The sequence below is a fragment of the Centipeda infelix ATCC 43532 genome (assembly GCF_000234095.1).
Classification (GTDB): Bacteria; Bacillota; Negativicutes; order Selenomonadales; family Selenomonadaceae; genus Centipeda; species Centipeda infelix.
Window position 1 is genome coordinate 508,537 of sequence record NZ_JH376799.1, and the last position, 57,671, is coordinate 566,207.

Consider the following 57,671-nt stretch of genomic DNA (forward strand, 5'->3'; position numbering starts at 1 on the left):
TTTTTGTATGCGTTTTTCACTCCCCTATGACTCTCCCATCTGTCCCGATGAGAATGACAAGTGCGGGTGGAAAGTCCGCAAGCAGCTTCCGCCCCTCCTCTGCGCCAAGGACAAAGATCGCCGTTGAAAGCATATCCGAGAGCAGCCCCATATGTCCCCGCCATGCGGGCAAATCATCACCCCTCAATGGCAGTGTCACCACCACCGAAGCGAGCCCTGTCTCTGCAGGATAGCCTGTGCGCGGGTCGATGAGGTGATGATACCGCCGCCCCTCATAGAGAAAGAACCGCTCATCATCCCCCGATGCCGAGAGGACTTCATTGGAAAGGGGAAGAACAGCGAGTGCATCCCCCGCTCTCTCGCCGCGCGGATTACGAATGCCAATCTGCCAGGGCTCTCCCGCCTCGTTCACCCCCATGCCGAGAATCGAACTCGTGCCGAGATCGGCGAGCGCGTTTTTGATGTCTGCATTTTGCCATGTGCTGTGGATGCCGTCAAGTGCCAGCCCCTTGATGAGTGCCCCACGATCAATCTTCATCCCTGCTTTCATCAGACGTGCTTCGCATCTCGTCTGGCCGCCCTCCTCCATCGCACGCAATTCGAGGGCCTCATAACCCACATGCGAACGCGCCGCAGCGACCTTCTCCGCAGACGGCGGCAATTTCTCCGTGCGCGCCCGCTCCCACAGCTCCGTCAGTGCACCTGCTGTCACATCGAACGCGCCATTCGAGCGGCGAGAGATCTCCTGCGCGAGGGTCAGCGTCTCATAGAGCGCGGGCGACACCTCCGTCCATGTCCCCGTACCTGCCGCAGCCTCAAGTTCGGCAATCGCCGCCCCGTCCGCATCTCGCTCCGTCTGCGCGAGCACGGCAAGCCCGTCGCTCAGAGCCGCCTGCGACGTGATCTCATCCGCGCGCACCGTGAGCCGCGCCACCGTTCCCATGACGAGCTTTGTCTCCTCTGCGGTCACCGCGCCATTTCCTCCGCATCCGCTGAGAAGCATTGAAATACAAAACATCAGTACAGCAGGAAATTTATATATCGTGAAGAATCTTTTTATCATATCTATTCCTTTCAAAGAGGACAATGAAAGCCGTACCGTTCGCGTGGAATGCGTACGGTACAACATACACAAAAACGATGCGAGGTGCTCTATGCCGCATTCCAGACTCTACGAAATCGCCCGCTTCGTCCTCGTCGGCGGCGCGTGCTTCGTGCTTGATTACGGTCTGCTCTACATCCTCACCGAGTATGGCGGACTCCACTACCTCCTCTCGGCGGGGATCTCCTTCACCGTCTCCGTCTTTGTCAACTACTGGCTCTGCCTTGTCTGCGTCTTTCGCGGGGCAAATGCACAGACGCGCCGCATGAAGATCCTCTTCTTCGGTTCAAGCATCGCGGGACTCGGGCTCAACCAATTACTCATGTGGGTACTCGTCGACATCGCAGGGATTTATTACATGATTGCAAAGCTGGTTGCTGCCGGCATCGTCATGGTGTGGAACTACATCCTCAAGCGCCGCGCTGTTCTCGGAAGATGAATCCATTCTAACAACTTCATACGCACGTTGCAAGCACACAGGCATTACAAAATCGATGCAAAGCAGACGAGCTCCGTCGAAAATTTCAAAAATGCTATAATTTCGGGTGCAGGGCGAAACAATTTGTATGCGATTTTTCATGTTATTTGCGTATAATTATAATTTAATTGGCGCAAAAAGAGGATATTGTCTATTATAATAGAATATAAGGAATGAATTCACTCTTATAAATTTGCTTCAATAGATAAAATTGTCTTGCTATTTTTGCAATTATGCGGTACACTGAAAAAAAAAGGATGGACGGCTCATTGACCGCAGATATGTGAGCATTGTCAATTTCATCTGCGTAAAGGGAGTGAATATCATGTTTCTGGAGGAGCGCCAAGAGCTCATCGTCCGCATGGTGGAGCGTGACGGCAAAGTCAAGGTCAAAGAGCTCAGCGCCAAATTCAAGGTCACCGAGGACTGCATCCGCAAGGATCTGGGGTCACTCGAGCGGCAGGGACGACTGAAACGCACCTATGGCGGCGCCGTGAAACTGACGCAGAGTGTTCACATGATCGAGGTCAGTCGCCATCGTCACATGGATATCGAGGCAAAACGCCGCATCGCGCAGGCCGCTGTCTCCCTCATTCAGGACAAGGACATGGTCTTCCTGGATGTCTCGACGAGCAATCTTGCAATTGCCGAGCTTCTCATGAAGAGTGATCGCGATCTGACGGTTGTGACGAATATGGTCGATGTGCTCGGCGTACTTGCACGCAATCCCCGCATTGAGCTGATCTTTGCAGGCGGACAGATCAATCGCGGACGCGATGGATTCTGGGGCGGCATGACGCAGGACTTCATCAGCAGACTCAAGCCCGACATTGCATTTGTCGGCGCGGTCGGCGTGGATGTCAAGGGCAACAGCGTGTCCACCTACGACATCGACGATGGTCTGAACAAGGCGCGCATCATCGCACGCAGCAAACGTGCCTATGTTGTGGCAGAGGCACGCAAGCTCTCAACGGACGGCAACTATGACTTCACCCCGCTCAACGCGCTCGCAGGGCTCGTGACGGATACGGAACCACCTTCGGACATCCGCGCGGCTGCGGCGGAACTGGGTGTCGAGATCATACTGCCGTAACAATGCAACGTAATCTCATCTGAATTAAATCGTCGGAAATAAAAACCGAGACGGTCACTACACTTGCCGTCTCGGTTTTCTTGTGCGAAAATATAATGGAACCACTGATAAATTCAGCGATTCCATAAGGGGGGAATGGATGTGGAGGATCTTCTCGCGCACTGCACGCTCTGTCCACGTCGCTGCGGTGTGAATCGGAATGCGGGCGCACGCGGATTCTGCGGCGCGGGTCGTACGGTGCGCGTAGCACGCACGATGCTGCACACATGGGAAGAACCGTGTCTCGTCGGTACACATGGGGCAGGTGCGGTCTTCTTCGCCCACTGCACACTGCGCTGCATTTACTGTCAGAATCATGCGATCAGTCATGAAGGCAGCGGCACGGAGATAAGCGAGGACGCGCTTGCCGCACGTTTCCGTTCCCTTGAGCGGGAGGGTGCAGCGACGCTCGATCTTGTGACCCCGACGCACTATACGCCGCAGATTCTCGCCGCGCTCACACAGGCAAGGGCAGATGGGCTGACGCTCCCCGTGGTCTGGAACACGAGTGGCTATGAGACGACCGAGAACATCACACGCCTTGCGGGTGCGGTGGACATCTACCTGCCCGATCTGAAGTATGCAGCAGAGGAGAGCGGACGGCTCTATTCGTGTGCGCCCGATTATGCAGCAGTGGTATGGGATGCCCTTGCGGCAATGGTCGCGCAGGTTGGCAGCGTGCGGTTCACGCCCGACGGACGGCTTCTCAGCGGTGTGCTCGTACGCCATCTCGTGCTGCCGGGACACCGCCACGAGAGCATCGCGCTCGTGCGGCGGCTGTGGGCGGAGTTCGGCGATGCGATTCAGCTCAGTCTGATGCGGCAGTACACACCGCTCTACCGCGCAGCCGAGTTCCCGCCGCTGCATCGGCGGCTCACAACGTTTGAGTATGAGAGTGTGGTCACGGCGGCACGTGAGCTCGGGATGGAACGCGTCTATGTGCAGGGTACGGAGGCGGTAGGGGTGCAGTATGTGCCGGATTTTGTGTAAGTTTTGTTTAATAGCGCGGCCCCCCCTCTCGTTACACCCAAACCCCTCAAAGCCCCCGTCACCGCTTGCGCATTTCCCCGCCTCAGCAAGGGAAGGGCTATACGTACCGTTGCACGGAGCAATGTCCCGTAGCAAACCCTAGTGGAGCAAGCGGAACAAAGGACACGTTCTGCCCCCTGCGGATTTTGACCGTTCAAGCGAAGCGCGTTTGGAATCCGCAGGTATTTAGGCAGATAAGTGTCCGACCGCTTGCGTAACGAGGGTTCTGCGAGGGACTTGCTCCACTTTTTCTTACACCATTCCTCCCTTTTCATTCACCCTCTCGCCCGCACAAGCCCCTTCCACACTGCCTTTCTCAGCAGATCCGCAGGGATCATGGTCGCGGCAAGGAGGAAGACCAGTGCCCAGCCGCCCGCGTGAATCGGTGTGCAGCTGAACATCCCGCCGATCCATGCGCCGACATCGTGCGGGAGATAGGGCGCATTGATGATTGCCGCCATGATGAGGACAATCATCGCCCATACTTTGACAAAGCCGATGTTCTCACTGAGCCCCCGGAAGATGCCGAAGCCCGTAGAACGCACGTTGAAGCCGTTCATGAGCGAGGCGAGGACGAAGAGCAGGAAGTACGCCGTATAGTGCTCCGCCTTCCCGTCAAAGACGGCAGCGATGCGTGCATCCGTCAAAAAGAAGAAGCTTAGGAGGACAAGCCACGTCCCCATGCAGACAATCTGCACGCTCATCGCGGGGCTGATGATGCTCGCGTCGCGACGGCGCGGCTTCTCGTGCATATAGCTCTCATGCGCCGGCTCGTTGCCGAGCATGATCGCACCGAGGCTGTCCATGACGAGGTTGATAAAGAGGAGATGCGTCACGCGCAGCGGCTCGATGATGCCAAAGAACGGTGCAATGGCACTGACAACCACCGCCGCGATGTTGATGACGAGCTGGAAGCGGCAAAACTTCAAGATATTGTTGTAGATCGTGCGTCCGTAGAGAATCGCATCCTTGATGGAGCGGAAATTGTCGTCGAGGATGACGATATCCCCCGCATCCCGCGCCGCCTCCGTCCCGCTGCCCATCGCAAAGCCGACATCGGCGCGGCGGAGTGCCGGCGAGTCGTTCACACCATCGCCCGTCATGCCGACGACGAGGTTCATCTTCTGCGAGAGACGCACGATGCGCGACTTGTCCGTCGGCAGTGCGCGTGCAATGACGCGCAGCTGCGGCAGGACACGCTGTACCTCCTCATCCCGCATCTGGGCGAGGTCGCTGCTCGTGAGCACGAGGTCGCCGTCCGCACGCAGCAGCCCCGCGTCGCGGGCAATTGCAACGGCGGTCTCGCGGCGATCACCCGTCACCATGACGACCTGCACGCCCGCCGCCTGTACCTCCGTGATTGCCTCACGCGCCTCGGGGCGCACATCGTCACGAATCGCAGCAAGTCCGATGAGCACGACATCCGTATTGATTGCATTCTTTTGAAAGGGCTGCTCCGAATACCCGAATGCCAAGACGCGCATCGCACGCGCGGCATAGGCGTTTATTTTTTCGTTCAGCGCATCTGCATCAAAGGGAACGATCGCCCCATCCTGTGCAAGCGCGTATTTCGCCCGTGCCAGCAGCGCCTCGGGTGCCCCCTTGTAGACGACCGTGCCGCGTGCGGGCAGCTCCGCCTGACTGAATTTATTGGTGGAGTTAAATGTCTGGCGATGTCCCACGCGGTAGTTTTCATTGATCTGCATCGCACGGTATATTTCTGCACCGAGAAAGCGCATGACCGCCTGATCGGTCGGATTTCCGCCGACCACCGCGCCCGCCTCGTCATACATGGCGGCGGAGTTCATGCCGATCGCGAGTTTCAGCTTTTCGTGGAGCACAGGATGCTCCGTGAGCGCGCCGAGAACCTTTCCATCCGCCGTAAAGAAGTCCACCACCTCAAGCTGTCCGCCCGTGATCGTGCCTGTCTTGTCACTGAAGAGAATGTTCAGCGACCCCGCCGTCTCGATACCGACCGCGCGGCGCACGAGGACACCGCGTGCGAGCATCCGGCTCGTATTCTGCATCAGCACGAACGAGATCATGAGCGGCAACCCCTCGGGCACGGCGCAGACGATGATGAGGATCGCGAGCGAGACTGCCTGAATCAGATCCACGAGAATCTGACTCCACCCGAGCATGACATATGCCTCCAGGCCGCCCGCACGCAGGGCAAAGAACATCATGTAGAGCGAAATGATGACAAGCCCCGAGAGATAGCCGAACGCCGAGATCTGATCGGCGAGCTTCGCGAGCTTCACCTGCAGGGGGGAGTCCGGCTCACGCGCCTGCATCTCCGCCGTCATCCGCCCCATCATCGTCTGCATGCCGACGCGGCGCACCTCCATCACGCCCTCGCCGTCAAAGACCACGCTCCCGCGAAAGAGGGTCGCATCGTCCACGAAGGTGTCGCCCGTAATCTCGGCGGGAAATACATAATGGCTGTCTGCGGGTGTCTTCGGACACTCCTCCGTCTCCCCGTTGAGTGCCGTATTATTCACGCGGAGTTCTCCCGCGACCAGCATTCCGTCCGCAGGAATCTTGTTGCCGCCCTGCAAGATGACATGATCGCCGACCACAATCTCATCCACGGGCAGAACGACCAGCCCGCCGTCGCGACAGACCTTCGCCGTGTCCTTTGCCGTACGTGCACGCAGGGCGCGGTACTCCGTATCGCTCGCGACATTCGTCCGCGCCGTCACCGTTGCGACGATAATGACGGTCACGATCGTCCCCACCGGCTCATAGATCTCCGCATGTCCTGCAAAATACATGGCAATCATGAGCGCGACCATGGCGAGCAGGATGCGGATCATCGGATCGCGAAACGTCTCCATGAACGCCTGCCCGAACGTCGTCCACGCAGGCTCCGGAATCGTGTTCGCACCATATTTCAGACGCGACGCCTCCGCCTCCGCCGATGTCAGTCCCGCAAATTTCAAGAATGTTCCCCTTTCCCCTCAGCCACGCACTGCACGAACAAAGTAATAGACGAGATAGGCACTGACGGCGAGAGCAATCCCATCCCCGAGACTGCCATACATCGGTGCAATCAATACGATCAAGGTGAGCACAGCGATACGTACGAGCTCCTCCCATGCAGCATTGGTCCGTCTCTTCGCCGCAGCCTCCACAGCTTTGGAGATGCGACTCTGCCAGCGCGTCAGCCAGAGTACAATTCCCGTGACGATCATCGCCGCCGTCATGAGGATGAGCAGTGCCCAGAATACTTTTTCCGCCGTCAGCTCATGGTTGTGGATGTGCAGATTCAAAAAGAACGGCGCCATCGTCAGCCATGCGGGCACGGGCACAGAGAACGGCTCTCCGCCGCCCGCTGCAAGATAGACCTGCGTCCCCAGTGCAAAATCCGTCGCACGTACCGTCGGCTCTGCAATCTGGAACTGATAGAAATCCTGATGTGCCGTGGGCAGCCGCATGGAAATGACATCCTTTCCGGGAAACGCCTCCTCTATCCGCACAAGGGCATCCTCGGGCAGAATCCGCTCCGCACGCTGCGCCTCTGCTGCAAAATGCTCTGCCGCAAGCTCCTGCGCCGTGCGCTGATAGTCCCGCATGCCGACGGAGTAAAGAACGATAAAAACGCCGCTCACGCACATGATGGCAGCCCATGTGCCCGCAAAGACTGACGTGAGCTTATGCCAGTCCGACCAGAACAGTCGGCTGCTCCGCCTCCGCCGTGTGCCAAAAGCGAGCGTTTTCATCATCGGCAGATAGAGATAAACACCGCTCACGATAGAGATCACGGAGAGCACGCACATCGCGGCGAGAAAGTCGCGGCCGCCCTCCTCCAGCCCCAGCCGGACGTGCAGAATATGCATTGTGTGCATGAACTCCTGCACCGCCTCGGAACGGTAGACACGCTCCTGTCGGTTGAAGACCGTACCCGTGCGCACCTCGTACATGATCTGCTCTCCGCCCATGCGCATATGGGAGCGCCCGGCCTTTCCGCCGCGATCCTTGACGAGAAAGTAGAGTGTCCCGTCCTCTCCATCCGGTGTGACCGCCAGAATCTCCTTTGTCGGGAACGCCTGCATCACGGCTTCTGTCCCCTGCGGCAGACCCGCCCAGATCTCACGCAGAGCCATAGGCTCCCCGCGCGGCGGCAGATTCAGCGTGTTCCACGCGTTGATCTCCCCGCGAAAGAGCAGCGGCAGCCCCGTTAGGGTCAGCAGCAGCAAAAAGAGCGCGCAGACAAGGCTCACCCACTGATGAATAACATAGATTTTTCGCATTGATTGCCCCTCCATACGCAAAGATTACCGTCCCCTATCATAACACAAAAGAGGACGGCTGCGCACCGTAAATGCGCAACCGTCCCCCAATCTCTTAAATCAGCCCTCTTCGACCTCGATCAGGGCATACTTTCCATCATTTCGTCCGTAAACCACATTGACCTCCTCCGTCTCCGCGTTGCGGAATACAAAGAAATGATGGTTCAGCAGATTCATCTGCATGATCGCCTCCTGCACATCCATCGGCTGCAAGGCAAAGCGCTTCGTCTTGACGACGGGGAAGACATCATCCTCCTCCGGCACGGGCTGAACAAAGGTCTCAACCGCCTCTGCCTTGAACCCGCCGTGACGGAAACGACGCTCCAGCTTCGTCTTCTGCTTGCGAATCTGCCGCTCCAGCTTCTCGATCACGAGATCGATGGAGCTGTACATATCCTCCGAACGCTCCTCGCCGCGCAGCAGCACGCCGCGCACGATGGGAGCCGTAACCTCTACCTTGTGATGTTTCCCCTCCACCGAGAGCAGTACCGAGATCTCGCCGACATTCTCGAAGTACTTTGTAATCTTGCCGACCCGCTTCTCCACGTAGTCGCGCAGCGCCGGTGTAACCTCAACATTCTTTCCCCGAATCGTGAATGCAGCCATGAAACACAGCTCCTTTCTATTCACGGGAGCGTACTTTTTCCGCTCCCCCTTTGTCTATAGTATTTCGACACAGACCGAAAAAAACCTGCAAAAGAATTGTACTTTCCCTAAATTCTGATTTTTCCATGTGTATTTGCGCAAATGAAAAAGCCCGCTGTGTAAGCCGGGCTTTTCAAACCTTTACAGTTATTCCTTTTTGACGACGTTGTCCGCCTGGGGCCCGCGTGCGCCTTCGACAATGTCGAACTCGACTTCCTGTCCTTCGCTGAGGGTCTTGTATCCCTCGCCCTGGATCGAGGAAAAATGGACGAATACATCATCGCCGTCTGCGCGGGAGATGAAGCCATATCCTTTGTCCGCGCTGAACCATTTCACTTTGCCCGTCATATCGGCTCTCCTTTCATTGAGAGAGAAATCCCGCCGCAGGCAGGATTCTCCAATCTCGCACGTATGCTTCTTCTTATTATAAGAGCCGTATGATTTACTGTCAATGGTCTATCCCCAAACGAGAGGAAAACATTTGTCAGCACTGCGGGAAAAACTTCTCAACGCGTTGGAGGCGTTCGCGCTCGAGCTCCTCACGCCGTGCAAACATCTCGCGATAGGCGGCGATGTAGTCATCCAGATGCTGCGCAAGGAGGCGATGTTCTGCCACATAGCGGTACGCATTCTCTGCGAGCGTGCGGCGAAGGTCGGCACGTTTGATGAGGAGATTGAGTTTCTGCGCAAACTCCTTGGGGCTGCGGAAGATCAGCCCCGTCTCTCCGTCGCGCACACTGCCCGCGTAGACGGTCGGGGAGGCAAGCACCGCAGCACCGTTGCCCGCCGCCTCGATGAACTTCAGATCGGACTTGGCACGGTTGAACTCTGTGTCGTTCAGCGGCAGGAGGGCGATGTCCGAGGCGTGCAGTTCTTCCATATATCGATCATACGGGGCAACAATGAAGCCATCCTTCATTCCTCCCGAGAACACCTTTGCCTCGGTTTGGAGCTCTTGGTAGAATCCATGATCGGAAACCACACGGAAATACAGACGGTCGCCATAGCGGCGGATCGCCTCGTTGATCGCGGGCATCAGCGGTTCCCAGTCCGGACGGCGGTTCAGCGCGCCGAAAAAGATTGTCACACGGTCGCTCGGCATATCATAGCTTCGCTGCGCGGGCAGCTCCGCAAGCTGATTCTCGAAGAGATAGACATACGGATTATACTGCCGCAGGAAGTCCGCGAGATACTTCGTTGACGTCTGCACGGCGGAAACGGCACGGAAGGTGAAGTAGTCATCCTGCACAATTTTCTCTGAAATGATCGGGTGATCGTCAATTTCCTGCAGCAGGATATTGCCACGCCCCGTATGCGATGCTATCGTACGGCATGTATGTTCCGTGCACGCCAGGATGGCTCGTTCCATGAGGATCATGCTGTTATGCAGAACCCCAATCTCCTCCAACCCGATCGGACCGTTTTCTTCCCATGAGCACCCGCTCACCGAGACATCTCCACGCGAAACAAGTCTTTGAATCGGAGCATCGACGCGGATCGGCGCACAGCCATTTAACCGGTTTGTCAAAAAGATATGGAGTGTGGGAATATCCGTCTCAAATTCCCGCCGCAGTTCAGGAGATACCTGAGGGAGAAGGCCAACAACCCCCGTACGGAACTCCTGCAATGCAGCCAGAGCTTCCTGATGTTCTTTCTCTTCTGTCAAAAAAACACGTTTTCGCCAGTATTCCTCAATCAGATGCTGCCACTCAATCCCGGCGCGAACAAGAGCCTCCGGGCTCTGCCCCTCCTGTTCGCCGTGCACGCGAAACAGGCTGAGCGGTCTGCCGAATACAACGGCATTCCCCTTTTCGAGGAGCTCCAGCCACATTGCACAATCCGATATGGTCAGGTATCCGCGTGACTCCGCCCGCCAATAGTGATGCACGAGATCGCGCCGCCGAAAGAGGACAGCGGAGGGCTCGCCCAAGAAATTGGTGCAGTTGGCAAGCGTCATGTAGCCGACAAACGATCCACGAAGGCATCCATGGGTACCCAAAACGGACGGCGCATTCTCCCACTGTCCAAGATACGCCCCGTCTCCGTCAATGACACCGCGTACCGACGTGACAAGCGTGACATCCGATTCCGAGAGGAATGCATCGACCATCCGCGTCGTCTTATCCGGCAGGAGGATGTCATCGTCCATGCACCACTGCAGGTACTCGCCCTGCGCGAGGTACTCAAACGGCATAAAGTTCTCCGCCTTCGTCTTCGCCTCTTTGTTGCGGATATAGCGCACGCGCACATCGTCCCGATACGAGCGCATCAATTCCTCTGTACGGTCGTCCGTTGAGTTGTCGCAGACGATTACCTCGACGTTCGGATAGGTCTGCGTGAGCGCACTCTCAAGTGTCTCTCGAAAATAGTGCGGACGGTTGTACGTCGGAATCATGATGCTGACAAGCGGGGTCCTCAGAAGTGCCGCGCGTGCCGTCGCGCGGATGAGCGGGAGATCGTGCGCCCATGCAATCGCGCCCAGTGTATCCTGCAGGATCGTCTCGGGCAGGCCGATATCGATGCCCCAACGCTCCATGAGGAGCGGACGCGCCGCGGAGCGTGTAAGATCGTAGAGCTCGCAGTTCCCCGCTCTGCGATGTGCGAAATAGACGGGAGCACGCAGGAGATGAAAGCCCTCGTATTTGAGACGGAAGGAGAGGTCGAGATCCGCACCGCCGCCCGTAAATGCCTCGTCAAATCCCTGCACCGCCCGAAAGGCGGAGCGGCGCACGAGCAGAGCAAAGTCCTCGAGGAACAGGCTGTCCGTCGGCTGCGTCAGATGACTGCGTACCCACGCAGCCGCATCCTCGCCGTGCGATGCCATCTCCTCCGCATTCATGTACTGCCACGAAAATTCCGTACGATTGGAGAAGGGGCCGACGGCGGCGATTGCCGCATCCAGTCGGAGCGTCTTCAGCATCTTTGCCAGCTCGTCCGCCGTAAGGATAACACCTTCCCGCAGAAAGAGCAGGGTGTTCGCTGCAGCGGATTCCGCCCCTGCATTCCACCGCTCCGCCTGCGATTCCCCGACGCAGGACAGCACACGGCACGCAAGTCCGTGCAGCTCCTTCCGCAGGATCTCTCCCTCTTTTTCCACAGCGGGAACGAGCAGCTCGACCTCCACGCGCAGAGCGGAGGCAGCGGATACCGCCGCCTCCGCCGTCTCGCGCAGATCCGTCCGATCCTCGCTCGCAGCGAGGATGATCGTGAGTTCACTCATGATTTCAGCACACGCAGCAGCATGAAGTCCGTCTTGCGCATCTTCGCAGCGACCTGCAGGGCCTTGTCCTTCTCCCCCATATCATGCAGGAGCAGTGCCATGTTCCGCAGCGTCACATCCGCGCCCGGGTCAAGGCGCAGCGCAGCCATCAGGAGCTCCTTTGCCCCCGCATAGTCATCCGCCACGTACGCCGCGCCCGCGAACGCGTTCAATGCCCGCACCTTTTCTTTCGGTCGGATCGTCTGTGCAAGGATCTCCTCCGCCTGCTGCGCTGCACTGCTTGCGGCAGTTCCCGTGCTCTGCGGTGCCGTCGGCGCAGCAACGGCAAGTGCAGCAGATGTCTGCGGTGCGGGCAGCTCGCCCATACCGAGGAGTGCCGCGAGATGCGGATACGCCGTCCGCGTACGCTCGGGATTAAGGCGTGCGTCAAGCCCCGCAAGCCGTCCAATCTCCGCACGCTGCTCATAGGAAAGAGCATTGGCATGTACCTTGAGAATATTCTCAAAGAGTTTCAAAGCGTCATCACCGCGCTTTTCACGCTGACAGATCCGTGCCAGGAGGATACGCACCTCCACATTCCCCGCATCCTTGGAGAGAGTGGTCGTCACCCAGTTCGCCGCACGCGTATAGTCGCCGAGCTCGAAATAGGCGCGCGCCACATCGCCGAAGCACTCCTCGGGCGGATTGCCCTGCGCGAGCATATCGGCAAACGTATTGATGACCCCCGCGTACTCCTTCTTCTCCATATGCCTACGGATCTGCTCCACCGTTGCAATCTTCTTCTCTGCCATTGTCATCGTCCCTTTCGCTTGTCGTTTTTCTTCCCGCCGCGCACGTTTCCTGCGCGCACGCTCGGCGCGGTTTTGCTTACGCTTCTTCATTGAGGTACCGCTCCCATATCATCTTGTATGCCGTCTCCACGGCGCGAACATAACCTCTGCCATCCATCAGCGGGGAGGCACGCATCATGTGTGGAATCGCCGTGTGCAGTGCCGTCAGCAGTTCCCTGTCGGACGCAAGCCCCACCGCACATGCCGTATATGCTGCAGAATCCTCTGTGACCAGCTCGGCAAGGCCCACATTGTGCAGGAGCCCCGCACCAAAGCGTGCCCCATGACGCGTCCCTGCCATTGTCACTACGGGCAGCCCCATAAAGAGCGCCTCGCAGGTTGTCCCGCCGCCCTGATAGGGATAGGTGTCGAGGATGATGTCCACCTCCAGATAGTCCCTGAGATACTCCCGCGTCCCGGGACGCAGATCCAGCCGCTCCATGTCAATGCCTGCACGCTCTGCACGCGTGCGCATGCGGCACAATGCTTCCCTGCTCGGATGAACATTCTTGAGCAGAAGGCGTGCACGGGGCACGGCTGCCAGAATCTCCCCCCAGAGGCGAAGCATCTCGTCTGTGATCTTCGAGAAGTTGTTAAAGCTCCCGAACACAGGCGGGTCGTGCGGTACGCGGTGCAGGTTCTCATAGTCCCGAAACCGCTCCGACGGCGTAAAGCAGAGATGCGTGTGCGGCAGACGCAGGATGCGCTCGGTAAAGAGAGCATCCATCGACGGCGGATCGACGATGGGATCGCCGAGAACATAGTCCATCGCGGGCAGCCCCGTCGTATTGAAGTAGCCAATGCCCGAGATCTGCACGGGTGCGGGCTTATATGCCGCGATCTGCAGCGTCTTTCCGCCCGCCGTATGCCCCGCGAGATCAAAGAGGATGTCGATCCCGTCCGCATAAATGCGGCGTGCTGCATCCTCAGCGGCAGCTTGTGCGAAGCAGTGGTAGTGATCGGTCATCCCTGCCACCCACTCCATCACATCACTCTGCTGCCTGCCGAGATCATAGAGGTACACCTCGAAGCACGAACGGTCATACGCAGCAAAGAGCTGGATTGCAAAGTTCAGCACAATGTGATCTGTGAGGCTCGGCGTGAGATACCCGATGCGCAGCTTCTCCCGCCGCCGCTTTGCGTGTGTAAACGGCTCCACACTGCCAAGCAGCACGGCATATGTCAGATGCGCCGCGCACAGCTCCTCATCCGAGAGGCCGTCGACATAGTGAAGATCCATCAGATAGTTGCTCAGCGCGGCAAGCCGCGCCGCGTGATCCGAACGCGGCAGTTCCCATGCCAGCTGCAGGTGCGGCAGTGCCGCCTTCAGATCGGAGAGGGAGAAGAGAATCTGCCCCATGAACTCGTGCAGCTCCCATTGACGTTCGGCAGGAAACAGCCCCTTTTGCTCCATCGCACGAAGCTGACTGAGCGCACATTCCGGATGCTCTGCCACGAGCTCCGCACGCACAGCATCAAAAGCATGTTCAAACGCTCCCTTCACGTGCTTCCCATGCTGCCCAGATTGCACGATAGCAGTCCTCCATCTCACGAATATAGCGTTCCTGATCCATGACGGGTGATGCCTTCATGCGGGTGCGCAGTTCCCTGTGCAGGGCATCCAACAGGTCGATATCGCCCGCAAGTGCTACTGCCGTCGCGATATAGTCCTCCAATTTTGTGGAGGCAAGGTCGGCAAGCCCCATGTTCGCGAGCAGACTGTAAGTAAAGCGCGTACTGTGGCGCTCCGTGTAGTAGGAGACAACAGGCACGCCCATGTAGAGTGCATCGCAGCTCGTCCCACCGCCCGGCCACGGGAAGGTGTCGAGCGCGATGTCCACATCGAGATAGCGCTGCATATAGTCACGCGTCGCAACCTCGAACATGACGCGGTTCATGTCAAAGCCGAGCCGCCGCAGACGTTCCTGCAGCGCTGCGACCACACCGCGCCGCCCGTATGCCTTGTTTTTCAGCAACAGCCACGCGTTCGGCACACGCTCCATGATCTCCCGCCACGCCAGCAGCATATCGTCCCGCAGCTTTGCATGCTGATTGAATGAGGCAAACTGTATGTACCCCTTCATGCGTGCAGGCGTTCCGGTAGAGACGGGCAGATTCGTATATCCATTATAGCAGAATTGGCTCGTCAGGCGCAGTAATTTTTCGACGTAGATGGATTCACTTCCGCTGCCCTCGGGATCACAGTAACGGTCGGTCACGAAGTAATCCACAGCGGGCAGCCCCGTCGTTGCCATGTAGCCAAGCCCCGAGATCTGCACGGGAGCGGGCTTCCACGCGAATGCCGCTAGCCCCGAGTCCGCCGTATGTCCCGCGAGGTCGAAGAGAATATCGACCTCGTCCGCATGGATCTCGCGTGCAATCCGTTCCATGTCACGCGCATGATCTGAAAGATTGCGCCACTCCGTGACAAGACTTTGCAAAAATGTCGAATATTGATCGTGCTTTCCAAGGTTGTAGACATAGACCTCGAATTGATCGCTGTCGAAGCCCGCGAGGAACGGCCAAACGAAGTACAGCATCACATGCTCGCAGAAGTCGCCGGAGATATAGCCGATGCGGATCTTGTCCTTTTTCCGCCGCCCATGATGGGTATACGGCTGCACGTCGCGGAACAGCTCCGCGTAGCCGAGGCTCGTTTCATAGACCTCCCGCGCCGGCAGGTCGAGTGCATTGAGTTTGAAAAGAGCTGCACCATAGTAGGCACGCTGCATAAACGGCGTACCCGCTTCTCGTGCGTACGCCAGTGCATAACGCCAAGACTCTTCCGGCTCCGAGGAAAACGTCCCATTGTCCGCACAGATCTTAAGCAGTACGGCATGTACCTCCGGATTGACAGGCAGACCGTCCTCGATCTGTGAAAGCCCATGGCGGGCGCGGGCATAGCACTCCATCGGCGTTCCGGGCGGTGTCGGACTGACGAAGGAGAGATAGAGCCGTGCCCCCTCCCGCTCACGCGGCAGCCCCTCAGCCGCCAGTGCCCAACGCCCCGCAAGGGTCGGCGCGTCGCAGAAGAAATATGCCCAAGCAAGCGTCATGCGCTGCTCCGGCAGCAGCTTCTCCCACCCGTCCAGCCGATGTGCCGCAGCGATAACCGCGCTCCAATGCTCACGCGCGGCAGCCTGTGCGAGCTGCTCCGCAACTGCCTGAGCGGACTCTGATGAATCGCCCACAAGAGCACGCTCATAGGCACGCTCCACGGAGAACATAATGTTCCCTGCGTCGGAGAGATCAAAGAGCCGCCAGTGCAGGAGCTGATGATATTCCGCGAGACGGGGGGGATCGGCGCACAGTGCACAAATCTGTGTGGCGGTCTCCTGTACCGTTCCTGCCGCAGACAGACCGAGCTGTTCCAACAGGTGCGCCGCATAGTGCGAGACAAAGGGCAGTGCAGTGAGAAGCGGCACGCCGTGATCTGCCGCACCGCAGACATCCACGAGATCCACATGAATGCCCAACAATACATCAATTTCATCGTAGGGAAGCGCATCCACAAGGTCGAGGGAAGATGCCTCCGACCCAAGTGCCGCAATGCGCTCAACATCCTCGGACGAAAGCCCTGCTGACACCGTCGCCGGCAGGATCAGCCGCACGGCGGGCAGCTGTGGCAGCAGATGTGAAAGAGCCTCCAACAGTGCATTGGTCCCGCCGTTTGGCAGTATTCCCGCCACACCGATCGTCGGCACGCCCGTATCGAGCAGCGGCGTTCGATAGGTATAGGACGTTGACGCGCCTTGATGTGGACTCCAACAGCAGGGGAAAATTTCCACGCCCTCAACGCATGGAAGTCCACTGGCCCCCGCCGTTGGGCATGTCTCGGCAAGCGAGATGATGTGCTCCGCAGGGCGCAGCGCCATGATGGCGCACACCGTTTCATCCTGTGCGCAGAGCGAGAGATCAACAAGCAGATCGATGCGGTCTCGTCGGATCTGCTCTGCTGCCGCCTCCGCCGTACATCCTCCGATGTCCCGCAGCACCGCCTCCTGCGAGAAGATTTCGACACCGCTCACGTCGCCTGTATGATAAACATAGAGTTCATAGCGCAGCCGATCATATGCGGCAAAGAACATCGGGAGCAGGTCCCGCGTGTAAGCCGCACTGAAATCTGAGACAATGTAGCCGAGCCGGATTTTTTGCTGTTGTCCGTCCTGTTGCACCATGCGTTTGTGTTTTGTTTTCTTTTTCTTCATCGTCTCTCCCTTGACAGAATTCCCTATTGAGATTATCGTGATCCGCCTGCCGTCTCTTTAGTCATATAGAAAGTCCAAACCGCCTCATATGCGGCGCCCACATCGCTGCCGTAGCCCGCAGCATCCATCACAGGCGAGTTCTCCATCATCCCCCGCAGCCCCGCATGGAGTGCGTCGATCGTGGCGGGATCTCCCGCCAAAGCAGCGGCAAGCGCGGTATACTCCTCCTCTGTATGCGCGATGAGCGCCCCTGCCCCGATGTTCTCCAAAAGAGATGCGCCAAAGCGGCTGCCAAGGCTCTCGCCCGCCAGCGTTACAACGGGCACGCCCATATAGAGCGCGTCGCAGGTTGTACCGCCGCCGGGGTACGGAAACGGGTCGAGCGCAATATCCACGCGATTGTACGCGGCGAGATAGCCCTGCGAGGTGCCCTCTGTTTCCACACGCTCAGAGGGAATCCCCGCCGCCATGATCCGGCGCAGTGCCTCCTCCCGTGCATCGGGACAGGAGAACACATCGGTCTTGAGCAGGAGGCGGCTCTCCGGCACACGGCGTAAAATCTCCGCCCATGTGCGGAGTACCGTATCGCTGAGCTTGGTAAAGTTGTTAAAGCTGCCAAAGACAACGACGCGTCCTTCTGCAGGTTCGTGTGCAGGCGCAGGGGCCGCATGGAGCGGCTGCCAGCAAAAATGCGAGTGCGGCAGGACGAGCAGCTCCTCCGTGAAGCCCTCCTCCGCCGTTCCCGCCGCAAGTACGGGGTCGGCGAGAAAATAATCCACCGTCCGCAGCCCCGTCGAGGCAAAGTAGCCAATGCCCGAGATCTGCACGGGTGCGGGTCGGTACGCAAGGATCGGAAGTGTCCTGCCCGCCGTATGTCCCGCAAGATCGACGAGGATATCAATGCCGTCGCGAAAAATCGCGTGCGCCGCCTCCTCCGCCGAGCAGCACATGAGATTGCGGAAGTGTTCGGTCGCGTGCTTCACGCGCTCGGTATAGGCATCCTCGGCGTTCAGTGCGTAGACTGTGACCTCGAAGCGTGCCGGGTCGAGTACGGTCATCAGGGCATACGAAAAGGAGAGGACGACGTGCTCCCTCACATCGGGGGAGATGTATCCGATGCGCAGGCGCCGCTCTCCCATCTCGTGCGCCGTGTGGTCGAAGGTATGCACATCCGCGAAGAGCGCACCGTACTCCTCCGCCGCGCTCTTATCCTCTGCGAGACTTGTGGACAGATAGTGACGGTTAAAGAGCACATTGCTCGCGTTGAGCGCACGCAGGACGCGATCCGGCGCGGCATCACGCGCCCGCTCATAGAAGCGCACCGCCTCTGCCGCACGCCCGAGGAAACGCGCACACTGCCCTGCGATATTATACACCTTTTCCGTAATCGCAGGCGGCAGCTGCGCATCGAGGAGCGGCGTAAGAAGGTTCAGCGCGGCAGTACGCTCCCCCGCAAGGAAGTGAATGCGGGCACGCAGGAAGATCGTGTAGGGATCACGGGGCACAAGCCGCGCACATTCCCGCCATGCCGCCAGTGCCTCCCGTGTACGCCCCGCCTCGATGTGGAGCGCCGTGAGCAGCCCCGCCGCCTCGGCGGGTACTGCACGATGCAGCTGCTTGATTCCCTTGCGGGCCGCATTTTCATCTCCCCGCGCAAGTGCCGCAAAGATGCGGTCGCGCAGTGCTTCCACGCGCATTTCGTGATTCAGCCCACTCATCTGTGCCCCTCCGCGAGTCGCCCAATCCGCCGCAGCATACGCGCATCCTCGGGCGCAGCGGAGCGTTCCCTGCAGGAGCGCGGCAGAAGGAGCGCAAGTGCGCCCTGCTGTTCCGGTGCAAACTCCGCACCGCATGCCGCCGCCACAGCCGCCGTACGCTCCACCTCCTCGATCAGAGATGCTGCCGCAGAGCTCACATCACCCGCCAGCAGAAATTGTCGTCGCTGCGAAAATTGCAGCGCACTCTTCCGATCGTAGTAGAGTGCGGCAAGGCGAAAGGGAGAGCCTGCGAGCACGGCGGCGAGGAACGCGGGATCGGCCGCCTCCCGGTAAAAGGCATTCAGTGTCTCAATGACAGCAGCATCATCCGCCCCGACCGCATGGAGCATGCGGATAAAACGTATGAGCACAGGAGCCGAATGCGGGCTGAGCCGCAGCGCGTGTTCATGCAGCCGCAGGGCCTCCTCCGCATCTCCTCGGAGGCGTGCCGCCTCCCCGAGCCGCGCGTATGCAGTCGGCGCAAGGATGCCCGAGAAATCACCCGCGCGGTAGTACTCCTCATGCAGACGGATGCCATCGCGATACGCTGCACATGCTGTGGCAAGAAAGCCGTGATCCCACGCATATGTTCCGTAGATCAGCGGAAAATCCGCCTTCTCCGGGAGCGCCGCCCGTGCCGTCTCGTACGCCGCGCGGATCTCGTTATCCGCCGCGCCCATCAGAATGAGTGATTGGAGCAGTACGGCGTGCGGGCGATTCTCCGAGCCGACGGGACGATCAGTGCTGTCCCGCGCCAGCCGCGCATAGTGTGCCGCCTGTGGATAGTCCTCGAGCGAGTAGTAGCAGTCCATCAGATGATAGTCGTCGAGCTTCTTGTGTTCCCCACGCGCCCGACGCGCGAGCAGGAGCTCCAGGTCACGCCGCGACTTTCCCTTGATGATGCGCGGTGAGTAGCCTGTATGGTAGAGCGTCAGCCCCGGTGCCAGAGCCATTTCACGCCCTGTATCACCGCTGAGGTTCTCCACATGCTCGTGAATGCTGCCCACAAAGCGGATGTGCGGCGCACGGCGGAAGATGCGCTGCACCTCTGCCGACGTACCGAGCAGCTCGCCTGTATCCATGTCGATATTGACAAGATGGACGATGAATCCATCGAATTTCCTGCGCCCATCGTACTCTTCGATCAGGGGACGCACGCGCGGCGCACTCTCCTCCGTAAAATACTCGTCCGCATCGGTAAAGACCACCCAGTCCCCCTGTGCCTGGTCGAGTGCAAAATTCTTCGCCGCCGCAAAGTCATTGATCCAGTCGAAATGGCAGACCCGCGCCCCACCTGCACGCGCTATTTCCACCGTCGCATCGGTTGATCCCGTATCGACCACGATCATCTCATCGGCAAAGACGCGCATGGACGCGAGCCAGCGCGGCAGATTCTCCGCCTCGTTCTTGGCAATGACACATGCCGAGATCTTCATCGTATCAACTCCATTAGTTCCGTTGATGTTCTGTGCGCGGGGTCGCGTGTCAACGCCCGTGCGAGATACCCCTCCGCCTCCGTCCGCATACCGAGCTGCAGCGCGGCGTGCGCCATTGCCGCGAGATCATCCGGCGTTTCCCCCGTCATTTCGATGAGAAGAGTATGCCCGAGGAGCACGCCCTCCCACCGTTCATGCGCCGTGAAGGCCTCCACAAGTGCACGCAGAACGGGAATGCCGTAGTTCCCCGCCACGTGCAGAATACGTTCCGCCTGTTCCGCATTTGCATGGAGAACGAATGCCTCGCGCACAAGCTCATAGCCCTCCGCGCTCTCCGGCAGGGGCACTGCATCCGGCTCGTCGTAATGCCGCCAGAACGCCTGCATCGGCGCGGGAAGCAGTCCACGCAAGCGATGGTAGAGTACAAGACTCTCCGCCTTGCGCTCATGTTCCAGATGCAGGAGGATCTCGGGCATCGCGCGTACGGACGCAGAGAGTCCACCGACGGTATACATCCCAAGAGCAGCGAGCTCTTCCGTGCGCATCTTCCGATAGATTTCAGGCTCCTCTGCAGCGTCCTCCGTCATACGGGAGAACTCCACGCGTGCCGCGTGTGACAGATTCAGCCAGCCGTAACTGTCTGCAAAGCGCACAAGATAGGAGAGCGTATTCGCATCCACGCCGAGCATTTCTCGCAGCGCGGCAAGAAGCTGCACCGCATCGTCGCGGCGACGCAGCTCTGTATAGACATCGAGAGCCTCCTCACGTGCCGTATCAAATGTAAACGCGCGCGCGAGCTCCTCCTCCGCTGCCGAAGTCTCCCCCGCCTCCATCAGAAGACGGGCGCACGCGGCAGAGACCGCCCCCGCCCACGCGGGGAATGCTGATGCCTCGCCGCTCTCATCCACAGGATGACCATGCAAGTTGAGTGCATGTGTCAGCTCGTCAAGCGCAGCAGCGTCCTCATCGGCCGCCAGCAGCAGCCCGAGCCGCCCATGAAAGTCCGGCAGCGCAGAGAAGAGCTTACATGCCGTACGCGCCGCCGCGATCTGCTCTGCGAGTGGAACGCGCTCCTTTTCCATCACATCTAGCAAGAGGTGATGGAGATGGCTCTGCCCGCCGACCGAGGTCACATTTTCCGCCAGTGCTGCGCGTACATAGATGTGTGCAGCCGCATACTTTCCAAGCCCATAATACGTATCGGCAAGATAGCGGCAGTCTCCTGCCTGCAGCCCCTCCTCTGCTATATGCCGTTCCATCAGCGCAAGGTTGCGCTCATGCTTGGCGCGGATGCGCCCCGTGGAATAGCCCACATGTCGAATGGGTAGGGCAGTGGGTTCGTGGTAGAGAACAGGTTCGCCCCCCTGTTTTTTCAGTGTCTCATGCACGCGCCCCTCATAGCAGAGCCCGCGCCCCATCCGTAGAAGACGGACATGCGGGGCACGTCCCATCTCACGTTCGCCCGCATCCTCATCCACATGAACAATCGGCAGGAGAACGGCATCCACAGAGGGCATCGTCACATCCACCATGGCGAGATAGGCACGCACCTCCGACGGGTCAAAGAAGGATTCATCCGCATCCAATACTGCCGCCCAGTCCCCGTGCACCGCACCGATGGCAGCATTGCGTGCAGCGGCAAAGTCGTCCCGCCATCCAAAGTCGATCATGTGCGCCTCTGCCGCCTCCGCAAGCGCGCGCGTCCCGTCGGACGATCCCGTATCGACGACAATGCGCTCATCCGCATAGACGGCAGTATTTGCAAGCCACATCTCCATATCCCGCGCATCATCACGCACAAAGACAGCCGCCGAGATGCGCATTGCCTCTGCACGCGCAGCGATGCGCTCCCAGATCGCCGCACGCCGCTCAAGTCCCGCACGCATTTCATCTGTAAAGAAGGAACGCTCTGTTCCCGCCGTCGGCGGCTCTGTCCGCAGGGCCGTATGCGCCGCCGCAATCGCCTCCGGATACCGATGCAGTGACGCAAGTGCCTCTGCATATTCGGCGTGCATCTCGGGCAGTTCCGGGAATGCGTGTGCTGCCTGTGCCGCAATGCCAAGGCGCTCCTCCCTGCGTGCGGGCAGCGCTCCGTAGATCCGCAGGAGAATACGCCAGCAAAGGCTCGCATAGACGACACTCTGTCGTCCCAATCCGATATTGAGGAGAGCGTAGCGCTCCGCCATGCGCTCATCCCCGAGATTGTCATACGTCTCTGCGAGATAGCGCCAACAGCGCTCGGGATGCTCTGAATTCCGGACCTCATCCAACAGGAGGCGTAGGTTGCGCTCCCCCTTTGCCCGCGTCAGCGCCTTCGAGTAGCCCGTATGCACAAGCGTTAGGAGTGTGGGTGCGACTAGGCGGGAGAGAGGTATCGTACCATCCGCATCACGCAGTTCCTCATGAATCTGTCCCACATAACACCGCCCCGTACGGCGGCGAAAAATGCGCGGGACGTAGCTGTCCAGAAGGATCTCGCCTGACTCCTCATCAATATTACGTAACGGAATAAGAAGTACCTCATCCCCTCCTGCATCCGCTTGTTCGATCACCGCACGGATGCGCTCTCGGTTTTCCTCTGAAAAATATTCGTCCGCGTCGATAAATACAATCCACTCCCCCGTCGCACGAGCAAGGACGGCATTCCGTGCCGCCGCAAAATCATCTGTCCACGGAACAGAACAGACCGCTGCACCAAGTGCTGCTGCAACCGTGGCAGAGTCATCCCGTGAGCCCGTATCTCCGACAACGATCTCATCCACCTGACCGCACAGACTTTCGATGGATTTCCTCAGATGAACCGCATCATCCCGCACAATATAGCACGCCGTAATCCGCAGCTTCGTTTCCTGCCCTCTCTCCACGTCTTCCCCCCGATAGCTCTGTGCGCGTTTCGCCCAGAAACGTGCCTGCTCTGCATCACCAAGGTGCAGGTAGATGCCCTCCAGTCGATCTGCCACCATCGCAGCGACAGCATCATTGAAAAAGGAAGAGTTCTCCGTACGCGCTCCCCCCGCATCATATTGTGCAAGAGCCTTCTGCAGACTTTCCGCTGCCTCTCCATACCGAACAAGCCCGCAGAGGATCATGCCGCGCTGTCCGTAGAAATCAGGCAGGACAGGGTATTTTGCGAGAGCTTCATCGGCAAGTGACAGCATCTCCTCATCCGGATAATGCAGTGCTCGCATGGACTCAATCATCTGATGATAGACCCTGCTTTCCTCCCCGATAAAGATTGTCTCCCCACACAGCACCTCATGTGACAGTGCAAGCACCCGCGCATAATCCTTCAGTCCAAAATAGCAGTCCGCCAGATAAAACGCGTGCAGCGGTCTTCGTCCATGGAGAGATGCGTCACGTTCGAGCAGCGCAATGTTGCGCCGAATTTTTTCCTCTCCGCGCTCCGCAAGATATCCCGTATGCCCCGCGCTCAGGGGTTCATCCGCATACACAAGCACGCGTTCCATATCATCGTCGCGCATGAGCTGCTCATGGATCATGCCCACATAGTGAATCCCCTCTCCGCGAAAGATGCGGGGGCTTCGCATATAGAGCGCATCACGCAGAGAGCCCTTCGTGATAAAGTTGCAGAGCGGGATCATAATGATATCGAAGTCGGGGTGCTCGCGTATAATATCCTCTATCCCCGCCCTCAGCCCCTCGGGGTGAAAGAAATACTCGTCGGCATCCAAGAAGATGATGACATCGCCCGTCGCCTGAGCAAGCGCATGATTGCGTGCTGCAGCAAAGTCATCCTGCCATACATAATCGTAGAGCTGCGCACCAACAGCAGCAGCAAGTTCTTCTACCCGCACATTCCCCGCCGTCGAGACAAGTACAATCTCATCGACCGCCGCCCGCAGAGAGCAAATCGAACGGCGCAGCTCCTCGACTTCATCCTTTACGATATAGCAGGCAGAAATCTTCATGCGGCACACCCTTTCATCTGTCTTCAATGAATTATTATACGCGATTCCCGTCATTTACGCAAAGAAAAAGAACCCCTCCCCGAAGGGAGGGATTCCTATCATCCAAATGTAACAGCCGAAGCGAATTACTGGAGGAGCGAGAGGACAGCGGAGCTGTTCTGGTTCGCCTGCGCGAGCATGGACTGCGCAGCCTGGAGCAGCACGTTGTTCTTCGTGTAGTTCGTCATCTCCTTCGCCATATCCGCATCGCGAATCGTGGACTCGGAGTTCTGAACGTTCTCGGAAGCCGTCGTGAGGTTCGAGCTCGTGTAGCTGAGACGCGTCTGAACTGCACCGATGTTCGCCTGCTCATCGAGAGCCTTCTGGAGTGCCGTCTCGATCGTGTTGATCGCAGCATTTGCCTTGTCCTGCGTCTGAACGCTGAGGACAGAGCCGTCCGTGCCCTTGAGGCCAAGAGCAAGCGAACGCATATCGGTCATGCTGACCTTGATCGCCTGGTTTGCCTTGACACCCGTCTGGAGGACGAGAGCATTGTCCTCAGACTTGTTCTCTGCACGGATGCGCTCGTTGAAACCATCGAGAGCCGTGTTCGCCGTCTTGCGGATCGCGCCCGTGTTGTCCGTGATCGACATCGTGAACGAGGAGATCTGGAACGTCGTGCCGTCGCCCTTCGCCTCGATCGAGAGAGCCGTCTTGTTGTCCGCCGTGTAGACGCTGTTCTTCGCCTTGTCGTAGCCGATCAGAGCATCGTTACGCGTCATGCCCATGAGCGACGTGCCCGTATAGGACTCAGTGCCGTTGAATGCAGCGCTTTCCAGGATGCTCGCGAGCGTGTTGTTCGTGCTGACCTGGAACGTCGTCGTATAGGTACGACCCTGACGGACGTAAGAAACCGTGATGTTATCCGTCGACTGGATGTTGAGGCTCTCGTCCGTGCGGCTCAGGAGGCTCGTCAGTGCGGAAGCCCACTTCGTGCTCGTGCTCATCGCACCGTTCGAGAGGGTCGTGCAGGTCGCAATGCCCTTGCTGTTGCGCGAGCCATCGACGAGGTACTTGCCGTTGTATGTCGCAAGCGCGTTGTCGTCGATCTGATCAACCATCTGGTTGATCTCTTTCTGGATCGTACGGCGATCCTCGTCCGTGTTCGTGTCGTTCGCCGCGTTGATTGCCTTCTCCTTCAGGGTCTTGAGGATCTCGACCGTGCTGGAGACAGCGCCCTCAGCGGTACGCATCATGCTGTTGCCGTTCTGCGTGTTCTGGTTGTCCTGATCGAGCGAACGGATCTGGACGCGCATACGCTCAGAGATGGCATAGCCCGAAGCATCGTCGCCGGCCGTGTTGATCTTCATGCCCGAGGAGACCTTCTGAAGGCTCTTCGCGAGTGCCGACTGGTTCTTGTTCAGGATGTTGAGCGTGTTGACCGCCGACATGTTGTTCTTGACTACCATTGCCATGTGTAAATTCCTCCCTGGTGTGGTTCCGGTCCTGCCGGAATATTGAATGTATGTGCGGACATCCGTGCCCGCTGTATAATAGGCAAGTGACGCGTCTATCCTGACCGGCTGCTAGCTAGCCGTCCATGGCAGCCGCCCCGCTTGCTTATTATCGCCTTACATATAGTATATCGACGTAATGAAGACATACTTAAGTAATGGACTGTAAATATTTTACTTTTTTTAGAGCCGTTTGTCAAGAAAAAGTACCGTTCTCAGAGAACGACTCCTCCTCAGTAGCGGCGATTGAGGTGGCTGCCGAGCGGATTCGCCCCCCTAAGATCGTAGCTGTGGACGGCGGCATTCTGTCGGCGTGACCGGTTCAGCCACGCGCGCGCCTTGTACTGAATCTGCATTTCAAGCGGACGCAGTTCCGCCTCCAGTGCCGCCCACTCCGCACCCATACGGTAGGGATCCGAGGGAAGTTCCTTCAAGAGGCCGACAATGTGCTCGCGCTGGTCGACGAGGTCGATGAACATATCGATTTCATCCGCATCGACGAATTTGAGCAGTTCGTGTGTGAGAACGCGATACTTCTCCCAGAGGTCGTGTGCAGCCTCGTACATCTCATCCGGCATAGACACCGCTCCCCTCCATTCCCTGCACACCCTTTTCCTCACGCGCCTTCTTCATTGCCTGTGCCCACGCGTCGCGGAGCTCAGTCATAATGTCGGTCGCCTCTTGGATGAGCGCAGGATCGCTCTTCATATTGCCCTCGACCAGGCGATCGTAGGCGTAGTTGTAGAGCGGCAGCAGCTGGTGGGAAATCTCGTAATCCATATTGAGGGTGATGCGGAACTCAGAGATGATGTTCTGTGCCTTCTGAAAGGAGGTGTTCGATGCCTCGTAGTTCTTCTCTGCAAGCTGCTCGACGCCCTCCTTGATAAACTTGAGGCAGCCGTTATAGAGCATAAGGGTCAGTGCCTCGGGTGTCGCCGTCATCACCTGCTGCTTCTTATATGCCTCCGCAGCACTGTTTACCATGCGGGAACCCCCCTTGCATTACTGTCCATTGAAGAAGTTGAACTGTGTCGAGAGGCGCGAGATCGCAACCTCCATTGCATTGTACTTCTTGTAGAGTTTGCTTTCAAATGAGGACATGAGCTGCTTGAAGTCACTCATCTGCTTCTCATAGTTCTGAATAAGTTTGCCCAGTTCGCTGAGATCCGTCTTGTCCGCCGCAACACCGGAATGTTTCTCGAGTTCCTTGAGACGGCCGTTCAACCTGTTATAGAGGCGGGTTGCGACCCCGCTGTTGCCATAATCGTTGTTCTCATCGTCATGTGAGATGAGACTGTTCACCGCATCCGGTTCCTCTGCGATCGCCTTCTTGAGCTTTGTCTCGTCGATCTGCAGATGTCCCTTCTGATCCTTCGCCGTGATGCCGATGGACGAAAGCGTCCGATAACGCCCCGGGGCGGACTGGACAGGGTTGATGACCGCATCGCGCATATCGCTGATGATGGAGCGCAGGTAATTGTCACGATAGAGAAGCCCTTCCTTCGCCTTCGCGTTCCACTTCTCGACCTGCTCCTTCGTCATCCCTTCTTCCTGCGACTTCGTGAGAACACCGTAGTCCTTATTCCCCTTGTTGCCGTACTGTTTGTTGAGCTCATCGATCAGGGCATTGTACTCCTCGACAAATTTCTTGACATTCTCGATGAGCTTGTCCTGATCCTGTGCGACATTGACCGTCGCCGGCGTTCCCCCCGTTGTCTTTTTGAAGGTATAGGTGACACCGCCCACCTCGAGCTTATTGTCCTGCAGGTTGTTGTAGTCGCGCCCGTCGATCTTGACGTTCGCGTTTGTGCCCGCCGCCACCATCGAGGTGGTTGTCGGACTGCTCGTCGTAAGCGTCATGGGTGCGCCGATGGTGCCGCCGCTCACGACACCGAGCTTCAGATTGTTCAGAAGGGTTGTCGTGTGCCCTGCCGAGGAGCTCGTCGTATCGACGGTGAGGTTGATCTTGTTGCTGTCCCCCGTCTTGCTGTTGGCAAGGGAGAAGCCCTCCGATACAGAGTCATAGTTTGCGCGGATATCGAGCGAGGTCTTCTTGCCGTCCGAGCCGGTATAGCGCGCGTTGTTGATGCGATTCGCGAGGTCGTTCAGCGTAAGTTTCTTTGTAAAGACTTCCTCCGCTGTGAACGCCACCTCGGTCGTTCCCTTACCATTTGATATTTTGAACTTGAGTGCTATATCCCCGTCCAGCATGCCGGGCGGACGCGTGCCGGACGCAAACGCAACATCCTTGAGCATTGTGCTCGTGGAGGCACCGCTGTTGGCACGCGCGACTTTCTGCCCCGACGCCGTCATGAGATAGGCGTTCGTCGCAGCCTGCGTGACCTCGACGGAGTGTGCCATAACGCCCGCATTCGCGTTCGCCGTCGCCGTAACGGCATCGGCGTTCGAGCTCGTCGTCGTCATGGGCTTGGTCTGTGCGCTCAGACGGTAGTCCGACATACGGCTTTTGAACGTATTCGTCTTGTCATAGATGTTCGCATACGCTTCTTTGCGCCACTCAGTCTCGACTTCCTTCTTATAGATGCGGTCGTATTTCTTCTGATGGGACATCATTCCGACCTTGACCAGCGACTCGACATCGAGCCCCGAGCCGGAAAGCCCATAAATACCTTTTGCTCCTGCCATATCTATTCCTCCCTTGCGTGCCTATGCGGTCTTGTCCAAGAATGCGCCGATCCAGTCGTGCACCTTTATCATGTGCTCCACCATCGCCTCGGGCGGAACCTCGCGCAGCACCTCACCCGTCTTCTTGTCGAGCATGCGCACGGACATGAAATTGACTTCCTTGTGATACTGAAACTGGAGATCGACATTGATGTTGCGCATGATCTCGTTGAGCTGCTCCGTAATATATGCGGTCTGCTCCTCGGTGAGCGGCTCGTGATGTGCCGGCTCCTCCTGTGCGGACACCCCCCGTTCCTGATCGGTGCGGGCGGCGGAGACATCTGCCGTCTGCGGGGTGTCAGCCTCCTGCACAAATGCCTCGGGAGCACTCTGCACGGGCGTATCATACTCACCCTTCATTCCGCTGACGGCGACTGCCGCCAGCATGACATCTTGAACACTTCTTACTGCCATAAGGCAACCCTCCATGTGTCACAGGGCGCACATCCGGTGCTCCCTTTTGATTCTTCCTTGATGATTCATTATCAGCTCTTTGGCAAGCTGCTGAGATCAAAGGACGCAGGTGCTGCCGCACGCTGGTTCTCCTCCTGAATCGCCCGATATATCTCACCGCGGTAGATCTTGACACTGCGCGGCGCATCGATCGCGATGCGCACGTTGTCGCCCTGCACCTCCACGATGTTGACGACGACATTGTCGCCGATCATGATCTGCTGTCTGGGTTTGCGAGTTAATACGAGCATTACCGGTCCTCCTTCTCTGCGGGGAACAGGCGGTGCTTCGTTGTATAGGAGCTGCGGTCGAGAACGATCTGCTTGCCCCTGCGTGTCCTTGCATTGATGACAATCGGCGCCATGAGGTTCGCTGTCAGATCGCGGATCTCATTGCCGGAAAGTGTGAGGATCGCGTAGATCACGACCTCTTCGGGCGAGGTCAGATCGAGCTCCGCTTCGACCTCGTCATCAATCGTGAATTCGTAGTCCGGGAAGAACGTGAGCGGCATCGCCATCAAAAAGGCGAGCTCGGGGGTCCGAACCGACTGCAAGAATACATACGGACTGTCCTCCTCGTACGGGATAAGGATGAACTCCCGCTCCTCCTCAAAGGCGGGAATGCCCGCCGCAAAATGGATGATGGATTCCTCTGCCGCCTCGATCTCACCGAAGCGGCTCGTCATAATCTTCTTCATCAATGGCTCCTGTTATGCACGTATATCATATTTCCCCTCAGTGACCCAGCGATCAATATTGCCCTTCTGCTGCAGGTAGGTCTCGACGCTGCCGCGGTTGTAATGCAGACGCGGGCGGTAGTCCGTATGCCAGTGCGGGGTTGTGTGTCCGACCGTCGGCTCGCCGACCGCACGTCCAACATCGAAGTGGATCTCAGGATCCGGAATGGCAGCGGCGACAAGCTGTCTCTGCTGCGTCATGCGGTTTTCCATATCGTTCTTGGCGAACTCAATGCCAATCTGCCGTCCCGGTTTGGCCCCGTTTTCAGCGAATGCCCATGCCATCTGGGTGTGCTTTGAGGTTCCCTTGCGCACTTCGCTCATGCCGCGCTCAAGATTCTCACGGGCAAAGTCCGTATGATTCGTATAGCCGTAGCTATGACGGCTCGGGTAGCTGTCGATCGTGAGCTTCGGCTGGGTCACACCGCGGTTCGAGCGTGCCTGCTGCGTCTCCTGCTCGTAGCGGGGCTGCCGGATTCCGGATTCCAACGAATTGTACTGTATGCGCATACCGATGACCGGCAGCGTAGATCGTATATTGAGATAACGCATGGGCATAAAGGGCATCCTTTCCCGTTTATGAACTGCCGTTTTGGCTTACCGCAGATAATCCACGAGTGAGAGCGGCAGGATGCGTGACCCCATCGCGAGCGACATGCTCATGATGGTCTGCTGCTGCATCATCTTCGTCGCAAGCTCCGCCACATCCGTACCTGTAGCATTCGTGATATCGCGCGTGATATTCTCCTTGTGGTCCGTGAGTATACTCTTCATATCCGTATAGAGACTGCTGCGCGAGCCCGTCCCCGTATGCGCCTGCAGCGTCACCTGATTGGCGGCATCCGCGAGGCTCACGCCATCCGAACTCAGCCAGTGTGCGTCGCATGCCTTCGTCTTGGCATGGACGGTCAACATATTGTTGACCATCGCCGTCCCCGACGGCTCGTTGCCGGAGTTCTTGTCATCGAAGAGATCGCGTCCGAAGATATCCACCCCTGTCTTGTTGACCGTATCTGCCGACGGCTCCGTCGATCCATTTTGCTTGACCATGGAGATGTAGCGCATATCGCCCTGATACGTGACAATCTGCTGGCGCACGGTGGAGAATTTCATTGTCGTTCCGTTTGCCGATACCGACCATCCGGGGTTCTTTACTTCGCCGGTATTCTTAAAGTTGTTTTTGATAAAGTTGGGACCCGCACCGCCATTCCCGACGGATGTTGTCTCACCGGCGGCGATTGCCTCTGCCTCGGTCTTGTACCCTTTGGCAATCAGATCCTTGTAGCCTTCCTGCACGAATTCCTTCGTGTAGATCTTGCCGTTCAAGGTGTTCATATAATAGGTATTGCCATCAGCGCCATCGAGCGAGAGCATTTGGTGCAGAAAGTCGGCACTGTTGTTGTTGCTCGCATCTGTAAAGAACGCAGACTGACGATCATCGAGCGTCTTCGTCACACCGCGCATCTTCAGATCAGCCTCACTCGACATCGTAAAGGGCTGCTTGAGATCTGCCTGTCCCGAGAAGATATAACGGTCGCCGAGCTGCGTGTTGGCAAGTGAGACAATCTGTTCAATGTTCGACTTCATCTCACGCGCAATCGCGGGCCAGTCACTGCTTTTCTCATCCTTATCGTCGTTCGCGCCTTGAATGGTTTTCGCCTTGAACGTCTTTTGGATGTCCTCCATCGCAGAGAGCGAGGTCTGCGTCGAGTTCATCCACGAAAGCCCTGCCTGAACACTGGCCTGATAACGGTCGTTCTCTCCCTCTGAGACATCGTAGCGCAGGAAGCGCGAGTAGTCCACGGAGTTGTCAGAGGGACGATGCAGCTTGCTGCCGTCGCCCTGTTCCATGAGTTTCGACTTTGTGTAGTCGAGTGCGTTCAGGTCGCGCTGATAACGCCGCACCATATAGTTACTGCTAATGCGTACCATTTTGTCACCTCTTACCTTCCGACCATGCCGGTACCGTTGATGAGCTTGTCCAGCATCTCATCCATCGACGTGAGCACGCGTGAGCACGCACCGTAGCCTGTCTGGAACTTGAGCATATTCGTCAGCTCCTCGTTCCAGTCGACCCCCGACGTAGACTGCCGCCACTGCTCGATCTGTGTCATGAGATCGTCCTGCTGCTTGAGCGTCTTGTCGAGGTTCTCTGCATTCGCGCCGAGCTTGCTCATCATGCTGTTGTAGTACTGGTTGATCGAGACATCGCTGACTGCACGCTCCGTGCCACGCGGGTTCATCGTGCCCGCCTGGTCGATGTTGAAGAGCTTGCTCAACTCCACCGCCATTGTGCCGTCAGCCGTTCCGTTGACCCATGCATCCTGATATGTGTAGGTTGAGCCTGCTCCACTCAGCGTCGGTACAAGCTTCTTCCCCGTTCCCGGGTCGATGATCTGACGTGCGGCGACAAGATTCTGCCCACCCGGTGCCGTCAGCTCATCCGCGATCTTGAGCGCGTTGATGATCTGCATGGACCTCAGCCGGTCCTCCGGGGTTGCCGCCGTTGCCGACGTGGTCACCGACGTCTGTGGGGGTGGTCCCGCTGTCTTTGTGCGCGTCACGGTTGCACCGACCGCCTCCATCCAACGGTCGCCCGTCGTTGGGTCTACATGCCATGTATACTGCATCTGATTGTAAGTGGTGCCTGTCGGTGCAGTGTATTTGTTGTTTCCGAAGAAATTCAGCCACGAAGTCTCCGCCTTGTCGATGCCAACCCCCAGTTTATGTACATCGTTGAAGGTCGTGAGGAGTGTCGCAGAGATGTCCGCGAGCTGATCGATGTGCCCCTTGTCCTGTACAATCGTATCCTGCAGTGCCTTTAGGATACCGCTCTGCGGGACATAGCCGATGCCGCCCGCCTCCTTGATGCGCATCGTGTAGTCCGTGATCCCGTACTGCTTGTTGTGGAGCGGAGGGCTCATCTCGATGGTCAGAGAACTTTCGCGCTGAACAAGCGACATACCGTTCGAGACAACCGTGTACTGCCCGTTTGCCTCCTCGTAAACATTGACGTTCGTGATCTCCGAGAGCTTGTCGACAAGGAGGTCGCGCTGGTCGCGCAGATCGTTCGCCTTGCCGCCGTTCGCCTCGGCAAACATGATATTCTTGTTCAGGCGTGCAATCTCCTTTGTGAGCCCGTTGAGCTTGCTGACCTGCGTTTTCATCTCTTCATACTGCGACTCGATCTGAACCTGCATCTGCTTCGCTGCTGTCTTGATGCGGTCAACGAGGTTATTCCCCTTCGTAATGACCGACGTGCGCGAAGCCGAGTCGCTTGCATAGTTGGAGAGGTTGACCCACGAGGAATAGAACTGTTGCATCGCGTTCAGGATGCCCGTCTTCTTCGAGTCGTTGAATACCGTCTCCACCTTGTCGTAGTTTGTCTTGTACGTCTGATAGAGGTTCTGTGCCGAGTTCTCCGACCAGTACTGCTTGTCCGCATAGATGTTGCGTGCGCGGTTGAGCGCGACGACATCCACGCCGCCGCCGACGTAGACTCCGCCATAGAGTGACGGGCGCTCCTGATAGTTCGTCGCCGCAGAATCCACACGCTGACGTGAGTACCCCTCCGTCGAGGCATTCGTGATGTTATGTCCCGTGGTGTCGAGCGAGAGCTGATTGTTCTGAATGCCCCGCACCATCGTATTGAGTCCGGCAAATGTTGACCGCATAGATCCCTCACTCTTTCCCTATAAATCCGTTCTTCTATACATCCGCATCAAACATTGCGACCGCGCGGTTCACCCCCGGTGCGGGCCCCGCCACGGGCTGTGATCTGCCGTAGGTGTCATCGGCGACCGTACCTGAGATGACATTGAGCTGATAGTTTACAAAATCTGCGCTCTTTTGCAGGAGTTCGGCGCAGCTCCGAACGAGCGTCTGCAGTTCTTCCTGCCGCACAGTGACAGCACGCAGAACACGCTCTACAGCAATGCGCTCACGCAGATTCGGCTCACGTCCGACGATCTCCGCAAGGCTTGTCCCCTGCATCTGTGTCAAAAGTGCAGTCTGCCGCTGTGTGAGCGCACGCACCTCGGAGAGGCTGCGCTCTGCCGCCGTTGCCGGCTCTGCGACTCCGCCCCCTGACGCACTCGCTGTGAGTGCATCCCGCAGCACACCAAAGCGAAATGCCGCCTCCTCGGAAGCACTGAGCTGTGCCTTCAGGAGGACAAGTGCCTCACGGGTCTCATTCGTCATCGTCGCTCACGCCTTATAATCCAGATTTTTCTTCAGATGGCGTACCTGCTCACCGCCGCCGCTCCCGTAAACGGGATCGACAACCGCACCGCCGATCTTGCCGAGCTGCCGATTCACCGCGATGAGCAGCCCCTCCATGAGGAGGGCATTTTCCTCACTGCGTTCCTGCACCTCCTTGACAAGGAGACTGAGCTTTCGGCTCGCCCCAAGGACGGACCGATGAGCCTCATCGGTCGGCGCGAGCAGCGCAAGTTCTTCCATCGTCGTCTCGGATGTTACGCCCGGCGTCTCCTGCGCAATCTGAGCGAGCTGCGTGAGACGCTGTTTTTCAAGAGTCTGCACCGCCTTTGCGAGGAAGTCCTCCTCCGCGGTCAGCTTCTCAAGTGCCGCCATATCGAGCGCAACAAGAATACCGCGCTTCTTTTCCTGAAGTGCACGAATCTTTTCGTACTGCTGATGGAGCTGTTCCAATGTCGCGGCGAACCTATTCCACATAAGTCTGCCCCTATATCAATAGCGCATCGCGAGCATCTTCGCCGCAATATCCGAGGAGGAAGGCGCATAGCTGCCGTCCGCCGTATGTGCTGCGAGCGCCTCGACGCGCTCCGAGCGCACATCGTCCATGCCGCGCAGCTTTTGCAGGATATCGCCAAAACTCTGCGCCTCACCCGAGAGCTCAAGCGCATCCGGATGCTGCACAGAGCCCGCCGCATCCACGCGGCGTGATCCCGTAATCTGGCTGCCCGCATAGAGACGGCTCACCGCCGAGACTGCATGATTGCTGATCCACATATTCTTCACCACCTAATAGTTTCCTCCGAAAATTGGTCGGAGTGCTTTCACATTCTTTATCGAAAAAAAAAGACGCGTACTTAAGAGTATTTTCTCAAGCACGTGTCCTGTAATCTTCCTCAATCACCGAGCGTAACATATCCGCGTCGACCGCTGCCGTCACTCACCGTGCGCATCCCCGAGGCAGATTTCTTGGCAACCGCCGCCGTCAGTTCGTCACGCATCTCCTTCTGGCACTTGTCGCAGTACTGGCCCTTCTGGATGGGTGATCCGCACTTCTCACAGGGGTAGAAGAGATCCGCCCCCGACGAAATGAAGCGGCCCTCTCGGATCATACGGCGAACCACGGGCTCCTGTACGCCCGTTGCCTCAACGATCTCACCGATCTGGCACTTCGGATGCTCGCGCACATATTCGACAATCGCCTTCTCCCACTGCTCTTCCTTTTCGCGGCAGTCCATACAGATGCGCGCATTATTGATGGCAACAAACACCTTCCCGCAGCTTGAGCAGTTCTTCATCTTTCCTGCCATTGGCAAAACTCTCCTCCCAAATAGCGGATCGGTATAAGAATGATCCGAGCCTATCTACGTATTCTCTCGTATTTTACAACAGGTTGCAGGAAAAATCAATACTTCGACATAGGAGCACACATCGCCCCTGTCAACGCAGCCGTCGTTGTGCGAAGATCCCGCCCTCCGGCGTAAGGATGCGGCAGCTGTTCAGCACCACCGCGAGCGTTGCCGTGTTGTGAATCGCCGCCGCCGCAAGCGGGCTGATCGTGCCAAGCGCACCGAGCAGCATCGCCGACGAGTTGACGAGCAGTGTTGCCTTGAAGTTCTGGTGCACAAGGTGCATTGCCCGCTGACCGATGCGCAGAGCCTCCACGAGGCGCGTCGGATCCTCCGAGTGGATCGTCACTGCCGAGGATTCCGCTGCGATGTCCGTCTGCCGTCCGCCGAGCGAAACGCCCACATCAGCAAACGCGAGTGCAGGAGCATCGTTGATCCCGTCGCCGACCATCATGACCGTGCCGCGCTGGCGCAGCTGGTTGACGTAGCGCGACTTGTCCTCGGGCAGGATCTCCGCATGATAGGAGTCCACGTCCATCTCGCGTGCCACATCCGCAGCGACCGCCTTCGCATCCCCTGTCAGCATGACAATCTCGTCCACGCCGCAGCGGCGCAGCTGGTTCAGCGTCTTTTTCATCTTCGGACGGATCGGATCGTCAATGCCGATAACGCCGATGAGCTTCGTGTCACGCGCCACATAGAGAAGATTCTTCCCCGTGACTGATGCGATAAGATTTTCCTCGTCCACAACGCCGTTTTCCTGCAAAAAGCGACGGCTGCCGACGCGAATCGTTCCGCCCGCAAATCCCTCGAAATCCGGCACCTCGGCGAGCATGCCGCGCGCGACAATCGTCTTGGAGGAGCGGTGCTGCGGAGCTTTCCATGCCTGTTCCTCCACATATTTCTGAATCGCGACCGCAAGCGGATGCACAGAGTGCTCCTCTGCCGATGCCGCAAGCAGGATCACTTCCTTTTCCTCTACGCCTTCCGCCGTACGGATGAACGTGATCTCGGGCACGCCGACCGTCAGCGTCCCCGTCTTGTCGAGCACTACCGTATCCGTACGTGCGAGTGCCTCCACATAGTTGCCGCCCTTGACGAGAATGCCGCGCTTTGCCGCCGCCGCAATGGATGCCGACATCGCCGTCGCGGTGGAGAGCTTGAGCCCGCAGGAGAAGTCGATAAAGAGCAGGTTCAGCACCCGTCCCCAGTCGCGCGTCGCCCCGTAGACAATCGCCGCACCGAGGAAGGACACGGGCACGAGATAGTTCGCCATCTGGTCGGCAAAATTCTGCACAGGCGCACGGCGCGTCTGCGCCTCCTCGACGAGGTGGACAATATGTGCAAGAGACGTGTCGCCGCCCACCTTCTCCACCGCAATGACGAGCTCACCCGCCTCGACCACGCTGCCCGCATAGACCGGTGTCCCCTCGTGCTTCATCGCAGGCGCAGATTCACCCGTAATGGATGCCTGCGTCACCGCCGCATCGCCCCGTAGGACACGCCCGTCGATCACAATCTTCTCGCCCGCATGTACCGCGACGATATCGCCGGGGCGCACCTCCTCGACGGGCACCTTGCGCTCAACCTCGCCGTCCGGTGTTTCCTCAACGAGCCACACATCGCGCTGCCCGAGCGAGAGCAGCCCCGAGATATGTGTGCGTGCCTTCTCCGCGGCATAGCTCGTCAGCATCTCCGCACCGTTGCTGAGTGCGAGGAGCATGAGACTCGACTCCGGCTTGCCCGCGAGCACCGAGGCGATCACCGCCGTCGTCGTCAGCGTATCTGCATTCGGCTGCCGATCCTTGATCAGTCCGCCGATCCCCGTCTTGATGAAGTTGCGCGAAATACCGAGGACAAGCAGGGAGCGCAGTACCGTCATCGAGGCAAAGAGCTCGGGGGCACCGCGCCTGAGCAGCTCCATCGCTGCAAAGCTCGCCAGCGAGATCACCGCATCACGCCGAAACTCCGCCATCTGCTCCGTCGGGGTCACCGACTTCTCCGCCGCCTCGCGTACAGCACGCTCCGCCGCCGCCAGCATACGGGCGGCAGGAATCGCCCCCTCATGCCAGACATCGACATGAGAGTCGCGTACCGAGGCCGCCGTTACCGCAGGGAAGCGGCGCATCCGCACCGCCAGACGCAGCGCATCCTCACGCGGGAGTGCCGTGCGCAAGCGGATGCGTGTATGTATGAGCTTCATACCTTCCACCCTCTCATCAGCGTCAGTGCCCACCAGAGCATCTGCGAGCCCGACGGCGTATTGTTCGAGAGCACGAGCTGGCGTATGCCGCGCAGGACGAATACGCCCGCGACCACCGAGCTCAGATCGAGCGCACCGCCCGTATTTCGCTGAATCCATCCGCTGAAATCGTGCACCGAGCGGCGCACACTCTGCGCGAGTGTCGCGGGCGGCGGAGCCGTGCGCCCCTCCGCAAAGATCGCCTCCAACCCCTCTGCAAGGACGAGGATATGCGCCTCATCCTCCGGCGCATAGACGAGCAGGATGCTCCCCGCGAGCGCGTTGGCACGCACCGCCGTCACAAACGGAAGACGCGCAAGCTCCGCCTCAAGCACCTTTGCGAATTCCGCAGTCAGATACGGTGTCCGATAGCGCCGCCGTCCGCACGATGCGTGCACACAGATAAAGGGCTTCTCTGCGCTCTCCTGTGTCCGCACCTGTGCAGCCGTTGCCCCGGTCCCACCCGTCCGACCACCGCCAAAGAGCCCGGCAAGTGCCGAAGCTCCACCGGCAAGACCGCTCGGATCGGACGAGAACATATTCCCCTGCATGAAGCGTCCGCGGCCGCCGCCCATGCCCTGTGCAAAGGACGCGCCGCCGCTTCCCGAACCACCGAGTGTCTGGCGCAGCATATTTGCGATCGACGCGCCAAGCATCAGCCCTGAAACATAGTTCATGACGCCTTCCTCCTCGCATGGGTACGCATATAGTCCTCCACGCGGCGCAGCTGGGCGTTCGCGCGCAGACGCTCCGGCTCATATGTGATGAGAATTGACCCCGTCTCGATATTCGTCTCCACGCGCTCAATCTCCGCAAGCTTTCCGAGACGTGCCTGTACCTCCGCCTCGAGCGCCGCATTGTTCACGAGCTGCTTGCTGTAGAGGCGCACGCGCCCCGGCATATAAGATGCAATGTCCGTCGTGCGGACGAATACATCCATCGCCGACTGCGGTATCGCATTTTTGATCGTATCGAAAATATTCATGGGAAACTCGTTTCCTCCCTTTCTTTTTATGTCTATTTACGTCTATGATGTTCTGCAGCACCTGTACTGCAGTATGGTTTTTGAAAAAAGGGCTGTGCGCAATGCCGCGCAACAGCCCCGAGCCCAGTGGAACCCTCGCTTACGGAAGCACTGATAAATTCAGCCACGCCATCTTAGCGCATCTTTTTTGCCCGCTTTTCGTTAGCAAATCCTCCACATAGCTTTGGCTATGCGTCCGGTTTGCTGCCTCAATCGGACAGAAAAACCTGTGCCAATCTGACGGACTTCATTTTATCAGCGATTCCTTACTTCTCCGATGCAGACTGCGCCGCAATCAGATCCTCAAGCTCCTCCTTCTGACGCTGGAGCTCCGCCAGCGAAAGATCCGCCTGACCTGCCTCAAGAGCTGCAAGCTGCTGCGTGCGCTCCTGCATGAAGCGGTAGCCAAAAATACCGGCAACCGCACCAACGGCAAGACCAATCCAGAAATCTGTCTTCGAGAACATGATAATTCCTCCTCTGTTCTATTGCCCGAATCAGGGCATTTTCGCTTCTTGGCGCTTTGCCTCATATCGAGTGAACGTCTCCTCATCCCCCAAAGGCAGGCTTGCGGCTTCCCTGAGCAGATTCGTTCGACGATGATAATTCCTGCGCCATGAAAACAGCGACAATGTCGCTGTCCTCTCTGGAACCATCGTGTTATTCTCAGTATATGTGAGAATAACGAACATGTCAATAGCCCCGCGATAATCAGGAATAACTATTGACATCATACTCATCTAAATATCATTATCACTGTGTATGATAATTCCATCCATCAAAGCATTCCACGAAAGGCTGACCATCATGAAGATTCATCCGCGGCGCTTCGTCCGCTTCCTTTCCATATGTCTTATCCTTGGCGTAGTCCTCTATGTCCTCACGCATTTACCCGCCGGCGAGACCGGCGATCCGCCGACGTACAAGGCAGAGGTTCTGAGCGTCATGGAGACAGAGAACGAGATCAAGGCATTCGCTCCCGGCAGCATCCAGTACGAGGTGCACCTGCGCATAGATTCAGGACCTGCGGAGGGCACAGAGGCGACGATCATACATCGGACACTGAACAATCCCGCCTTTGACATCCATCCGCAGGAGGGCGAGAACATCATCATCCGTGCGGAGAACGACAGCTATGCCATCGTCGACTATGACCGCCTCCCCGCAATGTTTGCACTATTCCTCGGCTTTGCCGCGCTTCTCATATGCTTTGGCGGCATGACGGGTGCAAAGGCACTCCTCGTTCTCCTCTTTGCCGTCCTGCTCATTGCAAAGGGTCTCATCGCTCTCATTCTCTTTGCGCCCTCACACATTCTCCTGTGGACCATCCTCATCGGTGCAGCCATCACGCTCGCGACCCAGCTCATCGTCAACGGCCGCAACGTCAAATCAGCGGGAGCCATCATCGGAACGATCGGCGGTATCCTCATCGCAAGTCTCGTCGCCGTACTTGCCATCCACTGCACCTATCTCACAGGTGTCTCCGAGGAACAGGCGGGCATGCTCAAAGTGCTCTATTTCAAGGACGTAGACTTTCGTGAGCTGCTGTTCTCCGGCATTGTGCTCGGTGCGCTTGGCGCGGTTATGGACGTAGCGGTATCGATTGCCTCCGCCCAGTACGAGATGAAGCAGCTCGCCCCCAAGACGAAATTTCAGGCACTCGTCACCTCGGGGCTGAATGTCGGCCGCGATGTCATGGGCACCATGGCGAACACCCTTGTCCTTGCCTACATCGGCGGTGCACTGCCCCTCATCCTCCTCATCTCCGCACAGCCTGACCTCCCGCTGCTGCACGTCATGAACCTCAACATGATCGCAACCGAAGTCGTACGCTCCCTCATCGGCAGCATCGGCCTCCTCTGTGCCATTCCCATCACCGCCTACGCCACCGCCTTTCTCATCACCATCCGCCCGCGGCGCAAAAAAAGGGAGCAGCTGCACGAAAGCACATAATTTCATGCAGTATCCCCTTATCCATATCGAATACCGCCCCCCACAAACGGGGGCTTTTTATATGCGTCTATGCTTCCTTAAAAACACCAAGAAAAAACATGCGGGCAGACAGATCCAACGTTGCATCGGACGACATATTTCCATCGCGGGACAGCAGTTGTTTCATATGCTCGATCACAGGTGCATCCTCATGATATACCATGGAGTGAACCTTATACCGATGCAGATACGGATGGACGTCGATCGCACGCAAAAGAGGCCGATAGGGAATGGCTCGCCATGGCTTCACCTCATTTCCGCTACAATAGATATCGCGACCTCCGGTATCCATGATATAAGTCAGCTCATAGGCACTGCCCGGATTCCGCACGGGAAGAAGCAGCATCCCCCCCGGTGCAAGACGCTCATAGAGCCGTTCCAGATCGGCAAAAACATCGCCGAGCGGCAATTCATCCAGATAGCACCCCGCCGAGATAATATCGTACCGCCCCTGCACCGGAATGTCACCGATATGCTGCGCAGCAGCTGTCTCATCAAACAGATAGTCCGTATCCGGCAGGTAGCGTTTATCAAAGACTGCCGCCGTCATATGCGGTGTATACCCACTGCGCCGATAGGCGTTAAAGAGATCACAAGCAAGGTGTCCAAACCGCGGTTCGAGTACCAATACCCGCTCATCCACACGAAATTCGTGCCACTTCCACACATCCTCCGCGCCAATAAAAACTCCTCGCGAATCCCATGCATCTACCCTCCATTTTTTGTAGTAAACACTCCGCATCTCCACAATCGAATTATTTACAGCGTTGCATCGATCCGTACCGAGCGTCACCCCGCCAAAGTGGTGCATAAAGGTATCCTTCAAGAGCAGCTGCCGCCATCCCGTGCGCCGCAGGAGCGTAGACAGATCATCGTCCACGAACTCCGCACGCGTATAGATGGGATCAACCAGCCCCATTCGATAGACATCCGTACGCGTTATGGCAAGAAACGGCATCAGCAGACTGCGCTCCTCCCAGAGTGTCGGATTCAGATGATTGTGTGCAGCGGCAAATTCCTGCATCCGTTCAAGCCCCGCAAAGGTATTCGGATAGGGAACGGGAACCCCCTGATCGTTCGACACGCCCTCCTCATTGCACGTCGGGACTGCCTGCGCAATATGCGCATCCGACTCCATTGCCGCATAGAGCTGATCGAGCCAGTGCGGCGTTGCAATGACATCGTTCGAATAACCGACGTAGTACCGTCCCTCCGCAATATACTGCACCGCATTGAAGCCGAGAATATTGTATTTCAAATTGATCTTCTTTGCATGCGGCAGGCTCTCAAAATACTCGCGCGTGCCATCGTCTGAGCCGTTGTTGATGGTGATGAGCTCCACCCGCCCGCTCGAAAAATCCGTGTGGGCAAAGATACTCTCGACCGCAGCCTTTGTGTACTCCAACTTATTATAGGCGCACAGTACAATCGTCACGTCGTATGGATATTCCGATTGTGGCGCAGTGTGCAGGTCGCGCATCGCCTGCATCAATGCCGCTTGCTGTTGCGCCCTGCGTCCTTCGTCTGAAAGAACCTCTGCCGCTAGATGCCATAGGCGCTGTATTTCGAGGATGAACGGACGGATCTCACAGGAAAACACGCGTGCAAACAGAGATGAATCATGCTGCAGCTCCTCCATCGATGCCTGAATATTACGTGCGTACAGATATACCTTTTGCAGGAGGCCGTCCGCCCCCTGCATCTCTGCTTCGACAGCCGCCGCGATCCTGCGCAGATTATCCATCAGCTCCGAAACGGCGGGATCGTCTGTCCCGTGCTCGATCACGGCTGCGATATAGTCCACCGCCTCAACGGATACCTCCAGCAGAGACCGCATCTGTTCCTTATCCATCACTACTCCTCCTCAACCGCAGCGCTTACTGTACGAGCACCGCATCCTTTACGATCTGCGCCATATAGTCGATCTTCTCATCCGTCAGCCCCGGGTAGACACCAAGCCAGAACGTATCGTTCATAATGTGGTCGGTCTGTGTGAGTTCTCCCGCAATACGGTAGCCCTCGCCGGTACGCCGCATCTCGTCAAAGCAGGGATGCTTCGTCAGATTCCCCGCAAAGAGCATCCGCGTCTGGATGCCATGCTCCTCAATATAGCGTACAATCTTTGCGCGTTCGATACCTTCGCGGCAGGTCAGCAGGAAGCCAAACCAGCTCGGAGCGGTGTTCTCTGTTGCCTCGGGCAGAACGAAAAAGGCCTCCATATCCGCAAGTGCCGCACGCAGACGAGCGAAGTTGTGCCGCCGCCCCTCCACGAAGGACGGCAGCTTCTTCAGCTGCGCCACGCCGATTGCCGCCTGCAGATCCGTCGCCTTCAGATTATAGCCGAAATGCGAATAGACGTATTTGTGATCGTAGCCGCGCGGCAGCTCTCCGTCCTGTCGGTCGAAACGGCGACCGCAGAGATTGTCCTGGCCCGATGCACAGATGCAGTCACGCCCCCAGTCGCGCAGGGAGCGTACGATGCGGTGCAGCAGCGCATCATTCGTATAGACCGCACCGCCCTCGCCCATCGTCATATGATGCGGCGGATAGAAGCTCGACGTACCGATGTCGCCGATCGTCCCCGTATAGTGTGTCTCTCCATGCAGCGTGTACTGCGATCCGAGCGCGTCGCAGTTGTCCTCGACCAGCCACAGATTGTGCGCGTCACAGAACGACTTCACCGCCGCAAGATCGAACGGATTGCCGAGCGTATGTGCGATCATCACCGCCTTTGTCCGCTCTGAGCGTGCCCCCTCTAGGAGACTTACATCCACATTGTACGTCGGCAGCATCACATCCACAAAAACGGGTACCGCGCCGTACTGAATGATCGGAGCAACCGTTGTCGGAAACCCCGCCGCGACCGTGATAACCTCATCGCCGCGCCGCACAGCCCTCTCTCCGAGGAGTGGGGAGGTGAGTGCCATAAAGGCAAGGAGATTCGCCGACGACCCCGAATTGACAAGCGAGCAATGCTTCACGCCCAAGAATGCCGCAAGACCGCGCTCGAACTCCTCCGTATAGTGCCCCGCCGTCAGCCAGAATTCCAGCGCACTCTCTACAAGACTCTCCATTTCCTCGTGATCGTAGACACGCGCCGCATACGGCAGCCGATCCCCCGGCACAAAGGTCTCCTTCGGCGCATGATATTTTTCGCAGTATTCCCGCACCAAGGCAAGAATCTCCCCACGCATCTCCTGCTCAGTCATGTTGCTCTCCATCCATCAACATTGATTCCTTCTCAAGATAAAAGCCCATACCCGCACCGCAGCCCGTCAACAAAATCCGTCATGGGCTGCCACCCCGTATCACGGCAAATCTTCTCCACAGACGGTTGAAGGGAAAATACATCCGCATTCGTCGCTCCATAGACGACATCACACTGCGGAGCAATCACCGCCCGCGCCGCCTCGATAAACTCCCGCAAGTGTCTGTATTCGCCATGCGCGATGTTGTAGATCTCGCCCGTGCGCCCCCGTTCGGCAAGTGCAAAGAGCGCATCCGCAGCATCTGTGGCATAGAGATAGTCCCAATTCTGCGTACCCGAAGAGGAAAGCGCAAAGGTCTGTTCTGAACGCAGGGATTTCACAAGTGCGGGCAGCATCCGTCCCTCCTGCTCATACTTCCCATAGAGGCTGAACACACGCCCCCAGATCCACACGACACCGAGATCTGCCGCACACTGCCGCGAGAGCACACACGCGGCGAGCTTTGCAGCCCCATAGGCGCAAACGGGATGCGGACACGTCTCCTCCGTGATGACGGCGGTCTGCCGCCCGTACTCCGCCTGTGAGCCCGTACAGATAAAGCGATGGCAGCCAAGGCGCGCCGCCGCCTCCAGTGCCCCAAGCGTATCCGCGATGTTCCCGTACTGCGCGGCAAAGTCATAGCGCGTGCCCTGCCATGCGAGATGAAAGAACACATCGCACGGTGTGCCAATCATCTCATCAAGACGCGCATAGTCCGACAGGTCGGCTGGTACGATGGTCAGCTGCTCCGACGGAGTAAGGCGTGCATTATGCGGTGAGTTCGGACGCACAACGGCATAGATATGTGCATTCTCTTCCTGCATCAGCCGCTCTGTAAGATTGCAGCCGAGAAATCCCGCCGCGCCTGTGATGATATATTTCTTCATGGATCCCCCGTAAATTCCATCCTCTACCCCAGCAGCTCCCACGACAGCGGCGTACCACGCCGCACATTGCATCCGACCCGTCTGCCGAGCAGGACATCATAGTAGCGCGGCGAGAGTCCATAGCCGGGACGAATCGCGCGCATATTCCCTTCCGTAATCACATCGCCCGCCTTCATATCCTCGACAATATAGAGACTGCGCCGAAAGACAAGTGACTTCTCCTCTTGCGGCTGTACCGCGTAGCTGATCTCACCGAGAGCCTCCCACGCTGCACGGCATTCACGCACAAGCAGTGTCATCTCCTCCGGTTCCATCGAGAACGCGCTGTCCACTCCTCCGTCCGCACGCGCGAGGGTAAAGTGCTTTTCGATCACAGTCGCACCGAGCGCAATGCTCGCCACGGCCGCCCCGATGCCGAGCGTATGATCCGACAACCCGACATTGCAGCCAAACAACGCCTTCATGTGCGGGATTGTTAGGATATTTGAACCTGCGGGTGTTGCAGGATAACTGCTTGTGCATTTGAGTAGTGTGATGTCGCTGCATCCGTTTTCACGTGCCGTCCGCACCAGCTCATCCAGATCTGCGACGGTCGCCATCCCCGTCGAGACAATGAGAGGCTTCCCCGTCCGCGCCACCTTGCGGATGAGCGGCAGATCGGTATTCTCGAACGATGCAATCTTATAGCACGGTGCGCCCAGTTCTTCGAGAAAATCAACTGCCGTCACGTCAAACGGGGTGCTAAAACAGATAAGGCCGTGCTCCCGCGCACGGGCAAAGATCTTCTCCTGCCACGCCCACGGTGTATGCGCCTTCTGATAGAGCTCGTAGAGTGATGATCCGCACCACGGGCTTTGAGGGTTGGAGATAAAAAAATCCCCTTCATTGAGATCAAGGGTCATCGTATCCGCCGTATAGGTTTGGAGTTTGATCGCATCAACGCCCGCCTCTGCCGCAGCGTCAACAATGCGGAGCGCACGCTCCAATGATTGATTGTGATTGCCGCTCATCTCTGCAATGATGAAGGGCTTCGTCAACGCATTAAATCTCAGATTTTCCACGGACAAATCTCTCCTTGAACTCTGTGATTGTCATCTCCCACGTAAGCCGTCGCCCCGCAAGAAACGTCTCCAAATCTTTCTTCGTATGGTAAGTGCCTTTTCCTCGCTGAGGCGTTGTGTTGTAATTTCCGCTCAAAATACGGTCCCAATGTTCCTTGAACAGGCCAATGATTACATCGATCAATTTTTGATACGATGTAGCAAGGGTGTCCTCTCTCTCATCAAAATCTACAACACGCTGTGCAATGACTGCGCCGGTATCAAGTCCCTGATCAAGCACATGAATGGTCACACCTTTGGGGGTATCCTCAATAAAGCTCCAAATATTCGGCGATGAACCACGATTCCATGGCAGATAGGAGATATGCAGATTGACAATACGTCCCGCAAGCAGTTGAAGAATATCTTCTTTGATGAGATGCACATAGTTGAAGCTGACGACAAGCTGCGGCTTCAGACGGTGCAGCATCGCAGGAGTCAGCACACCAGTATAGTGACAGACATTCGCCCGCTCTCCAATCCACGCAAGGAGCGGCAGCGTATTGCTGTTGTTCGTCAGGAAGAGAACACCGCCTTCCGGCGCTGCATCAAGGAGTGTGCGAGAGGCTGCCCCCCGTCCCTCACGAAAGGCGGTGACTGCGCGGACGAGATCCCCCTCTGTCACCGCCTCAGCGCATCCGAGGTAGTCGATCAATCCTGCATGTACACAGTTCTCGCAGATCTCGATCTGGTTGTCGGCGATCGCGGTCACAATGGAGGGCAGCCCGAGAGCAAGACGTTCCCACGTCGTCGTCCCCCCCGCACCGAGGGCGAGATCTGCGGCATTCATCAGCTCCGCCATATTCTCGACCTGACAGTGATAGCGGATGTTCTTATGATCTGCACATCGTTTGCGAACGCTCTCCATTTGCGGATTCGTTTTTCCCACAACAACGTCGACTTCAACACCATGCATATTCATTGAAAACAGTGCACGAAGAGCTTTGCTCGTCTCATCGGTCAGATCGCTGCCGCCGTAAAAGATAAGGATATTGTACAGTTCTCCCGTCCGTCTGCGCGGCTTTATTTCATAGAATTCATCACGCAAAAGCGCGTGCTGCGGTCCGAGGAGGAGGCGGCATTCATGAGGGACAAGTCCCACGTAACGCTCTGCCGCATTTTCATAGAAATTCTGATCGAGCAGGATGTCCGCATCGTGCTGCCGATTCGCAAGATCGTCGATCACCATAATCTCACGCGCGTACGGACGGCAGACAGTCTCCCATGCAGCATCCAGTGCGTAGTGATCGACAATAAGACGGTCGACCTGCCCCATCGTGCGCAACACAGCTGTCGTCTCCTGTGCGTCCTGCTCCTGCGTGACGGACAGCCACGCAAGATATCCCGTAAGCATCTGCCGTGATTTCACATACGGCAAAGAGTAAACGGAAAAGCCCGCCTCCTCGACGAAGGTAATGAGGTTCGACGGGAGCGCCCGCATCACGAAGGAGACCGTATGCCCTTCCCTGCGATATCGCTTGGCGAGCGTCAGACAGCGCATGACGTGACCGCTGCCGATCTGTGCCGAAGCATCAACACGGAATACGATGTTCATTCGGCTCTCCTATCGGGCAGATTCTGTCATCTTCCTGCAGCGTTCCATATTTCTCCGCTGCTCTTCCTCTGGAAGGAACGGGTAGAGATCCTCAAGCTTCGACGAGATCATCTTGCCGTCCGCACCGATGCGGCTCTTGATGATGGGAACGAACTCCACGGCGGGCGAGCTGACCATATTGATGATGGCAGGCACATCGTCCGCAAGTGCGCGGCGCACGATCTCCTCTGTCTCGTCAGCACACACGATCTCGTAGTAGTCCAGCCCATATGCCTCAGCAATACTGCAGAGGTTCGGCATGCCGACGCCCGACTCCGGCGTGCAGCCCGCGAACCGTCCCGCAAAATGCATCTGCTGCATGGTGTAGATCTGCCGATAGCCGTTGTTGCTGTCGATGAAGATCTTGATCGGCAAATCGTACTGGCGCAGGAGGGCAAGCTCCTGTATGTTGTGCTGCAGGCTGCCGTCCCCCTCGCCGAGGATCGTGCGCTTTTTTCCCGAGGCGATGCACGCGCCGATGGCGCACGGCAGCCCTGTCCCCATGCTCCCGAGCCCGACGGGGCAGATGTACTCCTGCCCATCGTGCAGCTCGTAGACGTTATAGCCATAGGCAAATGCAGAAGGGGACGCAACATACACGTCATCCGTGCCTGCATACTGATTGATGTACTTCGTGACCATGTAGCCGTCCGTCAACCCGTCCACGTGGGGAATAACCTCAGAGAGCGCGGGGTACTTCTCCCGCATCTCGTCAGCATAGGCGATCCATCCCTGCCAATCGGGCATCTTGCGCATACGGCAAAGATCCGAAAATGCCGCAATAAATGCTACCGCATCCATAACAACCGCCTTGTCGACCGTCATGCCGAGCTTTTCGATTTCAGACGGATGGATGTTGACAATCGCCTTGCGTGCATGCGGAGCGAAATTCGCATCGTTGTATGCTGTGAGATAATAGCGCAGCCCGCTCCCAATGACGAGCAGAAAGTCCGCATTCTGGAGAACATAGTTTGCATAACGCGGCGCAACCATGCCCGCACTTCCATAAAAATAGCGGTCACCGCCACGATGGAAGAGCCGACGTGCACGGCGCGAGGTTACCGTCGGAATCTGCAATTCGTTCACCATCTGTACGAACGCCTCGCGTGCGCCAGCGAGCATAACGCCTGTTCCGGCGAGGATCACGGGACGCTTTGCTGCGGCAAGCATCGCCGCGATTTCCCTCAAGTCCTCCGCATTCGCCGCAGCAGCCTTTTCCTCAGGCTTGTACCCGCGCAGGGAGCTTGGGTCAATCTCTGCCGCCTGCACGTCGAGCGGGATGTCAACCCAGACCGTGCCCGGTCGATTATGGAGCGCAGTATATACAGCACGCTCCAGAACGTAACGAATATCCGCAGGATCCATCACTGTGACGGCATATTTTGTCACAGATTCAACAATCGGAATGATGCCAACTTCCTGTGCCCCTGTCTGACGCACACCCGCAAGTGTAGTGATTGTGTCACGCCGCACCTGTCCCGAGATAACAAGCAGCGGCGTCGAGTCGATGTACGCCGAAGCGAGCGAAGTCACGACATTCGTCGCCCCAGGTCCCGTTGTCGCAAAGACGACACCGAGCTTGTTCGCATACTGCGCGTAGCCGTCAGCGGCAAAACCCGATGCCTGCTCGTGCAGATTGTAGTATTTGTGGATGCGGTCTTCCTTGGCAAGCGAGTCGAGCAGATGCATAATGCCCCCACCCGAGAGCAGAAACACATCCTGTACCTCCCGCCGCCGTAGGAACTCGACAACATAGTCCGACAGTTTCATGGCATACCTCCTCTATGCAAGCACATCGCGCAATGCCGCAATGATCTCATCCTGCTGCGCGTCGGTCAGATCATAGTAAAGCGGCAGCGTCAGTGCCTCACGATAGTACTGCTCACTCACGGGGAAATCTCCGTCCCCGAATCCAAGGTCCCGATAATACGGCTGCAGATGCACGGGGATGTAGTGGAGGTTCAGCATAACACCGTGCTCCTTCATCCCGGCAAAGATCTCCTGCTTGCTCTTTTTTACACGATCAAGATCAAGCCGCACGATATAGAGGTGCCATGACGGATTGGCTTCCGGCAGACAGTAGGGCGTACGAATCGGCAGCCCGTTCAGTTTCTCATGATAACGCTGGACGAGCTGTCTGCGCCGTGCAACAAACGCATCCAGCTTCGTCATCTGGCTCGCGCCAAGCGCCGCTTGCAGATCCGTCATGCGGTAGTTGCAGCCGAGCGCAATCTGCTCATAGTACCACGGTTCATCCGCCCCGCGTGTCATACGGGAAGGATCCCGCGTAATGCCGTGACTGCGATAGAGCTGCAATGCGTCGCAAAGCTCCTGCCGATTCGTCAGAACCATCCCGCCCTCCCCCGTCGTGATGATCTTCACCGGATGAAAGCTGAATACCGTCATATCCGAATATGTGCAGGAGCCGACTTGATCATTCTGATAAGAGCCACCGATGGCATGAGAAGCATCCTCGATCACGGTGAAACCATACTCCCGCGACAGCTCCCAAATGCGCTGCATCGCACAGGACTGTCCTGCAAGATGAACAGGAACAACAACCTTCGGCAGCTTCTTTGCCGTCTTGAGTTTCTTCTCAAGTGGCGCGACACTCATATTATAGGTCTTATCGTCGATATCGACAAAGTCCACGTCTGCACCGCAGTAGCGGGCACAGTTCGCAGACGCAACGAAGGTGACGGGGCTTGTCCAGAGCACATCCCCTTTCCCCAGCCCTGCCGCCTGACAGGCGATATGCAGTGCCGCTGTCGCATTCGTTACTGCCACGGCGTACGCCGCACCACAATACCCTGCCACCGATCGTTCAAAACGCTCAATCGCAGGTCCCTGTGTCAGAAAATCGGAGGTCAGAACCTCCCGTACCGCCTCGATATCCTCATTTGTGATATGCTGATGTCCGTAGTAGATCATACCGCACCTCAATATGCCTTCAGCAGTTCGCGCAGATCATCAACGGACAGCCATTCCGTATTCTGCCCCGAGTCGTATTCAAAGCCATCCGGCACACGTTTGCCCGTAATGTGGAGGCGGTCCTTGAGTTCTTTATTCCACCAGTAGTCGTTGGGATAGATGATGTAGTGCTTCTCGTATTCAAACGTATGCTTTGCATCCGCCTTTGTAATCATGCATTCATCGATCTTTTCCCCATCACGGATGCCGACCTCCTTGAGCCCGATCTCATCGCCGCCCATCGCCTTCGCCAGATCCACAATCTTAAACGAGGGTATTTTAGAAATGTACGTCTCACCGCCAACACTTTCCTCAAACGCTTTGACAACGAGCTGAACTCCTTCGTCAAGGCTGATCCAGAACCGTGTCATGCGGAAGTCCGTGATGGGAAGTTCCTTGGCCCCCTGTTCCAGTTGCGTGCGGAAAAATGGAATCACCGAGCCTCGGCTGCCTGCGACATTGCCGTAACGCACGACGGAAAACGAGGTTGAGCGCCCACGTGCATAAGCATTTGCCGCAATGAAGAGCTTATCCGATGCCATCTTCGTCGCACCGTAGAGGTTGACGGGGTTGACGGCCTTATCCGTCGAGAGTGCAATCACCTTCTTCACCTTGCAGTCAAGCGCAGCATCAATGACATTCTGCGCGCCATTGATGTTCGTCTGGATCGCCTCGCTCGGATTGTACTCGCAGACGGGCACCTGTTTGAGCGCCGCCGCGTGGATCACGTAGTCAATCTCATGAAATGCACGGCGCAGACGATCCTTGTCGCGTACATCACCGATGTAGAAGCGCAGCTTGTCCGCATGGTCGCGCAGACGGTCCGCCATCTGCCACTGCTTAAACTCATCCCGTGAGTATATGACAATCTTTCGCACATCATAATGTTCCAAAAGATATTTTGTCATCACATTCCCAAAGGAGCCCGTACCGCCCGTAATCAATATCGCCTTTTTATTAAACATTTCATCGCCTCGTTATCTTCTAAATGCCATTTTACGACATCCCAGTCCCATAACCATTACATAAATTATATACCATTTTGTATTCCGGAAGGAGTTCATTGATAGAGCATCACAACCTCATGCGGTAATTTCATATCTTCTTTAATCTGTTGCCATATCGCCTTTTGGGCATGCTGCGAGGAAATCACAATCGGTCGAACGGGATGCTGCGACAATTCGTTTGGCGCAATCACAGGAATATCATAAATGCGCTTTCCTTGATAATTTGCATTCGAGTCGATGATCGCCCCGATCTGCAGATCATCCAGAAGGCCAAGTTGATAAAGCATCGCCGTATGAGTTCCGGCCCCCCACAGGTAAACCGACTGTCCGCGATATGGTTCAAGCGATGCCTGTATCGCATCTGCAAGATGCTGCGAATTGTGCAGATATGCCTCCATGACGGCCTGTCCCTCACCATCGTTTTGAAATACCGGCCGTTCCCCCAACGCAGCTGTCCAAAGAGAGTAGATACTGCAGCCCTCATTTGCATGTGCAACACAGACCATGCCGAATCCCTGCATCAGATTCTTCAATGATGCGAGACTAAAGAAGTTTACGTGTTCCACGCTGAACTGCTGGTAGAGATCGTGGCAGGAGGGGAATGTTCCGATATCAGGCACTTGCAGGTAGAGGAAACCTCCATCCGCGAGGTAACGAAGTGCATGCGCTACATTCTCCCGCACATCCAAAAGATGTTCAAGGACACCAACCAGCAGAACGGCATCAAATGTTTCGCCGGAGAGGGCAGGAACATCTTCTCCCAAGGCTCCCGGAACAGCGCGGACTCCCCAACACTCCTCAATCGCATGACAGTTCATTGCCGATGGTTCAAGCCCAGTGAGTTTTTTGAACCCCTGCTCCTGAAGCATATGGAGCAAGGCACCATTTCCACAGCCCAAGTCGAGGACAGAATGTGTCGGTATAAGTTTTTTCCGCAGAAGACGGATGGCAAATTCATATTCAATACGCGCAGCCTCAGAGAGTGCAAATGCCTTTGTTTCGTATTTTGAAAGTTTCTCATAATACAAAACAAGAGGCATGGTTTCGACCATATGATTTGCAAAATAAGCTCCACAGCGTGTGCACCTAACTACGTCATAATATGAAAACGGTACGATATCCTTCATACCGCTAAAATCACGATGAAAAACTTTTGTTGAATCCTCGCCCGAGCAAATAGGGCACACGCGTTCTATCATCATTTTCCCTTTCGAAGCTCCTGTACTCGTTGAAGCACCTCATCACGATGCTCATCCAGATTATCCATGGGATGACACGTATACTGCATAGAGGAACAGTTGCTGCAATGCGGGATCTCCCGATATTTCCCCTGCAGGTGGCGCATCATATACGTTGTGTGCTGCGCGCCATTCCAAATATCCTTCAATCGCGCTGTATTCATGTTTCCAATGGGAAGTGAGGGATATCGGCATCCGCAGCAACTCACATCCCCATTGGACTCTATATTGAGCATAGAGAACAAAGAGTCACAGACAAGCCGCTCTTTATACTCATATGAATATCGCATGACCTCTCCTGCGGAGAGCAGATCACTGTAATCGACGCAATCTGCAGCGTTGATAATGTGCTCGATATTCATTTCATCGCAGATATTGCCAAACATTTTATAGAAGAGATCATGTTCCTCCGGACTGTCCAGTGCAGCATCTACGATCTTGACATATAGCTTGCATTTACCTCGATGCTCATAGAAGTACGACAGTTCTTCCAAGAATTCAGGGTAGTTGATGGAAAACCCGCAAACGGATTTATATTTTTCTTCCGTAATCCCTTGTACAGAAACGAGCAGACGTGTCAGCCCCGCATCGATCAGTGTATCCGAGAGTTCATGCGTAAGCATACTGGCATTCGTGGTAATCTCTATCCGATCCGAAAGCATATGCGCACGAGCATGGGCAACAATACGTGTCACATCCTTATTCATAAGGGGTTCCCCATACCCACATATACGAAGATTTTTGGTTCGCAGCCCCCCGTTTGCATAATAAAACTCTTCAATTTGATCTGCAATCTCAAGATATTCATCATATGACATCATATGTGGTCCCTTAAAACCACCAGGAACCGAGTGATAACAATAGATGCATTTGAAATTACAGAAATCGTTGATACTCAATCCAATGGAAAACGGGACGGCGAGTGGAACCACCTTATAGAGATGTGTGCGATTTTCATCACGTCCCGAACCGATTTTCTCCCGGTAATCTTCCTTCGACATTCTGCTTGTATTTCCTCCATGATTGAATATATCCCTAAACAAGACAGCTCATGACTGGCTCTATATAAGCTATCGTATACAATGGCATTTACATAAGAAACTCCTGGATCTGTTCCTCACTCACCGCACGCATATCCGCGCCCGCTTTCCATGCCTTTGCCCATTCCACAGTTTTCTCGACTGCTTCAGTGATGTGCCAGCGCGGTTTCCACCCGAGTTCGCTCTTTATTTTCGAGCAGTCGAGTTTCAAAAAATGCGCCTCGTGCGGACCGCCGTCCGCCTGCGTCTGCCACCGCACACCATCGCCCCACGCGCGGCAGAAGATGTCCGCAAGCTCGCCCGTCGTCACGCAGTCCGCATCGTCGGGGCCGACGTTCCACGCACCAACGAGGGATGCGTTCGCCGTCTGCCGCGCTGCAATCGTGAGATAGACGGAGAGCGGTTCAAGGACGTGCTGATAGGGACGTGTCGAGTGCGGATTGCGGATGTCAATGGTCTGCCCGCGCACGGCAGCGCGAATGCAGTCGGGGATGATGCGGTCGGGGGCAAAGTCGCCGCCGCCAATCACGTTGCCCGCACGCGCCGTTGAGACACGCACGTCCTGCGCCGCAAGGAAGCTCTGCCGATAGCTGTAGACGGCGATCTCGGCGCAACTCTTGCTCGCCGAATACGGGTCGTACCCCATCAGCGGCTCGTTCTCGCGGTAGCCCCATGCCCACTCCTTGTTTTCGTAGACCTTGTCCGTCGTCACAATGAGCGCAGAACGAACGGTGTCCGATGTGCGGATACATTCAAGGATATTGACTGTCCCCATCACATTCGCCGCAAAGGTGTCCACGGGCTGACGATAGCTCGTGCGTACAATCGGCTGTGCCGCGAGGTGGAACACGACCGCGGGACGCGCTTCACGGAAGGCGTGCTGTAAGACAGCAAGGTCGCGCACATCGCCCCGCACATCCCGCATTTCCTTCAATACGCCGATTTGTTCGAGTGCCTCACGCCCGCCCTCGGTCGGCGCATCGAGAGAGAATCCCGTGACCTCCGCGCCTGCCCTCAGAAGCAGCAATGTGAGCCACATCCCCTTAAATCCCGTATGTCCTGTGAGGAGGACACGCTTCCCCTTGTAAAAACTCAGATCGTCCATCTCGCCCACTTCTCACTTTCCATCGGTGTCCCGCACATGCTCAGAGGTTCAAAATCTGCGCCTCAAGGCGTACCGCATCCGCCACATTCCTGCAGCCGAACGCTGTCGGATCCAGAGTAATCGTATGATTTTGCGTGGAATACCCTCGCTCCCCCGTATGAAGGATCCTTGCGCTTGGATCATCAATGTATTGTGGATGATCACAGATTTGTTCATAGACTTCACAGCAGTTTTCATGCACATCACTCGTACATAGAGTTCCGCCATAACATACGAGCCCCCAATAGCGTTCAAAGCGCAGATCTGTCAGAAAGATACGATTTGCGAGTTCCCGATACGTCTGCTCAGGGCGAAACTCCATGGAGATACCGAATTCCCCTAAACGACTCATGCTCATATAAAAGATAAAAGTATCTGCCATGACAACGTAAGGGATCACCATTTCCCCATGACGCGGGATATACTCTCCCATCCGTATACAAACGGAGCCGTTCGAGGACACTGATGGAATATCCTCAACATCAGAAACAAACTGCCCGGAGGCATAGCCTTGGGACTGCCCCGACATCCCAGCAATCGTGAGCGGGCATTGAATTTCAATGTCCCTCTCCTGCAAAAGGAGGTTGACAGCGCCCATATAGACATCCTGGCACATTCCATCCAGTATGCGTCCGGTCTGCCGCAGCACATCTCTCAGATAACCGCGCCGGAAACCTGAATTGATATAGAGGAGCGGGAGAGAATAAAGACATCCCTTGACCTTCGAAATAATATTTGCATGATCGCCGCATAGAGCGTATTCTGCATAGCGTTCCGTTTGCTCCGAGTCAACGAGCTGAACAATTTGTTCATCCTGTCCCTCGGGCATAAACCCCGGCCATGTATAAAAGCCGCGTTTCCACGAAATAACGGCTGCTGGCGGGTAGTCCTCCATCGCCTGTCTGATGTATTTCAGTGCCCACGGGAGCACTCCGTCATCCGCCCCCAGTGAAAAGATGAACGCACCGCGTGCGTGGAGATAGGCATATTCGAAGCTCTTCGCAAGGGGGAGCACAAACGGTGCCTTATAGTAACGAATGCTCGGATCATTCAGTTCCTCAACGAGGCGGCGCACCTCGCTGCAGTCCTCGTCCGAGTTGTCGCTGAGCACGATCTCATAGCTGCCGTCATAGTCCATCGAAAGACACGTCTCCAACGTATACCGTAACGTTTCGACAGAGTTTCGCACAGGAATGACGATGGAGAAGTCACACGTCGCAGGTGCGTCGAGCAGCGGCTCAATGTTCTCTCCATAAAAATAGCTGATATACGTTAGATAGTCCCCTGCCCACGCAAAGGAAAAGCCATGGGAAAACTGCGGCGGCAGGCAGTAGGAAAGGCGCTGGATATCGCCCGCAAGTGCGTCCTTTGCGTGCAGTTCATCCATACGGTCATCGCGTGCAATGACGATCAGCGGGGCCGTCTGTGCCGTGCTCCGCGCAAGGAGACGGATAACGGCGGGTATCGCGGGCTCCTCTCTGCCGTCCGCATGGCGATATCGCCCCACGTCGAGTACAATCCGCTCCCCATCGGCATGCGCCCCCTGAATGCAGTGCAGCGCATAGGCATTCAGGTTCTCCGCCTGCTCCGTCGCCGCGGTCTCGCACACGAGCATCGCCTGCTGTCCGAGGAGGCCGAGTGCATATGCGAGCACCTGCCGATCGGAACGATCCTCTTCCGTGCCGACGAGCAGAAAGAGGTTGCTGTTCCCGTCCGTAAACATCCGCAGCAGAAATCCGAAGTTTCCCCGAAAGATCGGCTCCGGATATGGAATTCCTGTATCCTCAAGGAGGAGGTCATCGTAGTCTTCCCGCCCCGTTACACGGCAGTATGCCATCATCAGGATGAAATAGGCGGTCATATTGCGCGTGACATAGTATTCCTCGGCAAGCATACGCAGAAGGTCGGCATCAAGCGATCCTGTCAAAAACTTTTCCTTCAGCGCAGCCAAGCGTGCAAAAGCGTCCTGCGAAAGAACACCGTTTGCATAAAAGTCATGTGCAAACCTCGTCTGCCGCCACTCCGGAGATTCCTCGGGAAAGGTGCGGCTCTTGAGTTCAAACACGTCCGCAAGTGCCGGCATCGGATAGAATTCCTGCGCCGTATAGTCAAGGATATTGCGGCATTTTGCCCCGTCCTCCCCCCGTGCGAGCATGAGTGCGACCTCGGCGCAGATGTATTCGAGCCGCTTCGGGAAGACACGCCGCAGAGAGGCAAGCTCCGCCTCTGCCGCCGCCAAACCCTCCGCCGTTCCGCGTTCGATGTACGCACGCGCACGCCGTACCACGTCTTGATATGCTGCTCCGTTCATATTCGATCTCTCCAATTCTTCGTCCTATTTCCCATGGGAGCAACCTGCCGCTTTTCCCGAGAAGCTCATATTTCTATGCTCTAGTGAATCGCTTTTTTCTTGAATCGTCCGCCCACGATGTCATGCACGGCGTTGATCGTGACGAAGGCACGCTCATCCTTGTCGAGGACGATTTCCTTGAGTTTGTCGAGCTCCAAGCGTGTGACGACGCAGTAGAGGACCTCCTTCGGCTCGCCCGTGTAGCCGCCTGCGCCGTGCAGCAGCGTCACACCGCGCCCAAGGCGTTCGTTGAGTGCCTCGGTCATCTCCTCGTGCTCACTCGTGACGATCATGACGGCGTACGATTCGTCGAGCCCCTTGAGCACCACGTCGATCATCTTGGCGATGACGAAGTAGGCAAAGAGCGAGTACATCGCCTTGTCCCAGCCGTAGAGCAGCCCCGCCGACGAGAGGATAAAGAGGTTGATGAACATGACGACCTCGCCGACGGAGAACTGCGTCCGCGCATCCATGATGATCGCGACGATCTCCGTGCCGTCGAAGCAGCCGCCCGTACGCATGACAATGCCGACCCCGAGCCCCGTCACCACGCCGCCGAAGATCGCCGCGAGGAAGGGATCGTTCGTCACCTGCGGCACATCGTGGAGGACCCCCGACCAGATCGAGAGCATGATGATCGCAAAGACGGTCGAGAGCGCAAAACTCTTGCCGATCTGCTTGTAACCCATATAGACGAATGGGATGTTAAAGAGAACAAGGAACACACCGAGCCCCATCCCCGTAATTGTCTGCGCCATGATCGAGAGACCAACCACGCCGCCGTCGATAACGTTGTTCGGGATCAGAAAGAGATCCAGCCCGGCTGCGGTGATAAGCGCACCGAGA

47 protein-coding genes (1 of these 47 running past the window's edge) are annotated in these 57,671 nt (G+C 57.0%); 4 read left to right on the forward strand and 43 right to left on the reverse strand.

Annotation, left to right across the window (positions count from 1 at the left end; genetic code table 11):
• Positions 1–16: 16 nt before the first annotated feature.
• On the reverse strand, positions 17–1,063 hold the full coding sequence (locus HMPREF9334_RS08525) for an FAD:protein FMN transferase (RefSeq protein WP_006693065.1): 1,047 nt from the start codon (positions 1,061–1,063) through the stop codon (positions 17–19).
• Between the two features lie 91 nt (positions 1,064–1,154).
• On the opposite strand from HMPREF9334_RS08525, the gene HMPREF9334_RS08530 reads away from it, so the two are divergent.
• The 3 genes from HMPREF9334_RS08530 (at position 1,155) to HMPREF9334_RS08540 (ending at position 3,702) form a co-directional block, all read left to right on the forward strand.
• Positions 1,155–1,541, forward strand: a complete 387-nt coding sequence (locus tag HMPREF9334_RS08530; protein ID WP_006693066.1) for a GtrA family protein — start codon at positions 1,155–1,157, stop codon at positions 1,539–1,541.
• Between the two features lie 364 nt (positions 1,542–1,905).
• Positions 1,906–2,673, forward strand: a complete 768-nt coding sequence (locus HMPREF9334_RS08535; protein ID WP_006693067.1) for a DeoR/GlpR family DNA-binding transcription regulator — start codon at positions 1,906–1,908, stop codon at positions 2,671–2,673.
• Positions 2,674–2,808: 135 nt separating this feature from the next.
• Positions 2,809–3,702, forward strand: a complete 894-nt coding sequence (locus HMPREF9334_RS08540) for a radical SAM protein (RefSeq protein ID WP_006693068.1) — start codon at positions 2,809–2,811, stop codon at positions 3,700–3,702.
• A 314-nt stretch (positions 3,703–4,016) separates the two neighbouring features.
• Here HMPREF9334_RS08540 and HMPREF9334_RS08545 read toward each other — a convergent pair whose 3' ends face one another.
• The 29 genes from HMPREF9334_RS08545 to HMPREF9334_RS08685 form a co-directional block, all read right to left on the reverse strand.
• Positions 4,017–6,683 (reverse strand): calcium-translocating P-type ATPase, PMCA-type, encoded by a 2,667-nt coding sequence (locus HMPREF9334_RS08545; protein ID WP_006693069.1) that lies wholly within the window; start codon positions 6,681–6,683, stop codon positions 4,017–4,019.
• A gap of 18 nt (positions 6,684–6,701) precedes the next feature.
• Entirely contained in the window at positions 6,702–7,994 is a 1,293-nt protein-coding gene (locus tag HMPREF9334_RS08550) for a PepSY-associated TM helix domain-containing protein (RefSeq protein ID WP_006693070.1), read from the reverse strand.
• 99 nt (positions 7,995–8,093) lie between these two features.
• On the reverse strand, positions 8,094–8,639 hold the full coding sequence (hpf, locus tag HMPREF9334_RS08555) for a ribosome hibernation-promoting factor, HPF/YfiA family (RefSeq protein ID WP_006693071.1): 546 nt from the start codon (positions 8,637–8,639) through the stop codon (positions 8,094–8,096).
• Positions 8,640–8,825: 186 nt separating this feature from the next.
• On the reverse strand, positions 8,826–9,026 hold the full coding sequence (locus HMPREF9334_RS08560) for a cold shock domain-containing protein (protein WP_006693072.1): 201 nt from the start codon (positions 9,024–9,026) through the stop codon (positions 8,826–8,828).
• Between the two features lie 136 nt (positions 9,027–9,162).
• Positions 9,163–11,898, reverse strand: coding sequence for a glycosyltransferase (locus HMPREF9334_RS08565; protein WP_006693073.1), 2,736 nt, complete (start codon positions 11,896–11,898; stop codon positions 9,163–9,165).
• On the reverse strand, positions 11,895–12,779 hold the full coding sequence (locus tag HMPREF9334_RS08570) for a tetratricopeptide repeat protein (RefSeq protein WP_006693074.1): 885 nt from the start codon (positions 12,777–12,779) through the stop codon (positions 11,895–11,897). The genes HMPREF9334_RS08565 and HMPREF9334_RS08570 overlap by 4 nt, the downstream gene beginning before the upstream one ends.
• Positions 12,766–14,259, reverse strand: a complete 1,494-nt coding sequence (locus HMPREF9334_RS08575) for an O-linked N-acetylglucosamine transferase, SPINDLY family protein (protein ID WP_245535242.1) — start codon at positions 14,257–14,259, stop codon at positions 12,766–12,768. Before HMPREF9334_RS08575 ends, HMPREF9334_RS08570 begins: the two co-directional genes overlap by 14 nt.
• Positions 14,216–16,936, reverse strand: a complete 2,721-nt coding sequence (locus tag HMPREF9334_RS08580) for an O-linked N-acetylglucosamine transferase, SPINDLY family protein (RefSeq protein ID WP_006693076.1) — start codon at positions 16,934–16,936, stop codon at positions 14,216–14,218. The genes HMPREF9334_RS08575 and HMPREF9334_RS08580 overlap by 44 nt, the downstream gene beginning before the upstream one ends.
• Before the next feature lie 32 nt (positions 16,937–16,968).
• Positions 16,969–18,654, reverse strand: a complete 1,686-nt coding sequence (locus HMPREF9334_RS08585; protein ID WP_006693077.1) for an O-linked N-acetylglucosamine transferase, SPINDLY family protein — start codon at positions 18,652–18,654, stop codon at positions 16,969–16,971.
• Entirely contained in the window at positions 18,651–20,129 is a 1,479-nt protein-coding gene (locus HMPREF9334_RS08590; protein ID WP_006693078.1) for a glycosyltransferase family 2 protein, read from the reverse strand. Before HMPREF9334_RS08590 ends, HMPREF9334_RS08585 begins: the two co-directional genes overlap by 4 nt.
• Positions 20,126–24,058 (reverse strand): glycosyltransferase, encoded by a 3,933-nt coding sequence (locus HMPREF9334_RS08595; RefSeq protein WP_006693079.1) that lies wholly within the window; start codon positions 24,056–24,058, stop codon positions 20,126–20,128. Before HMPREF9334_RS08595 ends, HMPREF9334_RS08590 begins: the two co-directional genes overlap by 4 nt.
• 125 nt (positions 24,059–24,183) lie before the next feature.
• Positions 24,184–25,512 carry a flagellin N-terminal helical domain-containing protein gene (locus tag HMPREF9334_RS08600; RefSeq protein WP_006693080.1) on the reverse strand — a complete coding sequence of 443 codons (1,329 nt, stop codon included), beginning with the start codon at positions 25,510–25,512 and terminating at the stop codon, positions 24,184–24,186.
• A 272-nt stretch (positions 25,513–25,784) separates the two neighbouring features.
• A complete protein-coding gene (locus HMPREF9334_RS08605) occupies positions 25,785–26,129 on the reverse strand; it encodes a hypothetical protein (RefSeq protein ID WP_006693081.1) in 345 nt (114 codons plus the stop codon).
• A complete protein-coding gene (gene fliS, locus HMPREF9334_RS08610; RefSeq protein WP_006693082.1) occupies positions 26,119–26,535 on the reverse strand; it encodes a flagellar export chaperone FliS in 417 nt (138 codons plus the stop codon). The genes HMPREF9334_RS08605 and fliS overlap by 11 nt, the downstream gene beginning before the upstream one ends.
• Positions 26,536–26,553: 18 nt before the next feature.
• Positions 26,554–28,197 (reverse strand): flagellar filament capping protein FliD, encoded by a 1,644-nt coding sequence (gene fliD / locus HMPREF9334_RS08615; RefSeq protein WP_006693083.1) that lies wholly within the window; start codon positions 28,195–28,197, stop codon positions 26,554–26,556.
• 21 nt (positions 28,198–28,218) lie between these two features.
• Entirely contained in the window at positions 28,219–28,650 is a 432-nt protein-coding gene (locus HMPREF9334_RS08620; protein WP_006693084.1) for a flagellar protein FlaG, read from the reverse strand.
• A 71-nt stretch (positions 28,651–28,721) separates the two neighbouring features.
• Entirely contained in the window at positions 28,722–28,940 is a 219-nt protein-coding gene (csrA, locus tag HMPREF9334_RS08625) for a carbon storage regulator CsrA (protein WP_006693085.1), read from the reverse strand.
• Complete coding sequence (gene fliW, locus HMPREF9334_RS08630) at positions 28,940–29,386, reverse strand: flagellar assembly protein FliW (protein ID WP_006693086.1); 447 nt, start codon at positions 29,384–29,386, stop codon at positions 28,940–28,942. Before fliW ends, csrA begins: the two co-directional genes overlap by 1 nt.
• A 12-nt stretch (positions 29,387–29,398) precedes the next feature.
• Positions 29,399–29,983 carry a DUF6470 family protein gene (locus HMPREF9334_RS08635; protein ID WP_006693087.1) on the reverse strand — a complete coding sequence of 195 codons (585 nt, stop codon included), beginning with the start codon at positions 29,981–29,983 and terminating at the stop codon, positions 29,399–29,401.
• 39 nt (positions 29,984–30,022) lie between these two features.
• Positions 30,023–31,357 carry a flagellin N-terminal helical domain-containing protein gene (locus HMPREF9334_RS08640; protein WP_006693088.1) on the reverse strand — a complete coding sequence of 445 codons (1,335 nt, stop codon included), beginning with the start codon at positions 31,355–31,357 and terminating at the stop codon, positions 30,023–30,025.
• 11 nt (positions 31,358–31,368) lie between these two features.
• Positions 31,369–33,099 carry a flagellar hook-associated protein FlgK gene (flgK, locus tag HMPREF9334_RS08645; RefSeq protein WP_006693089.1) on the reverse strand — a complete coding sequence of 577 codons (1,731 nt, stop codon included), beginning with the start codon at positions 33,097–33,099 and terminating at the stop codon, positions 31,369–31,371.
• Between the two features lie 34 nt (positions 33,100–33,133).
• Complete coding sequence (locus HMPREF9334_RS08650; protein ID WP_006693090.1) at positions 33,134–33,625, reverse strand: hypothetical protein; 492 nt, start codon at positions 33,623–33,625, stop codon at positions 33,134–33,136.
• 6 nt (positions 33,626–33,631) lie between these two features.
• The gene (locus tag HMPREF9334_RS08655; RefSeq protein ID WP_006693091.1) at positions 33,632–34,120 is read right to left on the reverse strand and encodes a flagellar protein FlgN; all 489 of its coding nucleotides are present in this window, start codon (positions 34,118–34,120) and stop codon (positions 33,632–33,634) included.
• Positions 34,121–34,135: 15 nt separating this feature from the next.
• On the reverse strand, positions 34,136–34,417 hold the full coding sequence (locus HMPREF9334_RS08660; protein ID WP_039957470.1) for a flagellar biosynthesis anti-sigma factor FlgM: 282 nt from the start codon (positions 34,415–34,417) through the stop codon (positions 34,136–34,138).
• A gap of 119 nt (positions 34,418–34,536) precedes the next feature.
• Entirely contained in the window at positions 34,537–34,950 is a 414-nt protein-coding gene (locus HMPREF9334_RS08665) for a hypothetical protein (RefSeq protein ID WP_006693093.1), read from the reverse strand.
• A 130-nt stretch (positions 34,951–35,080) separates the two neighbouring features.
• Positions 35,081–37,192, reverse strand: coding sequence for a heavy metal translocating P-type ATPase (locus HMPREF9334_RS08670; RefSeq protein WP_006693094.1), 2,112 nt, complete (start codon positions 37,190–37,192; stop codon positions 35,081–35,083).
• Positions 37,189–37,908, reverse strand: coding sequence for an HMA2 domain-containing protein (locus HMPREF9334_RS08675; protein WP_006693095.1), 720 nt, complete (start codon positions 37,906–37,908; stop codon positions 37,189–37,191). The genes HMPREF9334_RS08670 and HMPREF9334_RS08675 overlap by 4 nt, the downstream gene beginning before the upstream one ends.
• Positions 37,905–38,216 carry an HMA2 domain-containing protein gene (locus tag HMPREF9334_RS08680; protein ID WP_006693096.1) on the reverse strand — a complete coding sequence of 104 codons (312 nt, stop codon included), beginning with the start codon at positions 38,214–38,216 and terminating at the stop codon, positions 37,905–37,907. Before HMPREF9334_RS08680 ends, HMPREF9334_RS08675 begins: the two co-directional genes overlap by 4 nt.
• A 305-nt stretch (positions 38,217–38,521) precedes the next feature.
• A complete protein-coding gene (locus tag HMPREF9334_RS08685; RefSeq protein ID WP_006693097.1) occupies positions 38,522–38,722 on the reverse strand; it encodes a hypothetical protein in 201 nt (66 codons plus the stop codon).
• A gap of 340 nt (positions 38,723–39,062) precedes the next feature.
• Here HMPREF9334_RS08685 and HMPREF9334_RS08695 point away from each other — a divergent pair, with 340 nt between their 5' ends.
• On the forward strand, positions 39,063–40,208 hold the full coding sequence (locus tag HMPREF9334_RS08695) for a YibE/F family protein (protein ID WP_039957446.1): 1,146 nt from the start codon (positions 39,063–39,065) through the stop codon (positions 40,206–40,208).
• A gap of 67 nt (positions 40,209–40,275) precedes the next feature.
• Here HMPREF9334_RS08695 and HMPREF9334_RS08700 read toward each other — a convergent pair whose 3' ends face one another.
• From HMPREF9334_RS08700 to HMPREF9334_RS08760, 13 genes are all read right to left on the reverse strand, one after another.
• The gene (locus HMPREF9334_RS08700) at positions 40,276–42,099 is read right to left on the reverse strand and encodes a glycosyltransferase family 2 protein (RefSeq protein WP_006693099.1); all 1,824 of its coding nucleotides are present in this window, start codon (positions 42,097–42,099) and stop codon (positions 40,276–40,278) included.
• A gap of 25 nt (positions 42,100–42,124) precedes the next feature.
• A complete protein-coding gene (gene rfbH, locus HMPREF9334_RS08705) occupies positions 42,125–43,456 on the reverse strand; it encodes a lipopolysaccharide biosynthesis protein RfbH (protein ID WP_006693100.1) in 1,332 nt (443 codons plus the stop codon).
• A gap of 32 nt (positions 43,457–43,488) precedes the next feature.
• Positions 43,489–44,382, reverse strand: a complete 894-nt coding sequence (locus HMPREF9334_RS08710; protein WP_006693101.1) for an NAD-dependent epimerase/dehydratase family protein — start codon at positions 44,380–44,382, stop codon at positions 43,489–43,491.
• A 23-nt stretch (positions 44,383–44,405) separates the two neighbouring features.
• The gene (pseI, locus tag HMPREF9334_RS08715) at positions 44,406–45,443 is read right to left on the reverse strand and encodes a pseudaminic acid synthase (RefSeq protein WP_006693102.1); all 1,038 of its coding nucleotides are present in this window, start codon (positions 45,441–45,443) and stop codon (positions 44,406–44,408) included.
• Positions 45,424–47,037 (reverse strand): UDP-2,4-diacetamido-2,4,6-trideoxy-beta-L-altropyranose hydrolase, encoded by a 1,614-nt coding sequence (pseG, locus tag HMPREF9334_RS11385; protein ID WP_006693103.1) that lies wholly within the window; start codon positions 47,035–47,037, stop codon positions 45,424–45,426. Before pseG ends, pseI begins: the two co-directional genes overlap by 20 nt.
• A gap of 9 nt (positions 47,038–47,046) precedes the next feature.
• The gene (locus tag HMPREF9334_RS08725; RefSeq protein ID WP_006693104.1) at positions 47,047–48,846 is read right to left on the reverse strand and encodes a thiamine pyrophosphate-binding protein; all 1,800 of its coding nucleotides are present in this window, start codon (positions 48,844–48,846) and stop codon (positions 47,047–47,049) included.
• Positions 48,847–48,858: 12 nt separating this feature from the next.
• The gene (gene pseC, locus HMPREF9334_RS08730) at positions 48,859–50,007 is read right to left on the reverse strand and encodes a UDP-4-amino-4,6-dideoxy-N-acetyl-beta-L-altrosamine transaminase (RefSeq protein ID WP_006693105.1); all 1,149 of its coding nucleotides are present in this window, start codon (positions 50,005–50,007) and stop codon (positions 48,859–48,861) included.
• Positions 50,008–50,015: 8 nt separating this feature from the next.
• On the reverse strand, positions 50,016–51,011 hold the full coding sequence (pseB, locus tag HMPREF9334_RS08735) for a UDP-N-acetylglucosamine 4,6-dehydratase (inverting) (protein WP_006693106.1): 996 nt from the start codon (positions 51,009–51,011) through the stop codon (positions 50,016–50,018).
• Positions 51,012–51,106: 95 nt separating this feature from the next.
• The gene (locus HMPREF9334_RS08740; protein WP_245535244.1) at positions 51,107–52,105 is read right to left on the reverse strand and encodes a class I SAM-dependent methyltransferase; all 999 of its coding nucleotides are present in this window, start codon (positions 52,103–52,105) and stop codon (positions 51,107–51,109) included.
• 146 nt (positions 52,106–52,251) lie between these two features.
• Positions 52,252–53,292, reverse strand: coding sequence for a radical SAM protein (locus tag HMPREF9334_RS08745; protein ID WP_006693108.1), 1,041 nt, complete (start codon positions 53,290–53,292; stop codon positions 52,252–52,254).
• An 88-nt stretch (positions 53,293–53,380) separates the two neighbouring features.
• The gene (gene rfbG, locus HMPREF9334_RS08750; RefSeq protein ID WP_039957474.1) at positions 53,381–54,436 is read right to left on the reverse strand and encodes a CDP-glucose 4,6-dehydratase; all 1,056 of its coding nucleotides are present in this window, start codon (positions 54,434–54,436) and stop codon (positions 53,381–53,383) included.
• A 40-nt stretch (positions 54,437–54,476) separates the two neighbouring features.
• A complete protein-coding gene (locus HMPREF9334_RS08755) occupies positions 54,477–56,786 on the reverse strand; it encodes a glycosyltransferase family 2 protein (RefSeq protein WP_006693110.1) in 2,310 nt (769 codons plus the stop codon).
• Between the two features lie 80 nt (positions 56,787–56,866).
• Positions 56,867–57,671: the 3' portion of a YitT family protein gene (locus HMPREF9334_RS08760; protein ID WP_050803428.1), read on the reverse strand. The gene runs 107 nt beyond the window's last position; 805 of the gene's 912 nt are visible here — the last part of the coding sequence; its start codon lies beyond the right edge, outside the window; it ends in the stop codon at positions 56,867–56,869.

Coding starts and splice junctions, on each gene's coding strand:
- HMPREF9334_RS08565 (WP_006693073.1), bottom strand. CDS start 11,898: ATGAGTGAACTCACGATCATCCTCGCTGCGAGCGAGGATCGGACGGAT.
- HMPREF9334_RS08740 (WP_245535244.1), bottom strand. CDS start 52,105: ATGGTCGAAACCATGCCTCTTGTTTTGTATTATGAGAAACTTTCAAAA.
- fliD (WP_006693083.1), bottom strand. CDS start 28,197: ATGGCAGGAGCAAAAGGTATTTATGGGCTTTCCGGCTCGGGGCTCGAT.
- pseG (WP_006693103.1), bottom strand. CDS start 47,037: ATGAACATCGTATTCCGTGTTGATGCTTCGGCACAGATCGGCAGCGGT.
- HMPREF9334_RS08535 (WP_006693067.1), top strand. CDS start 1,906: ATGTTTCTGGAGGAGCGCCAAGAGCTCATCGTCCGCATGGTGGAGCGT.
- HMPREF9334_RS08560 (WP_006693072.1), bottom strand. CDS start 9,026: ATGACGGGCAAAGTGAAATGGTTCAGCGCGGACAAAGGATATGGCTTC.
- HMPREF9334_RS08700 (WP_006693099.1), bottom strand. CDS start 42,099: ATGGATAAGGAACAGATGCGGTCTCTGCTGGAGGTATCCGTTGAGGCG.
- HMPREF9334_RS08640 (WP_006693088.1), bottom strand. CDS start 31,357: ATGGTACGCATTAGCAGTAACTATATGGTGCGGCGTTATCAGCGCGAC.
- HMPREF9334_RS08590 (WP_006693078.1), bottom strand. CDS start 20,129: ATGAAGATCTCGGCATGTGTCATTGCCAAGAACGAGGCGGAGAATCTG.
- HMPREF9334_RS08525 (WP_006693065.1), bottom strand. CDS start 1,063: ATGATAAAAAGATTCTTCACGATATATAAATTTCCTGCTGTACTGATG.
- pseC (WP_006693105.1), bottom strand. CDS start 50,007: ATGATCTACTACGGACATCAGCATATCACAAATGAGGATATCGAGGCG.
- HMPREF9334_RS08605 (WP_006693081.1), bottom strand. CDS start 26,129: ATGCCGGATGAGATGTACGAGGCTGCACACGACCTCTGGGAGAAGTAT.
- HMPREF9334_RS08675 (WP_006693095.1), bottom strand. CDS start 37,908: ATGAACTATGTTTCAGGGCTGATGCTTGGCGCGTCGATCGCAAATATG.
- HMPREF9334_RS08745 (WP_006693108.1), bottom strand. CDS start 53,292: ATGTCGAAGGAAGATTACCGGGAGAAAATCGGTTCGGGACGTGATGAA.
- HMPREF9334_RS08660 (WP_039957470.1), bottom strand. CDS start 34,417: ATGTGGATCAGCAATCATGCAGTCTCGGCGGTGAGCCGTCTCTATGCG.
- fliS (WP_006693082.1), bottom strand. CDS start 26,535: ATGGTAAACAGTGCTGCGGAGGCATATAAGAAGCAGCAGGTGATGACG.
- HMPREF9334_RS08670 (WP_006693094.1), bottom strand. CDS start 37,192: ATGAAGCTCATACATACACGCATCCGCTTGCGCACGGCACTCCCGCGT.
- HMPREF9334_RS08755 (WP_006693110.1), bottom strand. CDS start 56,786: ATGAACGGAGCAGCATATCAAGACGTGGTACGGCGTGCGCGTGCGTAC.
- HMPREF9334_RS08685 (WP_006693097.1), bottom strand. CDS start 38,722: ATGTTCTCGAAGACAGATTTCTGGATTGGTCTTGCCGTTGGTGCGGTT.
- flgK (WP_006693089.1), bottom strand. CDS start 33,099: ATGCGGTCAACATTTGCCGGACTCAATACGATGGTGCGGGGCATTCAG.
- HMPREF9334_RS08710 (WP_006693101.1), bottom strand. CDS start 44,382: ATGAAGAAATATATCATCACAGGCGCGGCGGGATTTCTCGGCTGCAAT.
- HMPREF9334_RS08570 (WP_006693074.1), bottom strand. CDS start 12,779: ATGAAGAAGCGTAAGCAAAACCGCGCCGAGCGTGCGCGCAGGAAACGT.
- HMPREF9334_RS08580 (WP_006693076.1), bottom strand. CDS start 16,936: ATGAAGAAAAAGAAAACAAAACACAAACGCATGGTGCAACAGGACGGA.
- HMPREF9334_RS08550 (WP_006693070.1), bottom strand. CDS start 7,994: ATGCGAAAAATCTATGTTATTCATCAGTGGGTGAGCCTTGTCTGCGCG.
- HMPREF9334_RS08540 (WP_006693068.1), top strand. CDS start 2,809: ATGGATGTGGAGGATCTTCTCGCGCACTGCACGCTCTGTCCACGTCGC.
- csrA (WP_006693085.1), bottom strand. CDS start 28,940: ATGCTCGTATTAACTCGCAAACCCAGACAGCAGATCATGATCGGCGAC.
- HMPREF9334_RS08600 (WP_006693080.1), bottom strand. CDS start 25,512: ATGGCAATGGTAGTCAAGAACAACATGTCGGCGGTCAACACGCTCAAC.
- HMPREF9334_RS08530 (WP_006693066.1), top strand. CDS start 1,155: ATGCCGCATTCCAGACTCTACGAAATCGCCCGCTTCGTCCTCGTCGGC.
- HMPREF9334_RS08635 (WP_006693087.1), bottom strand. CDS start 29,983: ATGCCCATGCGTTATCTCAATATACGATCTACGCTGCCGGTCATCGGT.
- HMPREF9334_RS08655 (WP_006693091.1), bottom strand. CDS start 34,120: ATGTGGAATAGGTTCGCCGCGACATTGGAACAGCTCCATCAGCAGTAC.
- hpf (WP_006693071.1), bottom strand. CDS start 8,639: ATGGCTGCATTCACGATTCGGGGAAAGAATGTTGAGGTTACACCGGCG.
- HMPREF9334_RS08695 (WP_039957446.1), top strand. CDS start 39,063: ATGAAGATTCATCCGCGGCGCTTCGTCCGCTTCCTTTCCATATGTCTT.
- HMPREF9334_RS08725 (WP_006693104.1), bottom strand. CDS start 48,846: ATGAAACTGTCGGACTATGTTGTCGAGTTCCTACGGCGGCGGGAGGTA.
- HMPREF9334_RS08665 (WP_006693093.1), bottom strand. CDS start 34,950: ATGGCAGGAAAGATGAAGAACTGCTCAAGCTGCGGGAAGGTGTTTGTT.
- rfbG (WP_039957474.1), bottom strand. CDS start 54,436: ATGGACGATCTGAGTTTTTACAAGGGGAAGCGTGTCCTCCTCACAGGA.
- pseB (WP_006693106.1), bottom strand. CDS start 51,011: ATGTTTAATAAAAAGGCGATATTGATTACGGGCGGTACGGGCTCCTTT.
- rfbH (WP_006693100.1), bottom strand. CDS start 43,456: ATGACTGAGCAGGAGATGCGTGGGGAGATTCTTGCCTTGGTGCGGGAA.
- HMPREF9334_RS08595 (WP_006693079.1), bottom strand. CDS start 24,058: ATGAAGATTTCTGCCTGCTATATCGTAAAGGATGAAGTCGAGGAGCTG.
- HMPREF9334_RS08680 (WP_006693096.1), bottom strand. CDS start 38,216: ATGAATATTTTCGATACGATCAAAAATGCGATACCGCAGTCGGCGATG.
- fliW (WP_006693086.1), bottom strand. CDS start 29,386: ATGAAGAAGATTATGACGAGCCGCTTCGGTGAGATCGAGGCGGCAGAG.
- HMPREF9334_RS08650 (WP_006693090.1), bottom strand. CDS start 33,625: ATGACGAATGAGACCCGTGAGGCACTTGTCCTCCTGAAGGCACAGCTC.
- HMPREF9334_RS08620 (WP_006693084.1), bottom strand. CDS start 28,650: ATGGCAGTAAGAAGTGTTCAAGATGTCATGCTGGCGGCAGTCGCCGTC.
- HMPREF9334_RS08585 (WP_006693077.1), bottom strand. CDS start 18,654: ATGAGTGGGCTGAATCACGAAATGCGCGTGGAAGCACTGCGCGACCGC.